The organism is Billgrantia sulfidoxydans, assembly GCF_017868775.1.
In the GTDB taxonomy this organism is placed as follows: domain Bacteria; phylum Pseudomonadota; class Gammaproteobacteria; order Pseudomonadales; family Halomonadaceae; genus Halomonas; species Halomonas sulfidoxydans.
The window spans coordinates 4,178,398-4,234,384 of sequence record NZ_CP053381.1; the positions used below are offsets into that span (position 1 = coordinate 4,178,398).

At 66.3% G+C, this 55,987-nt stretch carries 51 protein-coding genes, 6 tRNA genes and 3 rRNA genes (2 of these 60 running past the window's edge); 32 read left to right on the forward strand and 28 right to left on the reverse strand.

Features of this window, described 5'->3' with window-relative positions; all coding sequences use genetic code 11:
* The 3 genes in view from HNO51_RS19395 to HNO51_RS19405 are tightly spaced (at most 11 nt apart) and all read left to right on the forward strand, a layout consistent with a single transcriptional unit that may run on beyond the window.
* Positions 1-274, forward strand: the end of a protein-coding gene (locus tag HNO51_RS19395) for a uracil-xanthine permease family protein (protein ID WP_197448784.1). The gene continues 1,109 nt to the left of window position 1, outside the view; 274 of the gene's 1,383 nt are visible here — the last part of the coding sequence; its start codon lies beyond the left edge, outside the window; the stop codon is at positions 272-274.
* An 11-nt stretch (positions 275-285) separates the two neighbouring features.
* Positions 286-1,770 carry an amidohydrolase family protein gene (locus HNO51_RS19400; RefSeq protein WP_209538134.1) on the forward strand — a complete coding sequence of 495 codons (1,485 nt, stop codon included), beginning with the start codon at positions 286-288 and terminating at the stop codon, positions 1,768-1,770.
* A complete protein-coding gene (locus tag HNO51_RS19405) occupies positions 1,767-2,480 on the forward strand; it encodes a sulfite exporter TauE/SafE family protein (RefSeq protein ID WP_209538135.1) in 714 nt (237 codons plus the stop codon). The genes HNO51_RS19400 and HNO51_RS19405 overlap by 4 nt, the downstream gene beginning before the upstream one ends.
* Positions 2,481-2,487: 7 nt before the next feature.
* Here the strand turns inward: HNO51_RS19405 and polA are convergent, their stop codons facing one another.
* Positions 2,488-5,271: a DNA polymerase I gene (polA, locus tag HNO51_RS19410; RefSeq protein ID WP_209538136.1), complete on the reverse strand. Its 2,784-nt coding sequence runs from the start codon at positions 5,269-5,271 to the stop codon at positions 2,488-2,490.
* A 183-nt stretch (positions 5,272-5,454) separates the two neighbouring features.
* Here polA and HNO51_RS19415 point away from each other — a divergent pair, with 183 nt between their 5' ends.
* The 3 genes from HNO51_RS19415 to speA all read left to right on the forward strand — a co-directional run bounded on the left by HNO51_RS19415 (position 5,455) and on the right by speA (position 8,739).
* Positions 5,455-5,751, forward strand: coding sequence for a DUF2782 domain-containing protein (locus tag HNO51_RS19415; RefSeq protein WP_197448788.1), 297 nt, complete (start codon positions 5,455-5,457; stop codon positions 5,749-5,751).
* A 106-nt stretch (positions 5,752-5,857) separates the two neighbouring features.
* A complete protein-coding gene (locus tag HNO51_RS19420) occupies positions 5,858-6,820 on the forward strand; it encodes a homoserine kinase (RefSeq protein WP_197448789.1) in 963 nt (320 codons plus the stop codon).
* Entirely contained in the window at positions 6,817-8,739 is a 1,923-nt protein-coding gene (gene speA / locus HNO51_RS19425; protein ID WP_197448790.1) for a biosynthetic arginine decarboxylase, read from the forward strand. Before HNO51_RS19420 ends, speA begins: the two co-directional genes overlap by 4 nt.
* An 88-nt stretch (positions 8,740-8,827) precedes the next feature.
* On the opposite strand, the gene HNO51_RS19430 is transcribed toward speA, so the two are convergent.
* Both HNO51_RS19430 and thpD read right to left on the reverse strand, forming a co-directional pair.
* Positions 8,828-9,493 (reverse strand): fumarylacetoacetate hydrolase family protein, encoded by a 666-nt coding sequence (locus tag HNO51_RS19430; protein ID WP_197448791.1) that lies wholly within the window; start codon positions 9,491-9,493, stop codon positions 8,828-8,830.
* Between the two features lie 105 nt (positions 9,494-9,598).
* Complete coding sequence (gene thpD, locus HNO51_RS19435) at positions 9,599-10,591, reverse strand: ectoine hydroxylase (RefSeq protein WP_197448792.1); 993 nt, start codon at positions 10,589-10,591, stop codon at positions 9,599-9,601.
* A gap of 241 nt (positions 10,592-10,832) precedes the next feature.
* Between thpD and HNO51_RS19440 the strand changes: the two genes are divergently transcribed.
* Positions 10,833-11,378, forward strand: coding sequence for a YqhA family protein (locus HNO51_RS19440; RefSeq protein WP_197448793.1), 546 nt, complete (start codon positions 10,833-10,835; stop codon positions 11,376-11,378).
* 113 nt (positions 11,379-11,491) lie between these two features.
* Here HNO51_RS19440 and HNO51_RS19445 read toward each other — a convergent pair.
* The 7 genes from HNO51_RS19445 to HNO51_RS19475 all read right to left on the reverse strand — a co-directional run bounded on the left by HNO51_RS19445 (position 11,492) and on the right by HNO51_RS19475 (position 16,136).
* Positions 11,492-11,567, reverse strand: a tRNA-Thr gene (locus HNO51_RS19445).
* A 45-nt stretch (positions 11,568-11,612) separates the two neighbouring features.
* Positions 11,613-11,687, reverse strand: a tRNA-Gln gene (locus tag HNO51_RS19450).
* 6 nt (positions 11,688-11,693) lie between these two features.
* Positions 11,694-11,769: transfer RNA gene (locus HNO51_RS19455), tRNA-Phe, on the reverse strand.
* 92 nt (positions 11,770-11,861) lie between these two features.
* A complete protein-coding gene (locus HNO51_RS19460) occupies positions 11,862-12,134 on the reverse strand; it encodes an oxidative damage protection protein (protein WP_111414495.1) in 273 nt (90 codons plus the stop codon).
* Positions 12,135-12,168: 34 nt separating this feature from the next.
* Positions 12,169-13,260 carry an A/G-specific adenine glycosylase gene (mutY, locus tag HNO51_RS19465; RefSeq protein WP_197448794.1) on the reverse strand — a complete coding sequence of 364 codons (1,092 nt, stop codon included), beginning with the start codon at positions 13,258-13,260 and terminating at the stop codon, positions 12,169-12,171.
* A 75-nt stretch (positions 13,261-13,335) separates the two neighbouring features.
* Positions 13,336-15,684, reverse strand: a complete 2,349-nt coding sequence (locus tag HNO51_RS19470) for an AsmA family protein (protein ID WP_209538137.1) — start codon at positions 15,682-15,684, stop codon at positions 13,336-13,338.
* On the reverse strand, positions 15,681-16,136 hold the full coding sequence (locus tag HNO51_RS19475) for an acetyl-CoA sensor PanZ family protein (protein ID WP_197448796.1): 456 nt from the start codon (positions 16,134-16,136) through the stop codon (positions 15,681-15,683). Before HNO51_RS19475 ends, HNO51_RS19470 begins: the two co-directional genes overlap by 4 nt.
* Before the next feature lie 188 nt (positions 16,137-16,324).
* On the opposite strand from HNO51_RS19475, the gene hisB reads away from it, so the two are divergent.
* From hisB to HNO51_RS19500, 5 genes are all read left to right on the forward strand, one after another.
* The gene (gene hisB / locus HNO51_RS19480) at positions 16,325-16,918 is read left to right on the forward strand and encodes an imidazoleglycerol-phosphate dehydratase HisB (RefSeq protein WP_197448797.1); all 594 of its coding nucleotides are present in this window, start codon (positions 16,325-16,327) and stop codon (positions 16,916-16,918) included.
* A gap of 30 nt (positions 16,919-16,948) precedes the next feature.
* On the forward strand, positions 16,949-17,590 hold the full coding sequence (gene hisH / locus HNO51_RS19485; RefSeq protein WP_197448798.1) for an imidazole glycerol phosphate synthase subunit HisH: 642 nt from the start codon (positions 16,949-16,951) through the stop codon (positions 17,588-17,590).
* A 93-nt stretch (positions 17,591-17,683) separates the two neighbouring features.
* Complete coding sequence (gene hisA, locus HNO51_RS19490) at positions 17,684-18,442, forward strand: 1-(5-phosphoribosyl)-5-[(5-phosphoribosylamino)methylideneamino]imidazole-4-carboxamide isomerase (protein WP_197448799.1); 759 nt, start codon at positions 17,684-17,686, stop codon at positions 18,440-18,442.
* 3 nt (positions 18,443-18,445) lie between these two features.
* On the forward strand, positions 18,446-19,219 hold the full coding sequence (hisF, locus tag HNO51_RS19495) for an imidazole glycerol phosphate synthase subunit HisF (protein ID WP_197448800.1): 774 nt from the start codon (positions 18,446-18,448) through the stop codon (positions 19,217-19,219).
* A 23-nt stretch (positions 19,220-19,242) separates the two neighbouring features.
* Positions 19,243-19,767 (forward strand): hypothetical protein, encoded by a 525-nt coding sequence (locus HNO51_RS19500; RefSeq protein ID WP_242597161.1) that lies wholly within the window; start codon positions 19,243-19,245, stop codon positions 19,765-19,767.
* 18 nt (positions 19,768-19,785) lie between these two features.
* Here HNO51_RS19500 and HNO51_RS19505 read toward each other — a convergent pair whose 3' ends face one another.
* Positions 19,786-20,376, reverse strand: coding sequence for a YjaG family protein (locus HNO51_RS19505; RefSeq protein ID WP_197448801.1), 591 nt, complete (start codon positions 20,374-20,376; stop codon positions 19,786-19,788).
* 52 nt (positions 20,377-20,428) lie between these two features.
* On the reverse strand, positions 20,429-20,722 hold the full coding sequence (locus HNO51_RS19510; RefSeq protein ID WP_197448802.1) for an MGMT family protein: 294 nt from the start codon (positions 20,720-20,722) through the stop codon (positions 20,429-20,431).
* A 46-nt stretch (positions 20,723-20,768) separates the two neighbouring features.
* Here HNO51_RS19510 and HNO51_RS19515 point away from each other — a divergent pair, with 46 nt between their 5' ends.
* Complete coding sequence (locus HNO51_RS19515) at positions 20,769-21,464, forward strand: type 1 glutamine amidotransferase (protein WP_197448803.1); 696 nt, start codon at positions 20,769-20,771, stop codon at positions 21,462-21,464.
* On the opposite strand, the gene mnmH is transcribed toward HNO51_RS19515, so the two are convergent.
* The 5 genes from mnmH to HNO51_RS19540 form a co-directional block, all read right to left on the reverse strand.
* Entirely contained in the window at positions 21,444-22,592 is a 1,149-nt protein-coding gene (gene mnmH / locus HNO51_RS19520) for a tRNA 2-selenouridine(34) synthase MnmH (RefSeq protein ID WP_197448804.1), read from the reverse strand. The two genes, HNO51_RS19515 and mnmH, sit on opposite strands and share 21 nt — an antisense overlap.
* Positions 22,589-23,626, reverse strand: coding sequence for a selenide, water dikinase SelD (gene selD / locus HNO51_RS19525; RefSeq protein WP_197448805.1), 1,038 nt, complete (start codon positions 23,624-23,626; stop codon positions 22,589-22,591). Before selD ends, mnmH begins: the two co-directional genes overlap by 4 nt.
* Positions 23,627-23,679: 53 nt before the next feature.
* Positions 23,680-25,056 carry a DNA repair protein RadA gene (radA, locus tag HNO51_RS19530; protein WP_197448806.1) on the reverse strand — a complete coding sequence of 459 codons (1,377 nt, stop codon included), beginning with the start codon at positions 25,054-25,056 and terminating at the stop codon, positions 23,680-23,682.
* 99 nt (positions 25,057-25,155) lie between these two features.
* Positions 25,156-25,605, reverse strand: coding sequence for a copper resistance protein NlpE N-terminal domain-containing protein (locus HNO51_RS19535; RefSeq protein ID WP_197448807.1), 450 nt, complete (start codon positions 25,603-25,605; stop codon positions 25,156-25,158).
* Between the two features lie 116 nt (positions 25,606-25,721).
* On the reverse strand, positions 25,722-26,618 hold the full coding sequence (locus HNO51_RS19540) for an AEC family transporter (RefSeq protein WP_197448808.1): 897 nt from the start codon (positions 26,616-26,618) through the stop codon (positions 25,722-25,724).
* A 115-nt stretch (positions 26,619-26,733) separates the two neighbouring features.
* Here HNO51_RS19540 and hisC point away from each other — a divergent pair, with 115 nt between their 5' ends.
* Together hisC and gloA2 are read left to right on the forward strand one after the other, a co-directional pair.
* The gene (gene hisC, locus HNO51_RS19545) at positions 26,734-27,789 is read left to right on the forward strand and encodes a histidinol-phosphate transaminase (RefSeq protein WP_209538138.1); all 1,056 of its coding nucleotides are present in this window, start codon (positions 26,734-26,736) and stop codon (positions 27,787-27,789) included.
* Between the two features lie 46 nt (positions 27,790-27,835).
* Positions 27,836-28,240, forward strand: coding sequence for an SMU1112c/YaeR family gloxylase I-like metalloprotein (gene gloA2, locus HNO51_RS19550; protein ID WP_197448810.1), 405 nt, complete (start codon positions 27,836-27,838; stop codon positions 28,238-28,240).
* Between the two features lie 145 nt (positions 28,241-28,385).
* Here gloA2 and rrf read toward each other — a convergent pair.
* From rrf to tyrS, 7 genes are all read right to left on the reverse strand, one after another.
* Positions 28,386-28,501, reverse strand: a 5S ribosomal RNA gene (rrf, locus tag HNO51_RS19555).
* 101 nt (positions 28,502-28,602) lie between these two features.
* Positions 28,603-31,492 (reverse strand): 23S ribosomal RNA (locus HNO51_RS19560).
* Positions 31,493-31,706: 214 nt separating this feature from the next.
* Positions 31,707-31,782: transfer RNA gene (locus HNO51_RS19565), tRNA-Ala, on the reverse strand.
* Positions 31,783-31,891: 109 nt separating this feature from the next.
* A tRNA-OTHER gene (locus tag HNO51_RS19570) sits at positions 31,892-31,988 on the reverse strand.
* Positions 31,989-32,004: 16 nt separating this feature from the next.
* A tRNA-Ile gene (locus tag HNO51_RS19575) sits at positions 32,005-32,081 on the reverse strand.
* Positions 32,082-32,174: 93 nt separating this feature from the next.
* Positions 32,175-33,714, reverse strand: a 16S ribosomal RNA gene (locus HNO51_RS19580).
* Together the 16S, 23S and 5S rRNA genes with 3 tRNA genes alongside form the textbook arrangement of a ribosomal RNA operon.
* Positions 33,715-34,453: 739 nt before the next feature.
* A complete protein-coding gene (tyrS, locus tag HNO51_RS19585) occupies positions 34,454-35,653 on the reverse strand; it encodes a tyrosine--tRNA ligase (RefSeq protein WP_197448811.1) in 1,200 nt (399 codons plus the stop codon).
* A gap of 117 nt (positions 35,654-35,770) precedes the next feature.
* Here tyrS and HNO51_RS19590 point away from each other — a divergent pair, with 117 nt between their 5' ends.
* On the forward strand, positions 35,771-36,901 hold the full coding sequence (locus HNO51_RS19590) for an anhydro-N-acetylmuramic acid kinase (protein ID WP_209538139.1): 1,131 nt from the start codon (positions 35,771-35,773) through the stop codon (positions 36,899-36,901).
* Positions 36,902-36,916: 15 nt separating this feature from the next.
* Here the strand turns inward: HNO51_RS19590 and HNO51_RS19595 are convergent, their stop codons facing one another.
* A complete protein-coding gene (locus tag HNO51_RS19595; RefSeq protein WP_197448813.1) occupies positions 36,917-38,059 on the reverse strand; it encodes a PilT/PilU family type 4a pilus ATPase in 1,143 nt (380 codons plus the stop codon).
* 31 nt (positions 38,060-38,090) lie between these two features.
* Entirely contained in the window at positions 38,091-39,125 is a 1,035-nt protein-coding gene (locus tag HNO51_RS19600) for a type IV pilus twitching motility protein PilT (RefSeq protein ID WP_197448814.1), read from the reverse strand.
* A gap of 78 nt (positions 39,126-39,203) precedes the next feature.
* Here HNO51_RS19600 and HNO51_RS19605 point away from each other — a divergent pair, with 78 nt between their 5' ends.
* From HNO51_RS19605 to HNO51_RS19635, 7 genes are read left to right on the forward strand one after another with little or no spacing between them, the layout of a single operon-like run.
* Positions 39,204-39,914, forward strand: a complete 711-nt coding sequence (locus HNO51_RS19605; protein ID WP_209538140.1) for a YggS family pyridoxal phosphate-dependent enzyme — start codon at positions 39,204-39,206, stop codon at positions 39,912-39,914.
* 59 nt (positions 39,915-39,973) lie between these two features.
* A complete protein-coding gene (gene proC / locus HNO51_RS19610; RefSeq protein WP_197448816.1) occupies positions 39,974-40,798 on the forward strand; it encodes a pyrroline-5-carboxylate reductase in 825 nt (274 codons plus the stop codon).
* A 58-nt stretch (positions 40,799-40,856) separates the two neighbouring features.
* Complete coding sequence (locus HNO51_RS19615; protein ID WP_197448817.1) at positions 40,857-41,447, forward strand: YggT family protein; 591 nt, start codon at positions 40,857-40,859, stop codon at positions 41,445-41,447.
* Positions 41,448-41,493: 46 nt separating this feature from the next.
* Complete coding sequence (gene metX, locus HNO51_RS19620; RefSeq protein WP_209539272.1) at positions 41,494-42,651, forward strand: homoserine O-succinyltransferase MetX; 1,158 nt, start codon at positions 41,494-41,496, stop codon at positions 42,649-42,651.
* A complete protein-coding gene (metW, locus tag HNO51_RS19625) occupies positions 42,651-43,253 on the forward strand; it encodes a methionine biosynthesis protein MetW (RefSeq protein WP_197451125.1) in 603 nt (200 codons plus the stop codon). The genes metX and metW overlap by 1 nt, the downstream gene beginning before the upstream one ends.
* A 42-nt stretch (positions 43,254-43,295) precedes the next feature.
* Positions 43,296-43,757, forward strand: a complete 462-nt coding sequence (locus HNO51_RS19630; protein ID WP_197448818.1) for a DUF4426 domain-containing protein — start codon at positions 43,296-43,298, stop codon at positions 43,755-43,757.
* Between the two features lie 8 nt (positions 43,758-43,765).
* Positions 43,766-44,095 carry a Rieske (2Fe-2S) protein gene (locus HNO51_RS19635; protein WP_209538141.1) on the forward strand — a complete coding sequence of 110 codons (330 nt, stop codon included), beginning with the start codon at positions 43,766-43,768 and terminating at the stop codon, positions 44,093-44,095.
* Here the strand turns inward: HNO51_RS19635 and sfsA are convergent.
* A complete protein-coding gene (gene sfsA, locus HNO51_RS19640) occupies positions 44,054-44,812 on the reverse strand; it encodes a DNA/RNA nuclease SfsA (RefSeq protein WP_209538142.1) in 759 nt (252 codons plus the stop codon). The genes HNO51_RS19635 and sfsA overlap by 42 nt on opposite strands.
* Positions 44,813-44,820: 8 nt before the next feature.
* The gene (locus HNO51_RS19645) at positions 44,821-45,981 is read right to left on the reverse strand and encodes a pyridoxal phosphate-dependent aminotransferase (RefSeq protein WP_197448821.1); all 1,161 of its coding nucleotides are present in this window, start codon (positions 45,979-45,981) and stop codon (positions 44,821-44,823) included.
* 228 nt (positions 45,982-46,209) lie between these two features.
* Between HNO51_RS19645 and dksA the strand changes: the two genes are divergently transcribed.
* The 9 genes from dksA to panC form a co-directional block, all read left to right on the forward strand.
* Complete coding sequence (gene dksA, locus HNO51_RS19650) at positions 46,210-46,647, forward strand: RNA polymerase-binding protein DksA (RefSeq protein ID WP_111415238.1); 438 nt, start codon at positions 46,210-46,212, stop codon at positions 46,645-46,647.
* 87 nt (positions 46,648-46,734) lie between these two features.
* Positions 46,735-47,613, forward strand: coding sequence for a tRNA glutamyl-Q(34) synthetase GluQRS (gluQRS, locus tag HNO51_RS19655; RefSeq protein ID WP_209538143.1), 879 nt, complete (start codon positions 46,735-46,737; stop codon positions 47,611-47,613).
* Between the two features lie 9 nt (positions 47,614-47,622).
* Complete coding sequence (locus HNO51_RS19660; RefSeq protein ID WP_197448823.1) at positions 47,623-47,799, forward strand: hypothetical protein; 177 nt, start codon at positions 47,623-47,625, stop codon at positions 47,797-47,799.
* Positions 47,789-50,746, forward strand: a complete 2,958-nt coding sequence (locus HNO51_RS19665; protein WP_197448824.1) for an ATP-binding protein — start codon at positions 47,789-47,791, stop codon at positions 50,744-50,746. The genes HNO51_RS19660 and HNO51_RS19665 overlap by 11 nt, the downstream gene beginning before the upstream one ends.
* Positions 50,724-52,118 (forward strand): sigma-54-dependent transcriptional regulator, encoded by a 1,395-nt coding sequence (locus HNO51_RS19670; protein ID WP_197448825.1) that lies wholly within the window; start codon positions 50,724-50,726, stop codon positions 52,116-52,118. The genes HNO51_RS19665 and HNO51_RS19670 overlap by 23 nt, the downstream gene beginning before the upstream one ends.
* 858 nt (positions 52,119-52,976) lie before the next feature.
* The gene (gene pcnB, locus HNO51_RS19675) at positions 52,977-54,377 is read left to right on the forward strand and encodes a polynucleotide adenylyltransferase PcnB (protein ID WP_209538144.1); all 1,401 of its coding nucleotides are present in this window, start codon (positions 52,977-52,979) and stop codon (positions 54,375-54,377) included.
* Positions 54,374-54,877 (forward strand): 2-amino-4-hydroxy-6-hydroxymethyldihydropteridine diphosphokinase, encoded by a 504-nt coding sequence (gene folK / locus HNO51_RS19680; RefSeq protein ID WP_197448827.1) that lies wholly within the window; start codon positions 54,374-54,376, stop codon positions 54,875-54,877. Before pcnB ends, folK begins: the two co-directional genes overlap by 4 nt.
* A 109-nt stretch (positions 54,878-54,986) precedes the next feature.
* Positions 54,987-55,778: a 3-methyl-2-oxobutanoate hydroxymethyltransferase gene (panB, locus tag HNO51_RS19685; RefSeq protein WP_197448828.1), complete on the forward strand. Its 792-nt coding sequence runs from the start codon at positions 54,987-54,989 to the stop codon at positions 55,776-55,778.
* 30 nt (positions 55,779-55,808) lie between these two features.
* A protein-coding gene (gene panC / locus HNO51_RS19690; protein WP_197448829.1) for a pantoate--beta-alanine ligase crosses the window boundary here: on the forward strand, positions 55,809-55,987 show its 5' portion. 670 nt of this gene lie beyond the right edge of the window; the window shows 179 of its 849 coding nt (coding positions 1-179); the start codon lies at positions 55,809-55,811; the stop codon falls past the right edge of the window.

Sequence of the window (55,987 nt, forward strand, 5' to 3'; positions counted from 1 at the left end):
CATCAACATCCTGCGTAAGGTCGACTTCAACGAGCATGGCAACATGTTCACGCTGGCCGCGGCGCTGGCCATGGGTCTGCTTCCGATCGTCGTACCCGGCTTCTACAGCGCCTTTCCACAGCACCTGCAGATCATCCTCGGCAACGGCCTGGCCATGGGCACACTGACGGCGGTGCTGGTCAACATTCTGTTCCACCACCTCGGTCACGCCCGTCTCCCCGCACCCGCGACCAAGCAGGCCGACCTCGCCAGCGAACACATCAAGAGCAAGTAGAAAGGAACCCCATGGACACTCCGTCACAGGCCCGCAACGCCGCGGGCCGGGGGGCACTCTGCCCCGAGTCTTTCGCAGCCGACACTCTTCTGCTGCTGCCCGAGGAGGTACTGCTGGAGAGCGGCTGCGCCAGGAACAAGGCGGTCCTCGTCGCGAACGGCAAGTTCGCCGAGATCGACGAACGCGCGGCGCTGCTCGCTCGCCATCCCGAACTGACGCCGATTGCACTGCCCGGCAAGCTGCTGATGCCCGGCTTCATCGACGCCCATCATCACCTGACCCAGTCGCTCGGCAAGTCGCTGGTGTTCGGCGAACCCTCCGAGATCTTCAAGCGCATCTGGGTCCCGCTCGAGGCCAGCCTCGACGAGCGATTGCTCTACCTCTCGGCCAAGCTCGCCGCGCTGGAGGCGCTGCGCGGTGGCTTTACCACCGCGGTGGACGCCGGCACCCGCGCCTCGGCGGAGATCGGCAGCATCGCCCAGGCCGTCGAGGAGACCGGCCTGCGCTGCGTGTTGGGCTTCATCTGCAATGATCTGGGCGGTGGCAGGGAAGCGCACCAGGATGGCGCCGCGATACGTCGCGACGCCGAACGGCACCTGGCCCGTTGGGCCGGCCATGCGCTGGTCGTCCCCTCGCTGGCGGTGTCGATTCCCGAGGTGGCCAGCGATGGCATGCTGCGTGACGTGGCCGCACTCTGCGGCGAAGGCGGTGCCATCTTCCAGACCCACGTCAACGAGCATCTCCAGGCGGTGGAGCGTTCGCTGGTCGCACGCCGCCAGCGCCCCTTGGAGCACCTGCACGCGGTGGGCGCGCTGGGACCGCAGACGCTGATTGCCCACGCCACCCTGGTCACGCCAACGGAGCTCAACCTGCTGCGCGACACCGATACCGCGGTGGCCTTCAATCCCGTCGCCAGCGCGTGGAAAGGCAACGCCGTGGCGCCGGCCCTGCAGATGGCCGCGCTGGGTATTCGTTTCGGCCTGGGGACCGACGGCACGCGCAGCGATGCCTTTCGCCTGATGGATGCCGCCGAGACCAGTCAGCGTCTGTCCGCCGGCCTGGCAACCGGGGATTCATCGTGCGGCGGCGGCTGGCTGTGGCTCGAGCACGCCACCCGCGGCAGCGCCGAGGCGGCAGGGCTCGCGCGCCTGACCGGCGAGATCGCCCCGGGCCTGGCCGCCGATTTCCTGCTCCTCGACCTCGACGTGCCGGAAATGACGCCCTCCTGGGACCTCCCCTGGGAGCTGGTGCGCTATGCCAATCGCGATCAGATCGAGGCCGTGTTCACCAACGGCCGGCTGCGCCTGTGGCAAGGCTGGCCGGTAGACTGGGATGCTCGCGCGCTGCTTGCCGAGGTGCGCGAGGCGGCCGGCGCCGCCGTGGAACGCGCGCCGATCCAGCGGGTGCACGCGACGTCGTCGACGCACCGGGCAGCGGCCAAGAGGAGCGGGAATGACGACGCCGAGCCGACGGTGAAAGCGGCGCAACGCTCATGAACGAGATCGTCGTCTTTGCCGTCATCGCCACCGCCACCGGTATCGCTGCCTTCGTGCAAGGCGCGATCGGGATCGGCTTCGCGCTGATCGTCGCCCCGGTGCTGGGTTTCCTGCGCCCCGACCTGCTGCCGGTGGCCCTGCTGATCCTGATGCTGCCGCTCAATCTCTACGTCGGCCTGCGGGAACGTGAGGCGATCGACTGGAAGGGCGTGGGCTGGATCGGCCTGGGCCGCCTGCCGGGGACTTTCCTCGGCCTGTGGATCCTGGTCGTCCTGAGTGCCGACAGCCTCAACCAGGTGGTCGGCGCCTCGACGGTGATCGCCGTGCTCGCCGCCCTGTTCGCCCCGGTATTTCGCCCCAAGGCGGGCGCCTGCGCCTCGGTCGGGGTCATCACCGGCATCACCGAAACCGCCACCGGCGTCGGCGGCCCGCCGCTGGCGCTGCTCTACCAGCATCGACCTGGCCCGGAGCTGCGCTCGACCATCGCCTGCTGCTTCCTGATCGGAGAGATCGTCTCGCTGGTCATTCTGGCCGTGGCGGGCAAGTTCCACCTCGACCAGCTGCGGTGGGCCCTCTACCTGCTGCCGCCGCTGCTCATCGGCAGCGTCGCCAGCCGCGTGACGCACCATCGCATCGATGCCCGGCGCCTACGCCAGGGCGTGCTGCTGTTCGCGCTGGTGTCGGGCGTCGTCCTGATGGTGCCCTACTAGCGCCCCCTCAATGCGCCTCGTCCCAGTTGGCCCCACTCTCGGCCTCGACGATCAGCGGCACGCTGAGTTCGGCGGCGGCCTGCATGCGCGCCTTGACCTCGTCGATGAACTCGCCCACCTGGGCTTCGCCGACCTCGAACACCAGCTCGTCGTGCACCTGCATCACCATGCAGGCGTCGAAGGCGCTCTGCTGCAGCCAGGCGTCGACCTCGATCATGGCGCGCTTGATGATGTCCGCCGCGGTGCCCTGCATCGGCGCGTTGATCGCGGTGCGCTCGGCGGCCTGGCGCCGGGCGTGGTTCTGGGCGCGGATCTCGGGGAGGTAGAGGCGGCGGCCGTACACGGTCTCGACGTAGCCATCGTCGGCGGCCTGGGCGCGGATGCGCTCCATGTAGCGGGCCACGCCCGGGTAGCGGTCGAAGTAGCGGTCGATGTAGGTCTGCGCCTGGCCGCGCTCGATGCGCAGCTGCTTGGACAGCCCCCAGGCGCTCATGCCGTAGATCAGCCCGAAGTTGATCGCCTTGGCGCTGCGCCGCTGCTCGCCGGAGACCTGCTCCAGCGGCACGCCGAAGACCTCGGCGGCAGTGGCGGCGTGGATGTCGCGCCCCTCGGCAAAGGCCGAGAGCAGCCCTTCGTCCGCAGAAAGATGCGCCATGATGCGCAGCTCGATCTGCGAGTAGTCGGCGGCGACGATGCGATAGCCGGGCCGGGCGATGAAGGCCTGGCGAATCTTGCGCCCCTCCTCGGTACGAATGGGGATGTTCTGCAGGTTGGGGTCGCTCGAGGAGAGCCGGCCGGTGGCGGCGACCGCCTGATGGTAGCTGGTATGCAGCCGCCCGGTGCGCTTGTTGACCAGCCGCGGCAGCTTGTCGGTATAGGTCGACTTGAGCTTGGCCAGGCCGCGGTGCTCCATGATCACCTTGGGCAGCGGGTAATCCAGCGCCAGCTCCTCGAGCACCGCCTCGGCGGTGGAAGGAGCGCCCTTGGGCGTCTTCTTGAGCACCGGGATCTTCTGCTCCTCGAACAGGATCTCGCCGAGCTGCTTGGGCGAGCCGAGGTTGAACTCGCGCCCGGCGAGCTCGAAGGCTCGCGTCTCGAGCTCGCCGATGCGCGCCTCGAGCTCCTGGCTCTGGGCATGCAGGCGCGCGGCGTCGATCGCCACCCCGGTGCGTTCGATGCGCGACAGCACCGGGATCAGCGGCCGCTCGATGGTGTCGAGCACCTCGGCCAGGCGCCCCTCCGCCTCGATGCGCGGACGCAGCTCGCAGTGCAGGCGCAGGGTGACGTCGACGTCCTCGCAGGCGTAGGGCACGGCCTGCTCGAAGTCGATCTGGTTGAAGGTGAGCTGCTTGGCGCCCTTGCCGGCGATCTCCTCGAAGCTCACCGTCTTCTGGCCCAGGTACTTCAGCGCCAGCGAGTCCATGTCGTGACGGGTGGCGGTGGAGTTGAGCACGTAGGACTCGAGCATGGTATCGGTCAGCGGCCCGCGCACCTGGATGTCGTAATTGGCCAGCACCGAGATGTCGTACTTGAGGTTCTGGCCGATCTTGCCGCGGCAGGGGTCCTCCAGCAGCGGCTTGAGCGCGGCCAGCACGGCGGCGCGGTCGAGCTGGTCGGGCACGTCGAGGTAGTCGTGGGCGAGCGGCACGTAGGCGGCTTCACCGGGTTCGAGCGCCAGCCCCACGCCGACGATCTCGGCATCCATGTAATTGAGGCTGTTGGTCTCGAGGTCGAAGCAGAAGGCCTCGCAGGCGCCGAGCCGCGCCAGCCACTCGTCGAGTTCGGCCTGGGTCAGGATCAGATGGTTCTGGCAGGCGGCCACGCTGGCCGGCGGCGCCTCGGGGTCGAGGTTGCCCGCCGCGGCGGTACCGGCGACCCCGCTGCCGCGCTCGACGTCGTCGACCCCTTCATCCTTGCCCGAGAGCAGCTCGGAGAGCCAGGCCTTGAACTCGAGCTCGGTGTAGAGCCGCTTGAGCGCCTCGCGGTCGGGATGGGCGATGTCGAGGTCGCCGAGCCCCACCGGCAGCTCGCAGTCGGTCTTGATGGTGGCCAGCTGGTAGGAGAGATAGGCCATCTCGCGATGCTCCTCGAGCTTGCTCGGCAGCGACTTGGCACCGCGAAAATCGAGGGTGGCGACACGCTCGAGGTCGGCATAGATGGTATCGAGCCCGCCGCCCATGCCCTGCAGCAGGCCCAGCGCGGTCTTCTCGCCCACCCCCGGAACGCCGGGGATGTTGTCGACCTTGTCGCCCATCAGCGCCAGGAAGTCGATGATCAGCTCCGGCGGCAGGCCGAACTTGGCCTTGACCCCTTCCACGTCGAGGGTCTCGTCCTTCATGGTGTTGACCAGCGTGATGTGGCCGTTGACCAGCTGCGCCATGTCCTTGTCGCCGGTGGAGATCACCGCGTCGCGGCCGGCCTCGGTGGCGAGCCGGGCCAGGGTGCCGATGACGTCGTCGGCCTCGACGCCCTCGACGCACAGCAGCGGCAGCCCCAGGGCGCGGACGCAGGCGTAGAGCGGCTCCACCTGGCTGCGCAGGTCGTCAGGCATCGGCGGACGCTGGGCCTTGTACGCCTCGAACAGCTCGTCGCGGAAGGTCTTGCCCTTGGCATCGAAGACCACCGCCATGGGGCTGTCGGGGTAATCCTTGATCAGCCGCTTGAGCATGTTGAGCACACCCTTGATGGCGCCGGTGGGCTGGCCGGTGGAGGTGGTCAGCGGCGGCAGGGCGTGAAAGGCGCGGTAGAGATAGGACGAACCGTCGACGAGAACGATGGGGGTATCGGCCATGTATCGGCATCCGTTGGGTCTGTGCAAGAAAATGTGATCTTGATCAGCCATGATACGCATTGCGCGCCGCTTTTGCCGCCATCGTTGGGATCGCGAGGTCCAACGTCATACACTGAGGTTAATCGCACACCGGGGCAGTCGCTCGGTGCAGCGTTCGTCGCAAGCGGTCTCTGGAGGCCCACCATGAACGTTTCACGCCGCATCCTCGCTGTCACTCTGCTCTCCCTGGGGCTCGGCATGGTGTCGGCCGCCCCCGCCCTGGCCCAGTCATCCGCCGATGTCGAGCCCGACATCACCATTCGCCAGGAGGAGGATCGCACCATCCGCGAGTACCGCGTCAACGGCCAGCTCTATGCCATCGAGATCCGACCCCGCCAAGGGGCCAGCTACTACCTGGTCGACCACGACGGCGACGGCAACTTCGAACGCCAGGAGGGCGACCGGATCGCCGTGCCCCAGTGGGTACTGATGCGCTTCTAACCGGCGGTACCCTCGCCACAGCTGAGTGCCGGAACGTGTCCAGCAGGCGTGCATCGGAGTGCCAAGACGCTACAATAGTCGGCTTGGCAACCTGGGCGAGAGACACATGGCCGTATTCACCCCGTTGAGCGACGCACAGGTCGCGGAGTTTCTCAGGCGTTTCGATGTCGGCGAGCTGATCTCCCTGGAGGGAGTCGCCGGCGGTACCGAGAACACCACATTCTTCGTCACGACCGACCGCCGGGAGCTGGTGCTGACGTTGTTCGAGCAGGGCGAGCACGAGGAGCTGCCGTTCTTCGTCGAGCTGCTCGACTACCTCGACGAACACCGCCTGCCGGTGCCCGGGCCGGTACACGATCGCGAGGGCATTGCCCTGCACAGCCTGGCCGGCAAGCCCTCACTGCTGTTCCCTCGCCTGCCCGGTCGTCACCCGATGGCGCCCAACCTGGCGCAGTGCCGGGCCTTGGGCGACGCACTGGGACGCATGCATGCGGTGTCCCAGCATTTTCCCGGCCACCGCCCCAACCCGCGCGACCTCAACTGGCTGGTGGCCATGCACCACAAGGTGCTGGGCTATCTCTCGCCCGAGGATCAGGCACTGATGAAGGACGAGGTGGAGATCTACCAGGGCGTGTTCGGCTCAGCCCCCGAACTGCCCCACGGCGCGCTGCACGGGGACCTGTTCCGTGACAACACCCTGTTCGAGGGCGACCGCCTCGGCGGCCTCATCGATTTCTACAACGGCTGCACCGGCGACCTGCTGTTCGACCTGGCCATCGTGATCAACGACTGGGCATCGGGCCCCGAGGGGCTCCTGGACCACGAACGCCACGATGCCATCCTGCGCGCCTACCAGGCGCGCCGGCCGCTGACCCACGCCGAACGCGAGGTGTGGCCGACGATGCTGCGCATGACGGCGCTGCGCTACTGGCTGTCGCGGCTGCTGGTGGTCTACGTGGACCCGCCGGCCCACGACCTGACCCCGCACGACCCGACGCAGTTCCATACCATTCTCACGGCACGCCTGAAACATGGCGCTCTGCCCCTGCCCGAAGCGAGCCACACATGAGCCTATCCATGGGAGCTGCCTCCGGCCCCGCCCAACGCGCGCGCCGGACCTGGAACATCGACCAGTGGGGCAGCGGCTATTTCGACGTCGATGACAGCGGCCACGCCCTGGTGCGCCCGCTGGGCAGCGAAGCCGAAGGCCCCGCCCTGCCGCTCGCCCCGCTGGTGGATCAGCTGCGCGAGGCCGGCCTGCGCCTGCCAGTACTGGTGCGCTTCAGCGACATCCTGCACGATCGCGTCGAGCAGCTGTGCGAAGCCTTCGACCTGGCCATGACCGAGGAGGAGTACGCCGGCGGCTACACGGCCGTCTACCCGATCAAGGTCAACCAGCAGCGCCGCGTGGTCGAGGAGATCCTCGCCACCCGCGAGCGCGGCCATGGGCGGGTCGGCCTCGAGGCCGGCAGCAAGCCGGAGCTGCTGGCCGTGCTGGCGCTCTCCGCCGACGGCCCGTCGCTGATCGTTTGCAACGGCTACAAGGATCGCGAGTACATCCGCCTGGCGCTGATGGGCGAAAAGCTCGGCCATCGGGTCTACCTGGTGGTGGAGAAGTTCTCCGAGCTACCGCTGATTCTGGAGGAGGCTGAGCATCTCGGCGTCACGCCACGCATCGGCCTGCGCGCGCGCCTGGCCTCGGTGGGCATGGGCAAGTGGCAGGATACCGGTGGCGAAAAATCCAAGTTCGGCCTCACCGCCGGTCAGATGCTGGCGGTGGTGGAGCGCCTGCGCGAGGCCGACTCGCTGGCCAGCCTGCAGCTGGTGCACTTCCACCTCGGCTCGCAGATCGCCAACATCCGCGACATCCAGGTCGGCCTGCGCGAGTGTGCGCGCTTCTACCAGAGCCTGCTGGCGCTGGGTGCGCCGATCGATACCGTCGACGTCGGCGGCGGGCTCGGCATCGACTACGAGGGCACCCGCTCGCGCAGCTTCTGCTCGATCAACTACTCCATGCGGGAGTATGCCCGCAACGTGGTCAGCGCCTTCGCCCAGGCCTGCAACGAGGCGGAGATTCCCCACCCGCATCTGATCAGCGAGTCGGGCCGCGCGCTGACCGCGCACCACGCCGTGCTGATCGCCAACGTGATCGGCGAAGAGCGCGTCAACGACCGGGCGCCTGAGCGCCAGGCCGAGGACGACCCCCAGCTCGACGAGCTGTGGCGGGTGCACGATCTGCTGGGCAACTCCGTGGAGCCGCGCGAGCTGGTCGAGGCGTGGCACGACCTGCTGCAGGCGATGAGCGAGATGCACGACCGCTTCCTCATGGGGCTGGCCGACATCACCGTGCGCGCCGAAGCGGAGGGCGTTTATTTCGCCGCCTGCGCGCGGCTACGCGAGCGCCTCGACAGCCGCAACCGCGCCCACCGGGAGATCGTCGACGAGCTCGCCGAGAAACTCGCCGACAAGCTGTTCGTCAACTTCTCGCTGTTCCAGTCGGTACCCGACGTCTGGGGCATCGACCAGATCTTCCCCGTCCTGCCGCTCACCGGACTGAACCGCGAACCCACCCGCCGCGGCGTGATCCAGGACATCACCTGCGATAGCGACGGCCGCATCGACGGCTACGTCGATGGCCAGGGCGTGGAAACCACCCTGCCGCTGCCGGAGTGGCGCGACGACGAGGAGCGCCTGCTGGGCTTCTTCCTGGTCGGCGCCTATCAGGAGATTCTCGGCGACCTGCACAACCTGTTCGGCGACACCGACTCCGTCGATGCCGCCCTCGACGAAAACGGCGACTGGGTGCTCAGCCACGCCCAGCAGGGCGACCGGGTCTCCGACGTGTTGGCCTACGTCAACTTCGACGCCAAGGTGCTACGCGACCGGCTCGCTGGCCAGCTGCAGGAGAGCGGCCTCTCAGCCGCGGAGCAGGAGCACTTCCTCGACGACCTCTCCGCAGGGCTTCAGGGCTACACCTATCTGGAGTGAACGCCGCCGTGATCAATGCGGCCGAGAAGACGCCCCCTTGGATAGATGCCTTGGGGGCGTTTTCGTGACTGCCGGGCGCGGAACGGGGTTATTCCGCTACCTGGCCCTCGACCTCCAGCCCGCCGGTGAGCGTCAAGCGCAGGTTCGCACCACGCGGCAGCTCGCCGACGCCCGCCGGCGTGCCGGTGAGCACCACATCGCCGGGCTCGAGCGTGAAGTGGCGGCTCATCTCGGCCACCAGGGTAGGGACCGGAAACAGCATGTCGGCCCCTTCGCCGCGCTGGCGCAGCTCGCCGTTCAGCTCCAGCGTGAAACTCAGGGCGCTCCAGTTCGGCACGCGACTCAGCGGCAGGAAATCGCTCAGCGGACAGGCCCCGTCGAACGCCTTGGCCACCTCCCAGGGTTGCCCCTTCTCCTTGAGACGCGCCTGCACGTCGCGCAGCGTCAGGTCGAGGGCCAGGCCGATACCGACGACCGCCCGTTCGGCCTCCTCGGTCGTGGCGTGAGTCAGCCGCTCACCGATCAACAGCGCCAGCTCGGCCTCGAAGTGAACCTCGCCGCGAGCAAACGGGGCCTCGATGGGCCTATCGAAGCTGGCCGCGCTGGTGGCGGGCTTGATGAACAGCAGCGGCTCGCTGGGGATCGGGTTGTTAAGCTCCTTGGCATGATCGGCATAGTTGCGGCCGACGCAGACGATCTTGCCAAGCGGGTGGGAAAACGCCTGGCCATCGGTGAAACGGGGGACAAAGCGCATGGCGGGTCTTCTCCTTCTGGGTAGGCGTGCCGCATGTCGACGACAGGCCTACCAGTCTACCTCACCACACGCCCCGTTCCATCCACCCCCGACCGCACCGAGGGATCAGCCATGTGGCGTCCACGGCTCGTCCGGCGAATGCGCCAGGAAGCGCGGACGCCGACGGCGCGCGGCGAAGGGTTCGACACAGGCGTTGTCGCGCCGGTTGTAGACGAAGAAGACGTTGCTGCGCGGATCCGGCGACATGTTGGCGTTGGAACCGTGCAGCGTATTGCAGTCGAACAGCAACAGCCCGCCCGCCGTGCCCTTGGGCGCCTCGATGCCGTGGCGCGCGACCAGCTCGCGCAGCGCATCGCGGCCCGGCACGCCGAACTCCTGGCGCTTGAGCGACTGGCGATGATGATCGTCCGGCGTCTCGCCCAGGCACGGCACGAAGACACGATGCGAGCCCGGGATCAGCATCAGCGGGCCATTGAACTCGTGGTTGTCGGTCAGCACGATCGAAGCGCTGACCGCGTGCATGGCCGGCATGCCGTCCTCGGCGTGCCAGGTCTCGAAGTCGGAATGCCAGTTGAAGCCCTTGCCCTCGAAACCCGGCTTGTAGTTGATGCGCGACTGGTGCACGTAGGCATCGCCACCGAGAATCTGGCGTACCCGGCCCACCAGGCGCTCGTCGCGCGCCAGGCTGGCGAAGCGCTCGGACAGGTAGTGCACCGCGAACAGCGAGCGGATCTCCCGACTGCCGGGCTCGGTGATGCTGAAGTCGCGGCCGCGAAAATCATCGCGGTTGAGCAGCTCGCTCAGTTCACGACGCAGCTCGTCGAGCTCCTCGCCGCGGATGAAATTGGGCTCGAACAGGAAGCCCTTGCGCTCGAACTCGTCGAGTTGCGCCTGGTTCAGCGGCCCCTCTTCGTCGCGGCCACGCACCACGCCCTCCCGGCGCTCCAGCCAGAGGGTGTCGAGCGGCTCGGCCAGCCGGGTGGGATAGGCATCGCACATACGGTCGAGTACGCTTCCGACCTGCGAGGTCAGGGTTTCGCTACCGGCGTAATCGGTTGCCTGCTTGAGCTTACGGTTGGACGAAGTCTGTACTGTCATCCAATCACCTCCTGTGTATCCGTGATCAGTTTCAGTCCCAACTCGTGCAACGGCGTAGCGCCGCGGTGGGAGGCCCCACAGGGCCCTGCAGCGAAGATGTGGTGGCGTCGGGCTGCGCTTTCAAGAGCTTCGCGAAGGTCGGGCTTTTCCATGGCTTCGGCCCGGCTCGCCTTGCTACATTAGCGGCATCGAGGAGCGGCGAGCGCTCCTCGCTCCAGTTTCCACCGCCAGGAGAACCCGCATGCCGCCGACACCGGAACCGCCAACGCCTGGTCAAGGCCGCTGGGAGCGGCGCTTCGAACGCTGGCTGTGGAGCAGTCGCTTCCTCGTGCTGCTGGCCGTCATTCCCAGCCTGGCAGCCGCCCTGGCACTGTTCATCATCGGCACCATGGACATCCTCAAGCTGGTGCTTGCCACTGCCGGGTACTATCTCGTCGGGGGCGGGCCAGACATTCACGATACCGTGGTCCCCAGCGTGGTCATGGCCGTGGACATCTATCTGGTGGCGATCGTGCTGCTGATCTTCGGGCTCGGCGTCTATCGGCTGTTCGTTTCTCCCATCGAGCAGGCCGAAGAGCATGCGCCGGGTCATCCGTTCAACGTGCAGTCCTTCGATCAGCTCAAGGACAAGATCGCCCGCGTCGTCATCCTCGCGGTGATCATCGAATTCTTCCGGGCCGTCGTCGACATTCGCTTCCAGACCCCGCTGGAGGCCATCTACCTGGCACTGTCGGTGCTGGCGTTGGCCGGCGCGCTTTATCTGATGAGCCGCGCCCAGCCCCATTGAGCCGAGGACAGGCTACTTTCAGGAGTCGGCGTGGCGCTTACGCGATAACGAAAAAACCGCCCATCGAGGCGGTTTTAAATCTCTGCAAGTCGCTGATTTCCCGAAAGTCTTGATGGTGCCGGCACCAGGAGTCGAACCCGGGACCTACTGATTACAAGTCAGTTGCTCTACCAACTGAGCTATGCCGGCTCGGGACCGACGCTTGCGAACTGCAGAGTCGGAAAAGGGTTGGCGTGGCTGGGGTACCAGGATTCGAACCTGGGAATGCCGATACCAAAAACCGGTGCCTTACCACTTGGCGATACCCCAGCAGTGTGGTGGCCAGAGACGGAATCGAACCGCCGACACGGGGATTTTCAATCCCCTGCTCTACCGACTGAGCTATCTGGCCGCTGCCAACGGTGCGTATTAAACAAGATCAGCCTTGCAGCGTCAAGCCTTTCGTTTCATGCAGATGCCGCGACCCAGCGGGCGTCGTTCGGGCTAGCGCTCGGGCGGTACGTAGCCTTCCGCCTGGTCGGTTTCACGGTTGTCGAGGAAGCGCTCCATCTGCTCGTTGAGATAGGCCCGCGCCTCGGGGTCGAGCATGTTGAGGTGCTTCTCGTTGATCAGCCGGGTCTGCAACGCCTGCCACTCCTCCCAGGCACGCTTCGATACACTGGCCTGGATCTCCTGGCCCTTCTTTCCCGGCAATGGCGGGAACGGCAGCGCTTCGAGCTCCTGCTGGTACTTGCGACAGAAAACGGTCTGACTCATGGCGATCTCCTCGGCGATAGGGTGGAACGAGATTTCAAGAGGGCTCGGGGGCGGTCAGGGCGAACGGCGCTAGCGAGGCGAGCAGTGCCTTCACCGGAGCCGCCAGGCCAATGCGCCCGGGACTGCCTGGATCGTACCAGCAACGTGCCTCGCCAACCGAATCCAGCCCGTCGATCCGTGCCGGCTGCGGGGTGATGTCGAGGCGAAAGTGACTGAAGACGTGGCTGAAGGCCGGCCAGGCCGGATGGAGCAGCGCACCGGGGGCGTGCACATCGAGCCAGCACCGCAGCGCCGCCAGGTCATCGAACTGGGGCAGGCTCCACAGCCCGCCCCACAGTCCGCTGGCGGGGCGCTGTTCCAGCAGGACGCGGCCCCCTGCGTCCTGCAGCATCAGCATCAGGGTGGTGCGCGTCGGCAGCGCCTTCCTGGGCTTGGATTCCGGAAAGCGGCGCTGCTCGCCCCGCGCGTGGGCCACGCAGGCGTCGGCGAACGGGCAGCGGCCGCACTCCGGCGTGCCGCGGCGGCATAGCGTAGCACCGAGGTCCATTATCGCCTGGGTGTAGTCGGCCACGCGGTGTTCTGGCGTGTAGTGCTCGGCCAGCGCCCACAGCCTGCGCTCCACCACCGGACGCCCCGGCCAGCCCTCCACCGCATGCAGCCGCGACAGGCTGCGCTTGACGTTGCCGTCGAGGATCACCGCCCGACGTCCGGTGCTCTGGGCAATGATCGCCCCGGCAGTGGAGCGGCCGATGCCGGGCAGCCCGGCAAGCGCCTCCAGGCTATTCACCGGCAGCTCGCCGCCATGCTCCTCCATGACCCGCCGGGCCGCCTTGTGCAGGTTGCGCCCGCGGGCGTAGTAGCCGAGCCCGGTCCACAGGTGCAGCACCTCGTCCTGAGAGGCCGCGGCCAGCTCGGCGAGGGTGGGAAAGTGCGCCATGAAGCGCTCGAAGTAGGGGATGACGGTCGTCACCTGGGTCTGCTGCAGCATGATCTCGGAGACCCAGACGCGATAGGGCGTGCGCTCGCGCTGCCAGGGCAGATCGTGACGCCCGTCGCGATCGAACCAGTCCAGCAGGCGACGCTGGAACTCACCGGCGTCGAGCACCGGCGCAGGCATTTCACTCATGAACCACCTTGACACGGAAGTGACGAAAAAAAGCGCCGACTGGTGAGTCGGCGCAGAGACTGGCTTGTTGGGTCATCAGTTCAACAGACCACGCAGGGTGTCGCGAAGTTCCCGACCGGCTCCCTCGCCGAGACGCTCCTCGAGCCGCTCGAGCGGACGCTCCAGGCGCTCCTCCAGCTCCTCGCCGGCGCGGCGGGAGGCTTCGTCGCGCAGCAGCTCGGCCAGTGTCGCCTGAAACGCCTCACGATCGAAGCGACACCATTCGCCGCTGTCACCGGAGAGCTCACCGCTACAGCGCACCGGTAGCGGCACTCGCTCCAGGCGTCGATTGACCGGGCAGGCGGCATCCGCACCATCGACGAAGCGGGCGGCAGCACGCAGGTCGAAGCGTTCGCTGCCCAGGTCAAGCTCGCCGCTGCCGCCCAGCTCGATGCCGGGAATGAGAACCAGGATGTCTTCACTGCGAGCAACGCCATCGTTGATGCGCAGGCCCGCTTCGGCACGCTCGAAGCGCGTATCGGCGCTCCAGTCACGGCTGGTCTCGCGGCCTTCGAGCGTGGCCGCCAGGGTGCACAGCTCCTGCGATACGTTGACGTCGAGAACGGCCCCCTCGTCGATGTGCCCCTTCAGCCGCCCGTTGAGGTTGCGCTTGAGCGCCGGCCAACTGTTGGCACGCGTTTCAAGTTCACCGTCGAGGGTCAGGCGACCGCGCAGCGGCGCAGCGCTGCCGTCCTCGCTCAGCGCCTGCAGCAGCGGCTCCAGTCGCACCCGCGAAAGGCTGGGCTTCAGCTGCCAGTGAATCGGCTCGCGGGTCAAGTCGAGTGCACCGCTGGCGCTCAGCTCGCCGTCGTAGAAGACCGAGCCGAAGCGCTCGAGGCGCTGCTTTCCATCGCCGCCGGACAGGGCCAGCCCCACCTCGGTAAAGTCGAGCCCCGAAAGGTGCAGCTGCGCCAGGTCAAGCGTGCCGCTCAAGTTCAGCTGGCTCAGCCACTCGGCGGGCACCAGCGTGCCTGCATCCTGCGCATAGGCCTTGCCGAGGCCCGGGAGGTCACGCCGAGCGGCACTCTGGTCGGCGGGCTCGGGCGGCGGCAGGTAGCGATCCAGATCGAGGCGGTCTCCCTGCAACTCGAAGTCGAGCAGTTTTCCGTCGAAGCCGGCGCCCAGCCTGCCGGTAAAGGTGCTGCCGTCGAGCACCATGGTCAGGCCCGCCAGCTCGAGGCGCTCCAGATCGCCTTGCACCGGGCTGGTCAGCGCCACGTCGGTGAGCGCCTGCGGATCCGCCGTTTCGACCATCTTGCCGAGCCGCGAGAGCCAGGGCCGCAGCGAGAAGGGCGCCACGCTAAGCTGGCCGCTGTAGGCGGGCGCCCGGTCGAGGTCGGTGAGATTGAGATGTCCGCTCAGGCTCAGGTCATCGGGCCCGGTCAGCTGCAGGTCACGCAGCTGTGCCGAGTTCTCGGCCAGATCGGCATCCACCGCCATCACCAGCGCCAAGGGCACCGGTTCCTCGCCCAGGGCGGGATGCCGCAGCCCGGCCTCGAGCCGCCCCTCCTGCAACTGCAGGCGCTGCTGCGAGAGATCGAGAATGAGCTGCTGTCCGCTCAGATCGAGCTGTTGCCTGCCCTCGAGACCCGCCAGCAGGCTGGCGGTGCTGAGTTTCAGCCCCTCGAGCAGATAGCGGCGCTCGGCAAGGACGAGCCGCATCCGTCCCTCTAGCGAAATGTCGCTCGCCAGGGCCGGGCTTCGCTCCAGCTCCCGCCAATCGAGGGTTGCGTACGATTTCAACTTGAAAGAGGACTTGAACGGAAAGGCGCGCTGGGGATTGACGTTGGTACCGGAGAGATTGATCTCCTCGACGACCCACTCGGTTCGCTGTGTCAGGTCGCGGTATGTCGCCGCGCCGTTGCGCACCTGCACGCTGGCGATGTTGAGCGCCACGGCCAGGTTGCTGCTTTCCCGGCTAGGTCCGGCGCTGGCCGGCGCCAGCGCCGATTCGGCCCCCTCACGGCGTTCGTCGAGACGCTGCAGCAGGGTTTCCCAGTTGCCGCGTCCCTCCTCGTCGCGCGCCAGGCGTAGCTGCATGCCGTCGAGCGTCAGCCCTTCGATGGCGATCTCGCCGCGCAGTAACGGCGCGAACGCCAGGCTGACCTCGGCATGGGTGAAGGCCAAAAACGGCGCCTCCTCCTCGCTCTGCTCCGGGAGGCGGCCTTCGGCCTGCTCTACGCTGACCCCCAGGCGCGGATAGAAGGACCAGGAGAGCGGGCCGTCGAGGGTCAGCTCCAGCCCGCTCTGCTCGCGCACCACCTCGACCAGGCGCGGCTTGAAGTCCTCGGGGTCGAGAAAGGTCGTGACGTAGACCACGGCCGCCGCCACCACGACGCCGAGCACCCCGATGGCGGCCAGCAGCATCTGCAACAATCGCTTCATGGGTTACCGCCTCCTTGCAGCGGTGGAGCCAATACGAAATGGTCGCCGGTGATATCCAGGCGATATCCCAGGCGGGTCAGTAGCACCTGATCGGCGACCGGCAGCTGCCAAGAGTGCGTGCGCAGCTCCCGGCCCGCGGTGCGGGCGGCATCGCTGACCAGCGCCAGCAGCCGCGAGCCGACGCCGCGCCGGCGGGTGGCCTTGCGCACGCACAGTTCCGACAGCCACCAGGCCTGATCGTCGGCGCTCACCGCCACCGCGCCCAGCAGGCGTTCGTTGAAGCGTGCGCAAGCGAAAAAGTGGCCGGCCTCGAGGTGTTCGCGAAGGAAGGCGGCCACAGGCACGCCCAGGCGCTCGGCCGGAGCATCGGCATAGATCCGCTGCAGGTCGTGCTTGATCTGTGGATCGGTCGCCCAGACGGCCTGGTCTACGAGGTGAAGCGTTACCGGCATGACGGTCTCCCTGGGCCGCGGCACGGAGCCGCCGCTGTGAATGGGCGCATTGTAGCGGATGGGGGGGGCGATTCTCTATAATGGACGGCCCATGACGGCAAGCGCAGAGGCTTGCCCGCCCGGAAGCCGCCTGCGGTCAAGCCGGGCCCATACCATGCGACGCGCGCCAGCGCCAGAGAGAGTCCGACATGTCCGAGCGAATCGCCACGGTAACCCGTGATACCAAGGAGACCCAGGTCACGGTCAGCGTGAACCTCGATGGCGAGGGGCAGCTGAACTGCGAGACCGGCGTGCCCTTCCTCGATCACATGCTGGATCAGGTGGCTCGCCACGGCCTGATCGATCTTGACATCAAGGCGGTGGGCGACCTGCACATCGACGACCACCATACCGTCGAGGACCTCGGCATCACCCTCGGCCAGGCCTTCGCCCAGGCGATCGGCGACAAGCGCGGCATCCACCGCTACGGCCACGCCTACGTGCCGCTGGACGAGGCGCTATCGCGCGTCGTGGTCGACTTCTCGGGCCGCCCCGGACTCTACATGAACGTCGAGTTCACCCGCGCCACGATCGGCCGGCTCGATACCCAGCTGTTCTGGGAGTTCTTCCAGGGCTTCGTCAACCACGCCCGGGTCACGCTGCACATCGACAACCTGAAGGGTTTCAACGCCCATCACCAGGCGGAGACCATTTTCAAGGCCTTCGGCCGCGCCCTGCGCATGGCCGTGGAGCCCGACCCGCGCATGGCCGGCCAGATGCCGTCCACCAAGGGCTGCCTGTAACGCCTTCGACCGAACCTGAGAGGAGCCGCCATGACCATTGCCGTCATCGACTATGGAATGGGCAATCTGCATTCGGTTGCCAAGGCGCTGGAACACGTCACCCACGAGCACGTCGTGATCACGCGGGACCCACGCCGCATCCAGGGCGCCACCCGCCTGGTGCTGCCCGGCCAAGGGGCGATCCGCGACTGCATGGGCGAGCTCGAGAAGACCGAGCTGCGAGGCCTGGTGGAGGAACTGCTGGCCCGGCAGAGCAAGCCGCTGCTGGGCATCTGCGTCGGCCAGCAGATGCTGCTCGACCACAGCGAGGAGAGCGGCGGCATTCCCTGCCTGGGGTTTCTTGCCGGCGAAGTGAAGCGCTTTCCCACCGACATGGTCGACGACCGCGGGCAGCGTCTCAAGGTGCCCCACATGGGCTGGAACCTGGTGCACCAACACCATGACCACCCGCTGTGGCAGGGCATCGACCAGGACGAGCACTTCTACTTCGTGCACAGTTACTACGTGGCGGCCCAGGACGACGCCTGCGTGTTCGGCACCACCCGCTACGGGCGGATCGACGCGCATGTCGCCATCGCTCGCGACGCCACCTTCGCGGTGCAGTTCCACCCCGAGAAGAGCTCGCGGGCCGGACTCAAGCTGCTGGAAAATTTCGTTACCTGGGCGCCCTGAGGCTCCACCAGGCCATCCAGGCGCACCCGACCTGCGCAGCCGGCCAGGCCGCCCGACAACCCGGCGCCCCGAACGCGCCCGAGAGGACACGACATGCTGGTAATACCCGCCATCGATCTCAAGGACGGCAAGTGCGTCCGCCTCAAGCAGGGGCGGATGGACGATGCCACTACCTACGGCGACGATCCGGTGGCCATGGCGGCCCGCTGGGTCGAGGCCGGCGCGCGCCGCCTGCACCTGGTCGACCTCAACGGCGCCTTCGAGGGCAAGCCGATCAACGGTGAGGCGGTGACCGCCATTGCCCGCCGCTGGCCCGAGCTGCCCATCCAGATCGGTGGCGGCATCCGCAGCGCCGACACCATCGAACACTATCTCGCCGCTGGCGTCTCCTACGTCATCATCGGCACCAAGGCGGTCAAGGAGCCGGCCTTCGTCGGCGAGATGTGCCGCGCATTCCCCGGCCATGTGATCGTCGGCCTCGATGCCCGCGACGGCTACGTCGCCACCGACGGCTGGGCCGAGGTCTCCACGGTCAAGGCCACCGAACTGGCCCGGCGCTTCGCCGATGATGGCGTCTCCAGCATCGTCTACACCGACATTGCCCGCGACGGCATGATGAACGGCGTCAACGTCGAAGCCACGGCGCAGCTTGCCCGTGAGGGCGGCCTGCCGGTGATCGCCTCGGGCGGGGTGACCAATCTCGACGACCTGCGCGCCCTGGTGGCCGCGGGCGAGCCGGGTATTCTCGGCGCCATCACCGGCCGAGCCATCTACGAAGGCAGCCTCGACGTGGCCGAGGGCCAGGCGCTGTGTGACGAACTGACTGCAGGGCTCGATCGAGCCGGGAGCTGAATCATGGGACTGGCCAAACGCATCATTCCCTGCCTCGACGTCGACGCCGGCCGTGTGGTGAAGGGCGTCAACTTCATTGGCATCCGCGATGCCGGCGACCCGGTGGAGATCGCCCAGCGCTACAACCTGCAGGGCGCCGACGAGATCACCTTCCTCGACATCACGGCCAGCCACGAGGATCGCGACACCACGGTGGAGATGGTCGAGCGCATCGCCGGCGAGGTGTTCATACCGCTGACCGTGGGCGGCGGCATCCGCACCTGCGACGATATCCGCACCATGCTCAATGCCGGTGCCGACAAGGTATCGATCAATACCGCCGCGGTGACCAATCCCGACTTCGTGCGCGAGGCTGCCGAGCGCTTCGGCAGCCAGTGCATCGTGGTGGCCATCGACGCCAAGCGGGTCTCGGCCGAGGGCGAAGCGCCGCGCTGGGAGATCTTCACCCACGGCGGACGGCGACCCACCGGCCTGGACGCGGTCGAGTGGGCGAAGAAGATGGTCGAGTATGGGGCCGGCGAGCTGCTATTGACCAGCATGGACCGCGACGGTACCAAGGCCGGCTTCGACCTGGGCGTGACCCGCGCCATCAGTGATGCCGTGACGGTGCCGGTGATCGCCTCGGGCGGGGTCGGCAACCTCGATCATCTGGTCGACGGCGTGCTGGAGGGCGGCGCCGACGCGGTGCTCGCCGCCAGCATCTTTCACTTCGGCGAGTACACCATTCCCGAGGCCAAGCGCTACATGGCCGAACGCGGTATCGAGATGCGCCTTTGATCACGGCGCCGAGGAGCGTGATCGTGCCGGCTGCCTGGGGGGGTGTCCTGCGCCGGGGGCTCGCCGCTTTCGCCACGCTCGTGCTGCTATCGTCGGCAGCCGTGGCCGCCCCGATGCCGAGCTGGCCACCACGGCTCGCACTCGACCACGCGCTGCTGCAGACCAGCCTGTTCACGCGCCACTTCGATCCCGAGCCCGATCACAACGACCACCAGCAGTTGATCGGCCTCGAGCTGCATAACCCGCAGCGTTGGCTGCTCGGCGGGGCTCGCTTCCTCAACTCCTTCGACCAGGAAGCCTTCTATCTCTATGCCGGCCGTGAGTTCCCCTTATGGGCGCCACGCGACGACGTCACCCTGCGCGCCAAGCTGACCGCTGGCTTGCTGCATGGCTACCGTGGCGAGTATCGCGACAATATCCCCTTCAACCGCCACGGCACCGCGCCGGCCGCCCTGCCCAGCGTGGGCCTGCGCTGGGGGCGCTTCGAGACCGACCTGATCGTCTTCGGTACCGCCGGCGCCATGGTCATCGGCGGTATCCGGTTCTAGGCGTCGGTCCTTCCGCGCCTAGCCGGCCTCGAGCCCCAGATTGCTCACGCCGTCATTGCGCCCCAGACGCCGCAGCGCCCTGAGCGCCTCGCGATCGAGATTGCCCTCCACCGCCTCGAGCACGGCATCCTGGAAATCGTTTTCGTCCGCCATGAGTGGGTGCTCACGTACCAGTTTCGCCAGTCTGCCGGCATCCTCCTCGCCTTCGGTCAGCTCGATGTAGGCGCGCACCCCACCCTTGGAGATACGGCTGACCTCGAGCACCGCATCGGCGGATTCGCCGCGTAGCGTATCGAGCAGCGAGGTCAGGGCGACGACCATCTCCACGGCACGGCGGGCACCGAAGCTGTCGTCGTCGGCCGGCGGCTCGAGTTCGGCGAGCTTCTCGGCCTGGCGCTCGAAGTCGATGCGCGCCTCGCGCACGCTGAGCTGCTCCCACACCAGATCGAGGATCGCCTTCACTCCCGCCGGGTTCCCGGCCCCCGTCATCTGGGCATAGAGCGCATAGTTGGGCAGCAATCGCTCGCACAGCGCCGCCATGAAGACCTGCTGTCGGCGCGGCGAGAGGGCCTGGAGCCGCTCATGGAAGCCCCCCTTGGGCTGACTCATGGATTCTCCTCGTCAATTGGCGGTCTGATGATAGGAGTGAAAAAACGCCCGCTCATGGCCACAGCACCTCGGGCGCCACACGCCCTCGCGCATCGAACAGCACGCCCTCGGCGACCAGCCGCTGGCGCTGCTCGTGGGCGCCGGGATGATCGGCCAGCCGGCGCGAGGCGGTGATCACCCGAAACCACGGCAGGCCGTGATCGTCGGGCAGTTCGCGCAGTGCCCGTGCCACCAGGCGCGGCGTGCCGCCTTCGGTCATGGCGGCGATACGCCCGTAGGTGGTCACCCGCCCCGGCGGAATCGCGGCCAGGATGGTCAGGATCTGTTCGCGCAGTACCGGTTTCATGTACGCTGCCGCTCCCTGTCTGCATCACCTGAATGGCGAGGTCTCCATGCACCTGCATCTGCTTCAACACAGCCCGCATCACGGCCCGGGACGGATCGTCGACTGGCTGACCAGCATGGGCCACAGCCATACCGTCTTCCATCTGCATGACGGTGAAACGCCACCCAGCCTGGCCGATGGCGATGCGCTGATCCTGCTCGACGGGCCGATGGATATCCTCGACGATGCCCGCTATCCCTGGCTCAAGCGCGAGCGCAAGCTGATCGCCAAGGCGCTGGACGGCAACAAGCCGCTGCTCGGCATCGGCATGGGCGCCAAGATGATCGCCGCCGAACTCGGTGCCACGGTGGGCCGCGGTACTTACGCCGAAGTCGGCTGGCATGAGGTAACCCTGGCCCCCGAGAGCCCCTTCGACCTGCCGGAGCAGTTTACCGCCTTCATGTGGCATCGCGATGTCTTCGCTCTGCCCGACGACGCCCTGCCGCTCGGCGGCAGCCTGGGCAGCCCGGTGCAGGGTTTCGCCTGGGATGCCGGGCGGGCGCTGGGGCTGCTGTGCCATTTCGAAGTGACCCACGCCAGCGTCAGCGAACTGCTGGCGAACGGCGAGCAGCCGGAAGGCAGCGAGGCCAGCCCCCACGCGCAACCCGCCGCCAGCATCCTGGCCGATGGGCGGCGCTTCGATCGCCTGGCCCCGCTGCTTGACCGCCTGCTGAGCCAGTGGCTACGCAGTGCTCCGGCATGAGAGTTCGCTGGCCGGCGGCGTCTGCCCCGCGCCTTGCCGCATCGCCTCCGCCGACCACTCCCGTGCCGCCGCCAGGCAGCTGTCCCAGTCGCCCACATGCAGGAAGCGCGCGGGGTCGCGCTTTTCCAACTGGTAGCGGTACATGGGGTCATAATATTCGGTGAGTAGCGGTGCCAGCCAGGCCTCGTGGGCCTGGCGATTGCCCCGTTCGTGCTCGCGAAAGGCGAGCTGCTGAAGCCGCTGAAGGCGCGCCAGGCGGGCATGGCCAAGACGCTTCTTCAGCCTCGCCAGCGCCGTCGAGAGCTGCTTGCGCATCAGCGTCCAGCCCAGCCACTCGCCGCACTGCTGGCGATAGATCGCCCACAGGTCGTCGATGTAGTCCTTGCGGATCTGTTCCAGGCGCCAGTCGAGAGGCATCTCCACGCGCAGCCGCGGGGCTTGCTCCATCGCCCGCCAGAAGGCGAGCGGCACGTTGGCCGCACCGATATGGCGCGATTCGTCCTCCACCACCAGCGGGCCGTGGAGCTCGAGCAGGCGCCTCCCCATGGCGTGCTCGAAATCGATCTGGCTGGGCGCCGGCAGCGGATGCCGGCCGAAGGCCGAACCCTTGTGTCGGGCGCAGCCCTCAAGGTCGAGACCATTGGGCAGCGCCTGTACCAGGGCCGTCTTGGCACAGCCGGTCAATCCGCCGACCACCAGCAGCGGCTGCGCGGCCGCCGTGTCGATGCGCCGGCACAGCGCCTGGCGCATCGCCTTCCAGCCGCCGCGAATGCGTGGCCGTTCGATGCCGCTCTCGGCCAGCCACTGCTGGGCGATCTGTGAACGCAGCCCGCCGCGAAAGCAGTAGATCACGGCATCGGGATGCGCCTCGACGAGGCCCCGCCAGGCAGCGATTCGCGCTGCCCGGATACCGCCGCTGACCAGTCGCTGGCCCAGCGCGATGGCGGCCTGCTGGCCGTGCTGCTTGTACTCGATGCCGACCTGGTGACGCTCCTCGTCGTCCATCAGCGGCAGGTTGACCGCCCCCGGCAGGCTGCCCTGGGCGAACTCCACCGGCGCGCGCACGTCGATCAGTACCCGCCCCTGACGCAGCAAGGAGAGCTCGGGCTCAAGCAACGGCAGGGTCACCCGCGCACCTCGATCAGCGCCTGGCCCTCGGCCTTGACCATCTCGCCGAACGGCACCAGCTCGATGCCGTGCTCACGGCCGATGCGCTCGACGTCGTCTTCCCAGGAAGGATGCACCGAGAGCAGCAGCCCACCGGAGGTCTGCGGGTCGCACAGCCACTGCCAGTGCGGCTCGTCCATGTCCTTGAGCGCAGCCCCCAGGGCGTTGCGGTTGCGGCCGGTGCCGCCGGGTACCGCACCGCGGCGGCGATATGCCTCGGCCTCGGCCAGCCGTGGCAGGCGGCGGAAGTCGATGCGCGCGGCCACGCCGCTGGCCTGGCACACCTCGGTGAGGTGCCCCGCCAGGCCGAAGCCGGTGACGTCGGTCATGGCGTGTACGCCCTTGACCTTGGCCAGCGCCATGCCGATCTGGTTGGGCTTCAGCATGGTCTCGCGGGCCAGGGTCTGATGACCGGACTCCAGCAGCCCCTGCTTCTCGGCGGTGGTCAGAAAGCCGACACCCAGTGGCTTGGTCAGGAACAGCAGGTCACCCACCTGGGCGCCCTTGTTGAGCTTCAAGTGTTCGAGATCGACCAGGCCGTTGACCGCCAGGCCGAAGATCGGCTCCGGCGCGTCGATCGAGTGACCACCGGCCAGCGCCAGGCCCAACTCGCGGCACACGCCCTGGGCCCCCGCCACCACGTCGCCGGCGATCTCCGGGCCCAGCTTGTCCAGCGGCCAGCCGAGGATGCCAAGCGCCAGGACCGGCCTGCCGCCCATGGCGTAGACGTCGCTGATGGCGTTGGTCGCGGCGATGCGACCGAAGTCGAAGGGATCGTCGACGATGGGCATGAAGAAATCGGTGGTGGCAATCATGCCGCGGCCATCGCCCAGGTCATACACGGCCGCATCCTCACGGCCCTGGTTGCCCACGATCAGGCGCGAATGGGTGGCCCCCGGCCCGGCCTTGGCCAGGATGCCGTCGAGGACATCGGGGGCAATCTTGCAGCCGCAGCCGGCGCCATGGCTGTATTGGGTCAGGCGAATCGCGCTCATCTCGTTCTCCTTGGCGGTCGTATCGTCATTCTATCGCAGTGAGCGGTGCTTTCTCACAATGCCTCGAGCGCATCGGCCAGCTTGTCCACCGTCACCACCTCCATGCCCTCGGGGGCACGCTTCGGTGCATTGGCCCGCGGCACGATGGCACGGGTGAAGCCGTGCTTGGCCGCCTCGACGATGCGCTCCTGGCCGCTGGGCACGGGACGGATCTCGCCGGAAAGCCCCACTTCGCCGAAGGCCACCAGCTCGCGTGGCAAGGGACGGTTCTGCAGGCTCGACACCACCGCCAGCAGCACCGCCAGGTCGGCGCTGGTCTCGAGCACCTTGACCCCACCGACAACGTTGAGAAAGACGTCCTGGTCACCGGTGAACAGCCCGCCATGGCGATGCAGTACCGCCAGCAGCATGGCCAGGCGGTTCTGGTCGAGACCCACCGCCACCCGCCGCGGATTGCCCAGTGCCGACTCGTCGAGCAGCGCCTGCACTTCCACCAGCAGCGGTCGCGTGCCCTCCCACACCACCATCACCAGGCTGCCGGGCGAGCGCTCCTCGCTGCGGGAGAGAAAGATGGCGCTGGGGTTCTTCACCTCCTTGAGGCCGTTCTCGAGCATGGCGAACACGCCGAGCTCATTGACCGCCCCGAAGCGGTTCTTCTGCCCGCGCAGGGTGCGAAAGCGCGAATCGGCACCACCTTCGAGCAACAGCGAGGCGTCGATCATGTGTTCCAGCACCTTGGGCCCGGCCAGGGTGCCATCCTTGGTCACGTGCCCCACCAGCAGCAGCACGGTGTTGGACTGCTTGGCGAAGCGCGTCAGCACCGCGGCGGATTCGCGTACCTGGGCCACGCCGCCGGGAGCCGAGGCGATATCCTCGAGGTGCATGGTCTGGATCGAGTCGATGATCAGGATCTCGGGACGCTCCCGCTCGGCCACGGCGAGCACCGTCTCGACGCTGGTCTCGGCCAGCATCTTGAGCCCCTGGCTGGGCAGCTGCAGGCGATGCGCCCGCATCGCCACCTGAGAGAGCGACTCCTCGCCGGTGACGTAGAGCACCTTGCGCGCCTGGGCCAGCTTGCAGGCGGTTTGTAGCAGCAGGGTCGACTTGCCGGCACCGGGATGGCCGCCGAGCAGCACTGCCGACCCCGGCACCAGCCCGCCGCCCAATACGCGGTCGAACTCATCGAAGGTCGAGGAAAGTCGTGGCACCTCGGAGAGATCGACGCTGCCCAGGTCGACGACTTCCTTCGACAGTGCGCCAGCATAGCCGGAGCGCCCGGCACCACTCGAGGCCGCGGCCCCCGGACGCGGGGCGGCGAGCCTCACTTCGCTCAAGGTGTTCCACTCCAGGCAGCTCGAACATTGCCCCTGCCACTTGCGGTACTCCGCACCGCACTCGGTGCAGACGAAGGCACTCTTCGCTTTGGCCATGCAGGCCCCTCTCCGGCTTCATTTCGGCCCATTCTATCAGGCCAACCAAACGCGCGAAGGCGGCCCGCAGGCCGCCTTCGCCACTGCTCGAGCCCGACCTTACCGGCGCTGCAGCTGCAGGGCTTCGTTGTTCTGGAAGCGCCGACGCTGAGGGTCGATCAGCTCCAGGGTCTGCTCGTCGACGCGCAGGAAGTAGTAGACCTGCCCTTCGCCATCCGGTGTCAGCTCGTATACGGTGGCGTCGGGATCGACCGCGGTACCGCTAAGTACCTCCCAATTGCCGGCGTACTCTTCATCGGGCGGCTCCTGAGGGTGCTCCTGATAGCTGGCACGCAGTTCGAAGGTGCGCTCCTCGAGCGCCGCCTGCTCGTCGCCTCGCAGTGTCACGTTCAGGTCGATACCCGCACAGTTGCGGCAGGGCAGGGTACCTTGGTAAACGACTTCGGCATCGTCCATTGCCATGTCGGCACGGTCATCAGCCGGGCCGGCCGCACAACCGGCCAGGAAGGCCAGCATGGCCGAGCCAGCCAGCAGGGTCCTCACTTGCATTTGTACACTCCTAACCTATGGGTTTGTCGCCATGTACCGATGTCAGCGTATGTCACAGCATAACCCCTCAGGGCGCTGGCAGACAGTCTCGTCTGTTCCCGCCTGACAAGTCGCGTTTAGACGACCCCTGGGTGAACGTACATGAAGACCAGCGCCAGCACGAGGGGCATCACCACCAGGCTACCCAGGTTGCCGATCAGCACCAGGGAGGCGACCTTGTGGGGCTCCTGGCGATACTGCTCGGCCACCAGGTAGTTGAGCACGGCGGGGGGCAGCGCGGCAAACACCCATAGTGCCGCGGCCTGCAGCCCCGTCAGCTCCAGCCACAGGATCATCGGGGCAGCCAGCACGAGCCCCGACAGCGGGCAGAGTACCGCGCCGAGCAGTCCGGTTCTCCAGTCGCCGAAATCGATATCGAGCATGCGTACCCCGAGCGCGAACAGCATCAGCGGGATGCACACCCCACCCAGCATGTGCAGCGCCTCGAGCAGCCAGCCGGGCAGCGGTACGCCGCCCAGGTTGACGCCCAGCCCCGCCAGGCTGGCCAGCACGATCGGCATCCTCAGTAGGCGCCACAACGGCGTTCGCGGGCTGAGCATGTAAAGCCCCACCGAGAAGTGCAGCAGCATCTCGACGATGAACACCACCACCGCAGCGGGCAGCGCTGCCTCACCGAAGGCGAGCACCAGCAGAGGGATGCCCATGTTGCCGGAATTGTTGAACATCATCGGCGGCAGGAACGTCTTGGGCTCGAGCCTCAGCAGCCTGACCAGCGGCCACAGCACCAGGCCCGATCCCAGCACCACGACGACCGCCCCCAGCGCCAGGCCCGCATACTCCGCCAGCGGGGCTTGCCGGTCCGCCAGCACTGCGAACACCAGCATGGGCACGAAAATCTCCATGTTGAGGGTGTTCAGGCTGCGTATGTCCGGAGTACGAAAACGGCCGTAGAGGGTGCCGCAGCCGGCGATCAGGAACACCGGCAGCAGCGTAGCAATGATCTGGGCGGTCATGTATGGGTTCCAGCGTCCACGCGAAAGCGCCTAGGCTAGCACGCTAGCGGCTTGCGCGGTCAGGCCGCAGCGGTCAACATGGCCTAAAGTTCCGTCCGACGAGAAACGAGACACCATGAGCCAGTTCTGGAGCCCGGCGGTGCGCGAGCTGACGCCCTATGTCCCGGGTGAACAGCCACGCGAGAAGCTGATCAAGCTCAACACCAACGAGAACCCCTATCCCCCGGCCCCCGGCGTCGAGGCGAAGCTGCGCGAGTACCCGGTCGATCACCTGCGCCTCTACCCCGATCCGCAGTCCTTGGCCTTGCGCCAGGCACTCGCTCGAGAGCATGGCGTCGAGGTAGGGCAGGTCTTCGTAGGAAACGGCTCGGACGAGGTGTTGGCCCTGGCCTTCCAGGCCTTCTTCTGCCACGAGCGCCCGCTCGAGATGCCGGAGATCACCTACAGCTTCTACCCGGTCTACTGCAAGCTGTACGGTATCGAGCGTCGCGCTCTACCGCTCGACCATGAGTGGCGGGTCGATCTCGACGCCTTCACCGCCGGGAGCGGCGGCGCCATTTTCGCCAACCCCAACGCCCCCACGGCACACGGCCATCCGCGCGTGGCCATTGCCGCGCTGCTCGAGCGCCTGACCGAACAGGTCGTGCTGATCGATGAGGCCTATGTCGATTTCGGCGGAGAGAGCGCCGTGCCGCTGATCGAGCGCTTCCCCAACCTGCTGGTGACGGGAACCTTCTCGAAGTCGCGCAGCCTGGCTGGTCTGCGGCTGGGCTACGCCATCGGTTCGCGCGAGCTGATCGAGGGCCTCGAACGGGTCAAGGACTCCTTCAACTCCTATCCCATCGACAGTCTGGCCAGTGCGCTCGGCATCGCCTCACTGGAGGACCGCGAGCACTTCGACGCCTGTCGGGAGCGCGTCATCACCACCCGTGAACGTACCGTTCGCCGTCTTGCCGAGCTCGGCTTCGAGGTACTGCCCTCCCAGGCCAATTTCGTTCTTGCGCGCCACCCCGAGCACGATGCCGCCCAGCTCTTCGTCGGCCTGCGCGAGCGAGGCATCCTGGTGCGCCACTTCAACACCGAGGCCCTGCGCGACTTCCTGCGTATCTCGATCGGCACCGACGACGAGATGGACAGCCTGGTCGAAGCCTTCGAGCTGCTCTGTCGTTGATCCATACCAGGGCGCCGCCAGGCGCCCGACCCAGCCGAGGTGCCGTATGTCCACGTCTCCCCTCCCGCTGACGGGAGTCCATCATGTCGCCCTGATTACCGCCGACTATCCCCGCGCCAGGCGCTTTTATACCGACGTGCTGGGCGCCGAAGTGCTCAACGAGACCTACCGCGCCGAGCGAGACAGCCACAAGCTGGACCTGCGTCTCCCCGGCGGTATCCAGTTGGAACTCTTCTCCTTTCCCGAGCCGCCGGCCCGCCCCAGCTACCCCGAAGCCTGCGGCTGGCGTCACCTTGCCCTGGCCACCACCGATCTGGATGCCTGCGTGAAGCTGCTCGAGGCACGCGGTGCACGGCCCGAGCCCATTCGCACCGATGCCTCGACAGGGTCGCGTTTCACTTTCCTGAGCGACCCCGACGGCACCCCCATCGAGCTGTACGAAGTGAACTGACAGGCAAAGAAAAACCCCGAGCACTTTCGTACTCGGGGTTTTGGAATGGATGCCTGACGATGACTCGGGCGGCGCTCCGCTACTCTACGTGGGAGGCCCTTAAACGGCGAAACCCCGACCAGTTGGCCGGGGTTTCTGAAAAGATGCCTGACGATGACCTACTCTCGCATGGGGAGACCCCACACTACCATCGGCGCTGAGCGGTTTCACTGCTGAGTTCGGCATGGGATCAGGTGGTTCCCACTCGCTATGGTCGTCAGGCGAAAACGGTTGGAATCATGCTGCGTGATCGTCTCGCCCGCGCCTACCGGCGCGGTGCGTATCCGTCAATCGTGCGCGATGCGCAGACCCCTTGGGGTTATATGGTCAAGCCTCACGGGCCATTAGTATCGGTTAGCTCAACGCCTTGCAGCGCTTCCACACCCGACCTATCAACCAGCTGGTCTCGCTGGGCCCTTCAGGAGGCTCGAGGCCTCGGGGATGTCTCATCTTGAAGGGGGCTTCCCGCTTAGATGCCTTCAGCGGTTATCCCGTCCGCACGTAGCTACCCGGCAATGCCACTGGCGTGACAACCGGAACACCAGAGGTGCGTCCACTCCGGTCCTCTCGTACTAGGAGCAGCTCTTCTCAAACATCCAACGCCCACGGCAGATAGGGACCGAACTGTCTCACGACGTTCTAAACCCAGCTCGCGTACCACTTTAAATGGCGAACAGCCATACCCTTGGGACCGACTTCAGCCCCAGGATGTGATGAGCCGACATCGAGGTGCCAAACACCGCCGTCGATGTGAACTCTTGGGCGGTATCAGCCTGTTATCCCCGGAGTACCTTTTATCCGTTGAGCGATGGCCCTTCCATACAGAACCACCGGATCACTAGAACCTACTTTCGTACCTGCTCGACGTGTCTGTCTCGCAGTCAAGCACCCTTATGCTCTTGCACTCAATGCACGATTTCCGACCGTGCTGAGGGTACCTTCGTGCTCCTCCGTTACGCTTTGGGAGGAGACCGCCCCAGTCAAACTACCCACCACACACTGTCCTCGATCCGGATCACGGACCTGAGTTAGAACGCCAATGATGCCAGGCTGGTATTTCAAGGTTGGCTCCACCCGAACTGGCGTCCGGGGTTCTTAGCCTCCCAGCTATCCTACACAAGCAACATCAGCGTCCAGTGTGAAGCTATAGTAAAGGTTCACGGGGTCTTTCCGTCTAGCCGCGGGTACACAGCATCTTCACTGCGATTTCAATTTCACTGAGTCTCGGGTGGAGACAGCGTGGCCATCATTACGCCATTCGTGCAGGTCGGAACTTACCCGACAAGGAATTTCGCTACCTTAGGACCGTTATAGTTACGGCCGCCGTTTACCGGGGCTTCGATCAGGAGCTTCGCCCGAGGGCTAACACCATCACTTAACCTTCCGGCACCGGGCAGGCGTCACACCCTATACGTCCGCTTGCGCGTTTGCAGAGTGCTGTGTTTTTAATAAACAGTTGCAGCCACCTGGTATCTTCGACCGCCTCGTGCTCCAGCCGCGAGGGCCTTCACACTAGCGCGGCGTGCCTTCTCCCGAAGTTACGGCACCATTTTGCCTAGTTCCTTCACCCGAGTTCTCTCAAGCGCCTGGGTATTCTCTACCTGACCACCTGTGTCGGTTTGGGGTACGGTCCCACTGTATCTGAAGCTTAGAGGCTTTTCCTGGAAGCGTGGCATCGATGACTTCCACCCCGTGGGGTGTTCGTCTCGCCTCTCGGCCTTGGGATCCCGGATTTGCCTAAGATCCCAGCCTACTGGCTTTCACCAGGACAACCAACGCCTGGCCCACCTAGCCTTCTTCGTCCCCCCATCGCAATACAGTGAGGTACGGGAATATTGACCCGTTTCCCATCGACTACGCCTTTCGGCCTCGCCTTAGGGGCCGACTCACTCTGCTCCGATTAGCGTCGAACAGAAACCCTTGGTCTTCCGGCGGGGGAGTTTTTCACTCCCCTTGTCGTTACTCATGTCAGCATTCGCACTCGTGATACCTCCAGCAGACTTCTCAATCCACCTTCATCGGCTTACACGACGCTCCTCTACCGCTCGTCATTCGACGAACCCGTAGCTTCGGTACCTGGTTTAGCCCCGTTACATCTTCCGCGCAGGCCGACTCGACTAGTGAGCTATTACGCTTTCTTTAAAGGATGGCTGCTTCTAAGCCAACCTCCTAGCTGTCTGAGCCTTCCCACATCGTTTCCCACTTAACCAGGATTTCGGGACCTTAGCTGACGGTCTGGGTTGTTTCCCTTTTCACGACGGACGTTAGCACCCGCCGTGTGTCTCCCACGCTTGCACTCACCGGTATTCGGAGTTTGCCTCGGGTTGGTAAGCCGGGATGGCCCCCTAGCCGAAACAGTGCTCTACCCCCGGTGGTGATACGTGAGGCGCTACCTAAATAGCTTTCGAGGAGAACCAGCTATCTCCGAGCTTGATTAGCCTTTCACTCCGATCCACAAGTCATCCAAATCTTTTTCAACAGATCCTGGTTCGGTCCTCCAGTTGATGTTACTCAACCTTCAACCTGCTCATGGATAGATCGCCCGGTTTCGGGTCTATTCCCAGCGACTGGTCGCCCAGTTAAGACTCGGTTTCCCTACGCCTCCCCTATTCGGTTAAGCTCGCCACTGAAAATAAGTCGCTGACCCATTATACAAAAGGTACGCGGTCACCCCACGAAGGGGCTCCCACTGCTTGTACGCATACGGTTTCAGGATCTATTTCACTCCCCTCTCCGGGGTTCTTTTCGCCTTTCCCTCACGGTACTGGTTCACTATCGGTCAGCCAGGAGTATTTAGCCTTGGAGGATGGTCCCCCCGTCTTCAGTCAAGGTTTCACGTGCCCCGACCTACTCGATTTCACGACACTCAGGTTTCGGCTACGGGACTATCACCCCCTATGGTCGAGCTTCCCAGCTCGTTCGCCTACCAGTCGTGCCGCTTAAGGGCTACTCCCCGTTCGCTCGCCGCTACTGGGGGAATCTCGGTTGATTTCTTTTCCTCGGGGTACTTAGATGTTTCAGTTCCCCCGGTTCGCCTCCCAACACCTATGGATTCAGTGTGGGATACCCAGCTGGTGCTGGGTGGGTTTCCCCATTCGGAAATGCCCGGGTCACAGGTTGTTTGCCACCTCACCGAGCCTTATCGCAGGCTACCACGTCCTTCATCGCCTCTGGCTGCCAAGGCATCCACCGTATGCGCTTAATCGCTTGACCATATAACCCGAAGGGGTCTGGTCTGCGATCACGTACGACAATTGCCGGATACGCTTGAGACGTATCACTTTTGCTTTCCCCTTGCGGAGAAAACGTGTCAGCATGATTCACATTGTTAAAGAGCAGACTGTCAATCGACAGTCATAAACCCGACATCGCAAGGTGCGACGATGGCTTATGACTGCAGATCCGATCAGGGTAGACTGCGGGGAAGTGGTGGAGCCAAGCGGGATCGAACCGCTGACCTCCTGCGTGCAAGGCAGGCGCTCTCCCAGCTGAGCTATGGCCCCACTGATCACCGCATTGCAACTGGCGATGAATTTCGTCGGAGACAAGGCGCTTTGGGCCGACGCATAGCTCGCTATGCGAGGTTCAAAGCAACGCCGTATCCGGCGAAATTGGTGGGTCTGGGCAGATTTGAAATAAACCCGGCGACCTCACCCTTCTCTTTGCAGAACTTCCGGGGGTGCGCTCTCACCAACTGAGCGACAGACCCGGCCGAAGCTCGAGAATGGTGGGTCTGGGCAGATTTGAACTGCCGACCTCACCCTTATCAGGGGTGCGCTCTAACCAACTGAGCTACAGACCCATTGGCCGCGCTGGGTCTATACCCAAACAGTCTTTGCTCTGGCCGATCAGGTAATTCATTGTGAGCACTTGCCGCGAGGCGTGATACGTCGTTTAAGGAGGTGATCCAGCCGCAGGTTCCCCTACGGCTACCTTGTTACGACTTCACCCCAGTCATGAACCACACCGTGGTGATCGCCCTCCCGAAGGTTAGGCTAACCACTTCTGGTGCAGTCCACTCCCATGGTGTGACGGGCGGTGTGTACAAGGCCCGGGAACGTATTCACCGTGACATTCTGATTCACGATTACTAGCGATTCCGACTTCACGGAGTCGAGTTGCAGACTCCGATCCGGACTGAGATCAGCTTTCTGGGATTGGCTCACTCTCGCAAGTTCGCAACCCTTTGTACTGACCATTGTAGCACGTGTGTAGCCCTACCCGTAAGGGCCATGATGACTTGACGTCGTCCCCACCTTCCTCCGGTTTGTCACCGGCAGTCTCCCTAGAGTTCCCGACCGAATCGCTGGCAAATAGGGACAAGGGTTGCGCTCGTTACGGGACTTAACCCAACATTTCACAACACGAGCTGACGACAGCCATGCAGCACCTGTCTCTGCGTTCCCGAAGGCACCCCTTCGTCTCCGAAGGGTTCGCAGGATGTCAAGGGTAGGTAAGGTTCTTCGCGTTGCATCGAATTAAACCACATGCTCCACCGCTTGTGCGGGCCCCCGTCAATTCATTTGAGTTTTAACCTTGCGGCCGTACTCCCCAGGCGGTCGACTTATCGCGTTAACTGCGCCACAAAGTCCGCGAAGGACCCAACGGCTAGTCGACATCGTTTACGGCGTGGACTACCAGGGTATCTAATCCTGTTTGCTACCCACGCTTTCGCACCTCAGCGTCAGTGTCAGTCCAGAAGGCCGCCTTCGCCACTGGTATTCCTCCCGATCTCTACGCATTTCACCGCTACACCGGGAATTCTACCTTCCTCTCCTGCACTCTAGCCTGACAGTTCCGGATGCCGTTCCCAGGTTGAGCCCGGGGCTTTCACAACCGGCTTATCAAGCCGCCTACGCGCGCTTTACGCCCAGTAATTCCGATTAACGCTCGCACCCTCCGTATTACCGCGGCTGCTGGCACGGAGTTAGCCGGTGCTTCTTCTGTGGGTGATGTCTTTCCTTCCGGGTATTAGCCGGAAGGCGTTCTTCCCCACTGAAAGTGCTTTACAACCCGAGGGCCTTCTTCACACACGCGGCATGGCTGGATCAGGCTTGCGCCCATTGTCCAATATTCCCCACTGCTGCCTCCCGTAGGAGTTCGGGCCGTGTCTCAGTCCCGATGTGGCTGATCATCCTCTCAGACCAGCTACGGATCGTCGCCTTGGTGAGCCGTTACCTCACCAACCAGCTAATCCGACATAGGCTCATCCGATAGCGCAAGGCCCGAAGGTCCCCTGCTTTCTCCCGTAGGACGTATGCGGTATTAGCCTGGGTTTCCCCAGGTTATCCCCCACTACCGGGCAGATTCCTATGCATTACTCACCCGTCCGCCGCTCGCCACCAGGGAGCAAGCCCCCCGTGCTGCCGCTCGACTTGCATGTGTTAGGCCTGCCGCCAGCGTTCAATCTGAGCCATGATCAAACTCTTCAGTTTCAAATCATTGCGGTTCTTGCTCGCCCCTTCCCGAAGAAACGGACGAAAGCGAACCAAACTCGGCTCAAGGTCAAAGCTTCTCAAAAGACCCGAAGGTCTCGACGAGTCGCTTGCCTTGAAATGGTGTGACTTCTCACCACCTCATCGACAAGCGCCCACATGAATTACCTGATCGATTGTTAAAGAGCAGCTCGCTTGCTGTCGTGGCCGTCGATCCCGTGACCGAGGGGCCTCGCCAGCGCCCTGCGAGGAAGGCGTATTCTGCTGAAGCGTCGGAGTTTGTCAACTCTCTTCGAGGCCGTCACCGAGGTGATCCTGACCGCGAAGACCCGCCTGAGCCGGCGACCGCAAGCCCGCTTGCGGACTTGCTTTCGAGTGGGGCGCATTCTACCGAATCCACCGCGGGCGTCAAGCGCGAATCTTGCGAAGCGAGTCGAAAAATCCAAAGCATGACAACCACTTACCACTCCTCCCACCGCTGGCCACGTTGCCCGTCGCCGGCAGCGGATGCGTACTTTACGGTTTTCCCTGCGCCCCTGCAAGAGCCGTTTGTAAAAAAATTTCACGACGATGACGGAGCGATGGCGCCACCTGGGCGAGCGGACTATCCACAGCCGCTCGGCGTCGAAGGGTTGTGGATGGTTTTGCGTGAGCGGCGGAGACGACGACGCCCGCACGGGGCGGGCGTCGGTAGAGCCACTGACTTGGCATCAGTTGGCCGGAGGAGCGGTGAAATAGCTCAGCGTAGCGTCACCCGGGCGTAGCGCTTCTTGCCGGCCTGGATCACGTAGCTCTTGCCGGTGTCGAGCATGGCATCCTTGGCGACGACCTCCCCGTCGACCTTGACCCGGCCGTTACCCAGCATGTCCTTGGCCTGGGCACTGTTGCTGGCCAGCCCCGAGCGGTTGAGTACCGCGGCGATCGGCGCCTGGGCGCTGCCCTCGAAGTCGACCTCCACCTCGGGCAGGTCTTCGGGTAGCTCGCCTTCGGCCAGGCGGTTGCCGGCCGACCTGTGGGCATTGGCCGCGGCCTCTTCGTCGTGGTAGCGGCCGATCAGCTCGCGCGCGAGGATCATCTTGATGTCGCGCGGGTTGGCACCGGCCTCGACATCGCGCTTGAGCGTCTCGATCTCTTCGTTCGACTTCAGCGACAGCAGCTCGAAGTAGCGCCACATCAGGCTGTCGGGCATCGACACGAGCTTGTTGAACATCGAACCCGGTGCTTCGTCGACGCCGACGTAGTTGCCCAGCGACTTCGACATCTTCTGCACGCCGTCGAGCCCCTCGAGCAGCGGCATGGTGATGACCACCTGTGGCTCCATGCCGAAGTGCTTCTGGATCTCGCGCCCCATCAGCAGGTTGAACTTCTGGTCGGTGCCGCCCATCTCGACGTCGGCTTCGAGCGCCACGGAGTCGTAGCCCTGCACCAGCGGGTAGAGGAACTCGTGGATGGAGATCGGCTGACCCGACTTGTAGCGCTTGTCGAAGTCGTCGCGCTCGAGCATGCGCGCCACGGTGCTCTGGGCGGCCAGCTCGATCATCTTGGCCGCGGTGAGCTCGCTGAACCACTCGGAGTTGAAGCGCACCTCGGTTTTGTCGGGATCGAGGATCTTGAACACCTGCTCCTTGTAGGTCTGGGCGTTGATCCGAACCTCTTCCTCGGTAAGCGGCTTGCGGGTGACGTTCTTGCCGGTGGGGTCACCGATGCGCCCGGTGAAGTCGCCGATCAGGAAGATGATCTGGTGGCCCAGGTCCTGGAACTGGCGCATCTTGGTCAACAGCACGCTGTGGCCGAGATGCAGGTCGGGAGCCGTCGGATCGAAACCGGCCTTGATGCGCAGCTTGCGGCCGGACTCGAGCTTCTTGACCAGCTCTTCCTCCAGCAGTATCTCCTGGGTGCCTCGCTTCAGCAGCGCCAGCGCGCTTGCAACGTCGGTCATCGTCTCCCACTCCACGAATTGCGTTGATCCACCCTACGGCAGGGTCCACCGAATGGGGCACGATGGTAGCATGACTTGATGCCTCGCGGTCCCCCCAGCCTTCAGGGAGAAGTAGAGATGGCACTATTCGTGGGCTTGATGTCCGGCACCAGCCTGGACGGCATCGATGCTGCCCTGGTCGAGATCGACTCGGCGGGCCACCCCCGGCTCCTCGGCACTCACGCCGAACCGATGCCCGACACGCTTCGCGAGCGCCTGCTGCTGCTGTGCCAGGCCGACCGGGTCGCCTTCACCGATCTTGCGGCCGCCGAGGTTGCCTTCAGCCGGCTGCAGGCCGATGCCGTGCGGCAGTTGCTCGCCAGGCAGGCCGTCGACGCGCCCCGTATCACCGCCATCGGCAGCCACGGCCAAACCATCGAGCACGCCCCCTGGGGGCACGCCGAGGGGCCCGCCTATACCTTGCAGCTCGACAACCCGAGCCTGCTCGCCGAGCTGACCGGCTGCATGGTAGTGGCCGACTTCCGCCGTCGCGACCTGGCGGCCGGCGGCCAGGCCGCCCCCTTGGCGCCGGCATTCCACGAGGCATTGTTCCGGCATCCGCAGCAGTGGCAGCTGGTGCTCAACCTGGGCGGCTTCGCCAACCTGACGTTGCTGCCGCCGAACGGAAGCGGCGCCGACATTCTCGGCTTCGACACCGGCCCGGCCAACGCCCTGCTCGATGCCTGGCATGCGCGGCACCGTGGCGGCCGCTTCGATGCCGATGGCGCCTGGGCGGCATCGGGCCGAGTGGACGAAACGCTGCTGGAGCGCCTGCTCGCCGAACCTTTCTTTCATCGTCCGCCGCCGCGCAGCACCGGGCGCGAGGTGTTCCATCTCGACTGGCTGGGCCAGCACCTGACGGGACGGGAACGTGCCGAGGACGTCCAGGCCACGCTGGCGGAGTTGACTGCCACCAGCGTGGCCCTGGGCATCGAGATGGCACGTGAGCGGGTCGGTGCGCCGGTCGCCACGGCGCTGATCCCCTGCGGCGGGGGCGCTCACAACCGTGACCTGCTCTACCGCCTCGCCCAGCGCCTGCCCGAGACCGCCCTGGTGCCCAGCAGCGACTGGGGCTGGCCGGCCGACTGGCTGGAAGCCGGGGCCTTCGCCTGGCTCGCCTGGCGGCGCCTGGAGCACCTGCCCGGCAACCTGCCCAGCGTCACCGGCGCCGCTGGCCCTCGCGTCCTCGGCGGCGTCTACGCGCCTTGAAGCAGGAGGCCAAGGCTAGAAGTCATCATCGTCGCGCAGCGAAAACCGCTGCGCGCCGTCCTGCGCCTTGGCCAGCACGTCGCTCTTCTCGTCGCCGTACTTGATCATCATGCGCAGCTCGTTGGCCGAGTCGGCGTGCACCATGGCCACTTCCTCGCTGATCTTGCCGGCCTTGTAGAGCTCGAACAGCGCCTGGTCGAAGGTCTGCATGCCCTGGTCGCGCGAACGTGCCATGACGTTCTTGATCTCGCCCACGTCGCCCTTGCGAATCAGGTCGGCGATCAGCGGCGTGCGCAGCAGAATCTCGATGGCCGGGGCGCGCCCGCCATCGCGGGTGGGCAGCAGCTGCTGCGCGACGATGGCATGCAGGTTGAGCGACAGGTCGAGCCAGATCTGCTCGTGGCGTTCGTGGGGGAAGAAGTGAATGATGCGATCGAGCGCCTGGTTGGCGTTGTTGGCGTGCAGGGTGGCCAGGCACAGGTGGCCCGTCTCGGCGAAGGTCAGGGCGTGCTCCATGGTTTCGCGGGTGCGCACCTCGCCGATCAGCACCACGTCCGGTGCCTGGCGCAAGGTGTTCTTCAACGCCACCTCGAAGGACTCGGTATCGATGCCCACCTCGCGCTGGTTGATGATCGCCTTCTTGTGCGGGTGCACGTACTCGATGGGGTCCTCGACGCTGATGATGTGACCGCCGACGGTCTCGTTGCGCTGCTGGATCATCGACGCCAGGGTGGTCGACTTGCCGGTACCGGTGCCGCCCACCACGAACACCAGCCCACGCTTGAGATTGGCCAGCTCGCCCAGCTGCGGCGGCAGCGAGAGCTCTTCGAGATGGGGGATCTCGTAGGCGATGCGACGGATGACCATGGCCCACTGGTTGCGCTGCTGGAAGGCGCTGACACGAAAGCGCCCCCGCCCGCTGAGGCTGAGCGCGAAGTTGGCTTCGCGCTCCTGCGCAAAGCGCTCCCTGAGCCCTTCAGGCACCGCGGTGTTGACCAGCTCGCGCACCTGTTCCACCGAGAGCCGCTGGTCGCCCAGCGCGGTGAGCTTGCCGGCGGTCTTGATGGTGGGCGGCGCCTGCACCGAGATCAGCAGGTCCGAGGCCTCCTGGCGGGCCATGATGTCGAGCAGCTGCTCCAACCATTCCTGTGCTTTCATCTCCCTGCTCCCATGTCGGATAGCTTGGCGCTCAGCCGGTCAGCACGCTCTTGGCACGCGCCTGCGCCTCGTCGCGATTGATGACGTTTTCGGCCACCAGCTTGGCCAGGGCGGCGTCGAGGGTCTGCATCCCCAGGTTGCCGCCGGTCTGGATGGCCGAGTAGATCTGCGCCACCTTGTCCTCGCGGATCAGGTTGCGCACCGCCGCGTTGGCGACGAGGATTTCGTGGGCCGCCACCCGCCCCCCGCTGCGGCGCTTGAGCAGGGTCTGGGAGATCACCGCCTGCAGCGACTCCGACAGCATCGAGCGCACCATGGCCTTCTCCTCGCCGGGGAAGACGTCGATGATCCGGTCGATGGTCTTGGCCGCCGAGGTGGTATGCAGGGTACCGAACACCAGGTGGCCGGTCTCGGCGGCGGTGAGCGCCAGGCGGATGGTCTCGAGGTCGCGCAGCTCGCCGACCAGGATCACGTCGGGGTCTTCGCGCAGTGCGCTGCGCAGCGCCTGGGCGAAGCCGTGCGTGTCACGGTGCACCTCGCGCTGGTTGATCAGGCAGCGCTTGCTGCGGTGGACGAATTCCACCGGGTCCTCGATGGTGAGGATATGGTCGTAACGGTGATCGTTGATATAGTCGATCATCGCGGCCAGGGTCGTGCTCTTGCCCGACCCGGTGGGGCCGGTGACCAGCACCAGCCCGCGCGGCAGCAGCGCCAGGCGGCGGAAGACCTCGCCCAGACCCAGGTCCTCCATGCTCAGCACCTCGCTGGGAATGGTGCGAAACACCGCACCGGCACCGCGGGCCTGGTTGAAGGCGTTGACGCGGAAGCGAGCCACCCCGGGGACCTCGAAGGAGAAGTCGGTCTCGAAGAACTCTTCGTAGTCACGGCGCTGGCGGTCGCCCATGATGTCGTAGATCAGCTTGCGGACTTCGCGGTCTTCCATGGCCGGCACGTTGAGGCGACGAATGTCGCCATCGACCCGAATCATCGGCGGCAGACCGGCCGACAGATGCAGGTCGGAGGCGTTCTGCTTTGCCGAGAACGCCAGCAGTTCGGTAATATCCATGCGTTTCCCCAGCTCCCCGGTTAAGGTTCCTGCGAGTATGACAGACCTTGTGGACATGATGGACTTCATGTGGATGAGATGACGGATAGCATGCTTTGCGAGTCGCTGGCCAGTGCCCGCCGGCGTCTGACCGAGGCCCTGGTGTCGGCCGGACGCCCGACCGACGCAGCCAGGCTGCTGGCAGTCAGCAAGACCAAGCCGGCCGGCATGATCCGCGAGGCCTGGTCACTGGGCCAGCGGGAGTTCGGTGAGAACTACGTGCAGGAGGCGCTGGAGAAGCAGGCCGAGCTGGCCGACCTGGGCGATATCGTCTGGCATTTCATCGGCCCGCTGCAGGCCAACAAGACGCGTGCCGTGGCCGAGCACTTCGACTGGGTCCACAGCCTCGACCGCGAGAAGGTCGCTCGACGGCTGAACGACCAGCGCCCCGAGGAGTTGGGGCCGCTCCAGGTGTGCCTGCAGGTCAACGTCAGCGGCGAGGCCAGCAAGTCGGGGGTCGCTCCCGGCGAGCTGGAGGCACTGGCGGAAGCGGTGCTCTCGATGCCGCGCCTGCGCCTGCGCGGACTGATGGCCATTCCGGCCCCGGCCCGGGACATCGCGAGCCAGCGCGAGCCCCTGGCGCGTTTGCGTCAGGCCCTGGAAGCGCTGCGCCGACGCTTCCCCGAGGCACCGCTGGATACCCTGTCGATGGGCATGAGCGACGACCTGGAAGCCGCCGTGCTCGAGGGGGCCACCCTGGTACGGCTGGGCACGGCCATCTTCGGTACACGAGACACCTCGCGTCGCTAGGCGGCGTATCCGCATCGGCCGCGAGCCGATCGCGCAATGACACAGAAGGACAAGATGCAATGGCCAGCAGAGTCACTTTCATCGGCGCCGGCAACATGGCCGGCGCCATCATCGGCGGGATGATCGACAATGGCCATCCGGCCGCCGCCATCACCGCCACCTCGCCGAGCGATGAGATCCTGGCGCCGCTGCGCGAACGTTTCGGCATCCGTACCGAGACCGACAACGCCGCGGCGGTACGCGATGCCGACATCGTGGTGCTGGCGGTCAAGCCGCAGATCATGCGCGATGTCTGCGAGGGGCTACGCGAGACCTTGCAGCGCCAGCGCCCGCTGGTCATCTCGGTAGCCGCCGGTCTCACGGCCGAATCGCTGCAGGCCTGGATGGGCGGCGGCCTGCCGCTGGTGCGCTGCATGCCCAACACGCCCTCGCTGGTCGGTGCCGGCGCCGCTGGCCTGTTCGCCACGCCCGAGGTCGGCGCCGAGCAGCGCGACCAGGCGACCACCCTGCTCGAGGCCGTGGGCCTGGCCGAATGGGTGGAGAAGGAGGAGCAGCTGGACGCGGTGACCGCGGTATCGGGCAGCGCCCCGGCCTATTTCTTCCTGATGTTCGAGGCCATGGAAGAGGCCGGCGTCAAGCTCGGCCTGCCGGCCGAGACGGCGCGCCGCCTGGCGATACAGACCGCCCTGGGTGCCGCACGCATGGCGCAGGGCAGCGAGTTCACCCCGGACCGCCTCAAGCGCAACGTGATGTCACCCGGCGGCACCACGGAGCGGGCCATCGAGCACCTCGAGCAGGCCGGCCTGCGCCGGATCATGGCCGAGGCCATGGAGGCCTGCGCCGCCCGCGCCCGCGAGATGGCCGAGGAACTCGGCAAGCGCTAGCCTTTCTGGCCGTTCGCGGTTACGCGGGCGGCCGTCTCGACGATAGGGAGGAGCCCATATGGGCCAACTGGGAAATGCCGGCCTGCTGCTGGTCAACACCCTGATCAACATCTACCTGTTCCTGATGATGCTGCGTTTCCTGCTGCAGGCGTCCCAGGCCGACTACTACAACCCCATCAGCCAGTCGGTGGTCAAGATCACCCAGCCGGTGGTGCGGCCCTTCCAGGGCTTCCTCGGCCCGGTGTTGGGGCGCTTCGACATGGCGACCCTGGCCGCCGCCTTCGTGCTCAAGGCGGTCAGCATCGTGGCGATCCTGCAGATTGCCGGTTTCGGCATGCCGCCGCTCACCCAGGTCGCGATCGGCGCCGTGGCGGCGATCGCCAATGCCATCCTCAAGATTTACTTCTTCGCCCTGATCGTGATGATCATCCTGAGCTGGGTCGCCCCCAACGCCAGCCACCCCGGGGCGCTGCTGGTCATGCAGCTGGTGGAGCCGATCATGGCGCCGGTGCGCCGGGTCATCCCGCCGCTGGGCATGATCGACCTGTCGCCGATCGTGGTCTTCATCGCCATCAGCCTCATCGATGGTATCGTGGTCGGCGCACTGACCCGTGCCGCCGGCATCGCCGGCGCCCTGGTGGGCCTGTGACCCCATCGCCGTGAAGAGGGCCCAACGACAGGACATGGAACGACACATGCCCGAGTTTCCCGACGACTCGGTCGGCCTGGTGACGCCGCAGACGGCGCACTTCGACGACCCCCTGGCGCTGGCCTGCGGCAGGACGCTGCCGGCCTATGATCTGGTCTACGAGACCTACGGCACGCTCAATGCCGCACGTTCCAATGCGGTGCTGATCTGCCATGCCCTCTCGGGACATCACCATGCCGCCGGCTACCACGGCACCGACGAGCGCAAACCGGGGTGGTGGGATGCCCATATCGGACCGGGCAAGTCGATCGATACCAATCGTTTCTTCGTGGTCTCGCTGAACAACCTCGGCGGCTGCCACGGCAGCACCGGCCCGATCAGCCTGAATCCCGCCACGGGGCGCCAATGGGGCCCCGACTTCCCCATGGTCACGGTGAGCGACTGGGTGCACAGCCAGGCGCGCCTAGCCGACCGCCTGGGCATCGAGCGCTTCGCCGCGGTGATCGGCGGCAGCCTCGGCGGCATGCAGGCGCTGCAGTGGAGCCTGACCTACCCCGAGCGGGTGGCCAACGCCGTGATCATCGCCGCCACGCCCAAGCTCTCGGCCCAGAACATTGCCTTCAACGAGGTGGCGCGCCAGGCGATCCGCTCCGATCCGGATTTCCACGACGGCTGGTACGCCGAGCACGCCACGGCGCCGCGACGCGGCCTCAAACTGGCGCGCATGGTGGGGCACATCACCTACCTGTCCGAAGACGCCATGGGCAGCAAGTTCGGCCGCGACCTGCGCAGCGAGGACCTGAACTTCGGCTATGACGTCGAGTTCCAGGTCGAGTCCTACCTGCGCTACCAGGGCGACACCTTCTCCACCGCCTTCGACGCCAACACCTACCTGCTGATGACCAAGGCGCTGGACTACTTCGATCCGGCGGCCGAGCACGGCGGCGTGCTCGCCGACGCCGTCGCGCCCAGCCGGTGCCCCTTCCTGGTGGTGAGCTTCACCAGCGACTGGCGCTTCCCGCCATCGCGCTCGCGCGAGCTGGCCAATGCCCTGACCCGCGCCGGCAAGCCGGTGAGCTACGTCAACATCGACTCGCCCCACGGCCACGACGCCTTCCTGCTACCGGAGCCGCGCTACCAGGCGGTCTTCGCCGCCTTCATGTGCCGTGTTGCCGGCGAACTGGGCCTGGAGGAGACCGCATGATGCGCGCCGACCTGGAGCTGATCCATCGCTGGGTACCCGAGGGCGCCCACATTCTCGACCTGGCCTGCGGCGATGGCACCTTGCTCGAAGCCTTGGCGCGGGACAAGCGGGTGACGGGCTACGGCCTGGAGATCGACCCCGAGGGCATCACGGCGTGTATCGCCAAGGGCGTGAGCGTACTCGAACAGAACCTCGACGAGGGCCTGGTCAACTTCGAGGACGACACCTACGACCTGGTGGTCATGACCCAGGCGCTGCAGGCACTGCGCCGGCCCGACCGCATGCTCGACGAGATGCTGCGCGTCGCCCGCGAGTGCATCATCACCTTCCCCAACTTCGCCTACTGGCGGCACCGGGTGCACCTCGGCATACGCGGCTACATGCCGGTCTCCAAGTCGCTGCCGCATGCCTGGTACGATACCCCCAACATTCATCTGTCGACCTTCAACGACTTCGAGCACCTGTGTCGTGAGAAGGGGCTGCGCATCACCGACCGGGCCGTCGGCATCGGCGATCACGAGGGACACTGGGCCACGCGCCTGTGGCCCAACCTGTTCGGCGAGATCGCCATCTTCCGCGTCGAACGCCAGAACCGCCGATAACCGTCGGCGGCGTCGATCGACAGCGCATCCAAGGAGAGCGCCATGCTGAAACGCATCGTGTCGTCCCCCCGTTCGCTGGCCGCCGCCCTGCTGCTGGGGCTGTGGCCGCTCGCAGGCCAGGCCCAGCAGTTCGAGCAGGTCGGCGACTACCAGATTCATTACAGCGCCGTGAGCACCAGCTTTCTGCCGGCGTCGGTGGCCGAGGCCCACGGCATCCAGCGCAGCCCGGCCATGGCGCTGCTCAACGTCAGCGTGCTCGAGGAGGTCGATGGCGAGCTGCGCCCGGTCAATGCCTCGGCCAGCGGCAGCGTGGGCGAGGTGCAGGGCAGCGAGCGGTCGCCGCTCAGCTTTCGCACTCTGCGCAGCGGCGATACGCAGTCGCAGGTCGCGGTGTTCCGCATCCGCGACGACGAGCCGATGCTCTTTACCCTCGAGGTGCGCTACGACCGTAACCGGGAGCCTGCCGAAGTGAGCTTCATCCAGCGCTTCCACATCGAGCGCTGAGTCGCCGCATGGGGCGAGCCATCGCGCACCTGGGCCAGCTCGAGGCCGCGCCCTCGCGGGGCGTGGTACTGCCCGACGGCAGGAGCGCCTTCCTCGTGCGCGTGCACGGCCGTGTCAGCGCCTTCATCAACCGCTGCCCGCACCAGCGCGTGCCGCTGAATCGACCGGAGGGGAGTTTTCTCGAGGCGGGCGGCGAGCTGATCCAGTGCGGCATGCATGGCGCGCTGTTCCTGCCGGAGAGCGGCGAGTGCGTATTCGGCCCCTGCCAGGGCCGCTTCCTGGAGCCGGTGGCGATCTCAATCGATACCGAGGGCAACATTCACCTGGCGGGTGAGTGACACCGGAAGCGGGGCACCCAGGGTGATCGACACGGGCCGGCCATGGCGCCAGCCGATCTCGCAACCATGAGCCACGACCTCCACCCCACGCTCGACTGCCGCTTTCAGCGTGGCCGCATAGGCGGGGTCGAGGTGCACCGCCGGCGCCACGTCGCGGATGCCGGTATGCGCGACGCAGAACAGCAGCACCGCGCGCCGGCCCTGTTCGGCCAGGGCCGCCAGCGCCAGCAGGTGCTTGCGCCCGCGCTCGCTCACCGCATCCGGGAAGTAGCCGTGACCGTCGAGTTCCTTGAGTGTCACCTGCTTGACCTCGACGTAAGCCGTGCCGCGCCCGGCATCGTCGAGGCGAAAATCGAGCCGCGCCCCCTCGACCCCGGCCTCGCGCTTGAGGGTGGCGTAGCCGGCCAGCGGCACCACCCGCCCCGCCCGCAGCGCCTCCTCGACGATGCGGTTGGCGCGCCCGGTATGCACCGAGGCCAGCGCCACGCTGCCGTCGGGCTGGGTCAGCTCGATCAACTCCCAGGTCCAGGCCAGCTTGCGCGCCGGGTTGTCACTGGGCGCCAGCCATACGCGGCAGCCCGGCACGTTGACCGCCCGCATCGAACCGGTATTGGGGCAGTGCACCACCACCTCGCGGCCGTCCTCGAGGCGCACGTCGGCGAGGAAGCGCTTGTAGCGGCGCAGCAGCACGCCGGGGACCAGAACGGGGTAATCCACGACGCCCCCTATTGCCGCGCCAGGAAGCGCTCGAGTCGGCTCACCGCCTCCTCCAGGCGGGCGATGCCGGTGGTGAAGGCGATGCGCACGTGGTGCTCGCCGCCACTGACGGCGAAGTCGACCCCGGGGGTGATGGCGACGTTCTCCTCCTCCAGCAGGCGCTGGCAGAAGGCCTGGCTGTCACCCCCGTAGCGCGAGATATCGAGCCATAGGTAGAAGGCCCCCTGGGGCGGCAGCGAAGGCGCCAGGCCCAGCCGGGCGAGGCCTGCCAGCAGCGCGTCGCGGCGCCGGCCGAGTTCGCGACGGCGGCTCTCGAGGATGTCGCGGCACTCGGGGGTGAAGGCCGCCAGTGCCGCGTGCTGGGCCGGAGTGGGGGCGGCGAGGAAGACGTTCTGTGCCAGCCGGGTCAGCGGCTCCACGGCCTCCTGCGGTGCCAGCAGCCAGCCCAGGCGCCAGCCGGTCATGCCGAAATACTTGGAGAAGCTGTTGACCACGAAGACATCGGGGCTGAGCGACGCCACCGAGAGCGGCTCGAGGTCGTAGCTGAGGCCCTGGTAGATCTCGTCCACCAGCAGATGGCCACGGCGTGCCGCCACGGTCTCGGCTACCGCCTGCAGCTGTGCCGCATCGAGCATATGCCCGGTAGGGTTGGATGGCGTGGCGAGCATCGCCAGCCGGGTCGCATCTTGCCAGTGCCGTGCAATCAGCTCGGCATCGAGCTGCCAGCCGCTCTCCAGGCCCACGGGAACGGTGTCCACCTCGGCGCCGGCCAGGGCCATGAAGTGGCGGTTGCAGGGGTAGTTGGGATCGGCCATCAGCACCCGGTCGCCGGGCCCGACCAGCAGCTGGCTCGCCAGCAGCAGCGCCCCGGAGGCCCCGGGCGTGACCAGGATCCGTCGGGGATCGATGTCTGCATCGAAGTGCTCGCCGTAGTGCCCGGCGATCGCTTCGCGCAGCGCCGGCAGTCCCGTCGCCGGGCTGTAACGGGTGTGCCCTGCCGATAGCGCCGCCTGCCCGGCCGCCACCACCGGCGCGGGGGTGGCGAAATCGGGTTCGCCCACCTCCAGATGGATGACGTCATGGCCTGCGGCCTCGCGCGCCTGGGCGGCTTCCAGCAGGCTCATCACACGGAAGGGCGCGACGCGTTCAACGCGCGGATTCCACGACATCTAAGGCTCCTGAATAGTGATTGAACGACCGCCGGTGGGCACTTTTTCCGTTCCGACGGTCAAAAAACCATACCATCGATTCAGGTCGCTGGGAGGCCTCGGCCGATTTCGCCGGGTATTGCAAAACGCGGCGAATTCCGATAAACAAGCATGCCTTTGGCGTGAGATACCTTGCACCATGTTGCGGCGGGTATTGATCAGCAGTCACTCAAGTAATGAGGCAATCCCATGCCAGTAGCAGACAAGAAAGCGGAAGCGCCCAAAAAATTCACCCCGTACGAGGCGGCACCGGGTGAAGAGTACATGAACGAGCAGCAGCTTGAGCACTTCCGACAGATCCTGCTGGGCTGGAAACAGGAACTCATGGAAGAGGTCGATCGCACGGTGCGCCATCTGCAGGAGGAGGCGAACAACTACGCCGACCCGGCGGACCGCGCCACCCAGGAAGAGGGCTTCAGCCTGGAGCTGCGCACCCGCGATCGCGAACGCAAGTTGCTCAAGAAGATCAACGAGACGCTCGAAAAGATCGATGAGGACGACTACGGCTTCTGCGAGGCCTGCGGCGTCGAGATCGGCATTCGTCGCCTGGAGGCACGCCCCACCGCGACCCTGTGCGTCGACTGCAAGACCCTGGCCGAGCTCAAGGAAAAACAGCTCGGCGGCTGATGCCGGCGTGATGCGCCTCGCAATTCACCGCAACGGGCACCGCTGGGTGCCCGTTTGCGTGCCAGCCACCGCCCTCAGGAGCCCGCCATGACCGGCTACCGCGGGCGCTTCGCCCCCACCCCCTCCGGCGCCCTGCACTTCGGCTCGCTGATCGCCGCCCTGGCCAGCTTTCTCGATGCCCGCCGCGCCGGCGGCGAGTGGCTACTGCGCATCGAGGATATCGACCCGCCACGCTGCCCGGCGGGAGCGGCGGATACCATCCTGCGCCAGCTCGAGGCCTTCGGTCTGCACTGGGACGGCCCGGTGCTGTGGCAGCACGACCGCGATCCGGCCTACGCCGACGCCCTCGAGCGTCTGAAGGCCCGCGGGCTGGCCTATGCCTGCAGCTGCTCACGCAAGCAGTGGCGTGACCACCCCATCTATCCCGGCTGGTGCCGTGACGGGGTGCGCGAGCCGGGCAAGCCGGTGGCCTGGCGCCTGCGCAGCGACCTCGGCCTGCGCCCGGTGACCTGGCAGGACCGGCTGTTCGGCGAGCAGCGCTTCGACCCGGCCGCGCTCGGCGATGTGGTGCTCCAGCGCAAGGACGGCCTCTGGGCCTATCAGCTCGCCGTGGTGGTGGACGACGCCGACCAGGGCATCAGCGACGTGGTGCGTGGCTACGACCTGCTCGACAACACGCCCTGGCAGCGCCAGCTGCAGCACGCCCTGGGGTTGCCCGAGCCGCGCTATCTGCACTTGCCCTTGATCGTCAACCGCGAAGGCCAGAAGCTGTCCAAGCAGAACCTGGCGCCCGCGCTGCCGCTCGAGGACAGCGAAGTGCGCCCGCTGCTGCACCGCGCCCTCACGGCGCTCGACCAGGCCCCACCTGCCGAGCTGAACACGGCGGCGGCGCACGAACAGTTGGACTGGGCGATCACTCGCTGGGAGCCGAACCGCATCCACCCCGAGGCCCAGCGCAGGGAGTAAGGAGCGCTCATGTACGTCTACCGCATCATGCTGTTCCTGGTCTTCGGCGGCTACCTGCTGTCGCCGCTGCTGATGAGCGGCTGGTCGAGCCCCGGCGTCGCCTGGTACCGCCCCTTCGCCATCTGGGGCGTGCTGATCGCCTTGACGCTGTGGCTGGAGCAGAAGAGGAAGCTCGATGAGCGCTAGCCTGGCCAGCGTCTTGTTCCTGGGCATCGGCTACCTGCTGCTGATGTTCCTCTGTGCCCTGGCGGTGGAGCGCGGCTGGCTCAGCCGCAGGGTGACCCGTCATCCCGCCGTCTATACCCTGGCGCTCGGCGTCTACGCCAGTGCCTGGGCGGTCTATGGCAGCCTGGAGCTGGCGGCCAGCTCGGGTTATGGCTATCTGGCCTACTACCTGGGCGCGGCGGGCGCCTTCCTGCTGGCGCCGGTGCTGCTGGTGCCGATCCAGCGCATGGCGCGGACCCACCAGCTCGCCTCGCTGGCCGACCTGTTCGCCTTCCGCTTCCGCTCGCGCTGGGTCGGCACCCTGATCACGGTGGTCAGCCTGCTGGCGGTACTCCCGCTGCTGGCGCTGCAGGTCCAGACCCTGGGCGACGCCATCCAGCGGATGACCGGCGCCGCCTCGCCGGCCCTGCTTGCCCTGGCCCTGTGCGCACTGATCGCGCTGTTCGCGATGATCTTCGGCACACGACACGGCAACGGAGCGGCCCGCCACGACACCCTGCTCGCCGTGATCGCGCTCACCTCGGTGGTCAAGCTCGTCGCCATGCTGGCCCTGGGCGCCTTTGCCCTGCTGGTGGTCTTCGACGGCCCCGCCGGCCTGCAGACCTGGCTGGATGGGCCCGGACAGGCCTTCCAGGCCAGCGTGGTGCAGCCGGACGCCGCCCACTGGCGCACGCTGCTGCTGCTGTTCTTCGCCACGGCGCTGCTGATGCCCCATATCTTCCACATCACCTTCGCCGAGACCCTGTCACGTCATACCCTGCTGCAGGCAAGCTGGTCGCTGCCGCTGTTCCTGCTGCTGATGGCGATCCCAGTGCCGCTGGTGCTGTGGGCCGGGCAGCGGCTGGGCAGCCATGAAGCGATGAGCGCCGCCTACCTGGCGTTCGGCCTGTCCGACGCGCTCTGGGTCCAGGCGCTGGCCTTCCTCGCCGGCCTCGCCGCCACCAGCGGCACCCTGGTGATCATCGCCATGGCGCTGTCGGGCATGATCCTCAACCACGTGCTGCTGGTCGCCCACCCGCCCGAGGCCCAGCCCAACCTCTACCGCTGGCTGCGCTGGCTGCGTCGAGGGCTGATGGCCGGGGTCATTCTCAGCGGCTGGCTGTTCTATCGCATGGTAGGGGTCCACCACGACCTGACCACCCTGGGGCTTGCGGCCTTCGTCGGCATGGCCCAGTGCCTGCCCGGGCTGCTGGCGCTGCTCTACTGGCCAGGCGCCAACCGCAAGGGCATGGTCTCGGGCCTGATCGTCGGCGTGCTGGTCTGGCTCGCCGGGCTGTGGCTGCCGCTGCTCACGGGCCTGCCCACCCTGCTGCTGATTCCGCCGGGCCTGGAGCTGCTCATCGGCGAGCCCGAGTGGTACGTGGTCACCCTGGTCTCGCTGGCGCTCAACATCCTCGTCTTCATCGTCGTCTCGCTGGCCACGCCCACCTCCGAGGGTGAACGCGCCGCCGCCGAGGCGTGTTCGGTGGATGCCGTGATCCGCCCCAAGCGGCTGCCGCTGATCGCCACCACCGGCGAGGAGTTCAAGCAGCCGCTGGCCCAGGCGCTGGGCGAGGACGTCGCCCAGCGCGAAGTGGAGCGCGCCCTCACCGACCTCGGCATGTCGCCGCTCGACGGCCGCCCCTATGCCCTGCGCCGGCTGCGCGACCGTATTCAGGCCAACCTCTCGGGGTTGATGGGCCCCTCGGTGGCGCAGGACATCGTCGACCGCTACCTGCCCTACCGACGCAGCAGCCAGGAGCCTACCGACGACATCCACTTCGTCGAGAGCCGGCTCGAGGCCTACCGCTCCCGGCTCACCGGCCTGGCACGCGAGCTCGACGGTCTGCGCCGCTACCACCGCCGCATCCTCGCCCGGCTGCCGGTGGGGCTGTGCGCCTTCGGTGTCGATGACGAGTTGCTGATGTGGAACGATGCCTTGGCGGAGCTGTCCGGCATCGACGGCGCAAGCGTGGTGGGGGCGCGACGCGACGGCCTGCCGCCCCCCTGGGGAGAGCTGCTCGGCCGCGCCCTGGGCGAACCCCACGATCATCTCTACAAGCAGCCGGTCGAACTCAAGGACGGAACGCGCTACCTGACGCTGCATCGCGCCGAGCTGCAGGCCGACGACGACGTGCGCGGCGGCACCGTGATCCTGATCGAGGACCATAGCGAGATGAAGTGGCTCGAGGACGAACTGGTGCATGCCGCACGACTGGCCTCGATCGGCCAGCTGGCGGCCGGCGTGGCCCACGAGATCGGCAACCCGGTGACCGGCATCTCGTCCCTGGCGCAGAACCTGCGCTACGACACCGACGACCCCGAGGTGCTGGAAACCGCACGCCAGATCCAGCAGCTCACCGATCGCATCTCGCGCATCGTCGGTTCGCTGGTCGGCTTCGCCCACGGCGGGCGCCACGTCAAGGGCACCAGCCTGGCCCCGGTCTCCATCGCCGCGATCACCGACGAGGCCCTGCACTTGATCCAGCTGGCACGCTCGGGAGAGGATGTTCGTTACCGCAATCTCTGTCCTGCCGAACTCAGGGTGCTCGGCGACGCCCAGCGGCTGCAGCAGGTCATGATCAACCTGCTGAGCAACGCGCGTGACGCCAGCGAGCCGGAAGGCGAGGTGGTGGTCGATGCCGAGCCGGAAGGCGGCATGCTGAAGGTCACCGTCACCGACGAGGGGCATGGGCTCGACGACCGGGTGCGCGAGCACCTCTTCGAGCCCTTCACCACCACCAAGCCGCCGGGCGAAGGCACGGGGCTCGGCCTGCCGCTGGTCTACAGCATCGTGGCCGAGCATCATGGCAGGATCGAGATCGAGTCACCGCCCCCAGGGCAGGAGCGTGGCACCCGCATCTGCCTGTGGCTGCCCACCGAACGAGAGGATGGTGAAGATACCGATGAGCCGGATTCTGATCGTTGAAGACGAAGCCATCATCCGCACCGCACTGCGCCGGCTGCTGGAGCGCCACGGCTATGAAGTCAGCGAGGCCGGCTGCGTGGACGAGGCGCTGGCCCTGGAGCCGCGCGGCTTCGACCTGGTGATCAGCGACCTGCGCCTGCCCGGCGAGCCCGGCACCGACCTGATCGAGCAGGCCGCGCCGGTGCCGGTGCTGATCATGACCAGCTACGCCAGCATGCGCTCGGCGGTGGAGTCGCTCAAGCAGGGGGCGGTGGACTACGTGGCCAAGCCCTTCGACCATGACGAACTGCTGGAGACCGTGGCCCGCGTGCTGCACCAGCAGTCGGCGCACCGCGCCCCGCCACCCGATGTCACCGATGCCGGCGGCTCGCGTCAGCAGATGATCGGCGAATGCCCGGCGATGCAGGCGGTCTATACGCGCATCCGCAAGACGGCGCCGGCCGACGTCACCGTGCTGATCCAGGGTGAATCGGGCACCGGCAAGGAGCTGGTGGCACGCGCCATCCACCAGCAGAGCCAGCGCATCCATGCGCCGCTCATCTGCGTCAACTGCGCCGCCATCCCCGAGACTTTGATCGAGTCGGAGCTGTTCGGCCACGAGAAGGGCGCCTTCACCGGTGCCAGCGCCGCCCGCACCGGCCTGGTGGAAGCCGCCGACGGCGGCACCCTGTTCCTCGACGAGATCGGCGAACTGCCGCTGGACGCCCAGGCGCGCCTGCTACGCGTGCTGCAGGAGGGCGAGATTCGCCGCATCGGCTCGGTCGAGACCCGCCATGTCGACGTGCGCCTGATCGCCGCCACCCACCGCGACCTTCGCGCTCTGTCCAAGACCGGCGAATTTCGTCTCGACCTCTACTACCGGCTCAACGTGATGCAGATCGACCTGCCGCCGCTGCGCGAGCGCGAGGACGACATCCTGCTGATCGCCGAGGTGCTGCTGGAGAAGGCGTGTCGGCGCCACCGGCGTGACGGGTTGCGCCTGTCCCGCGCGGCGCGCCGCGAAATTCGCGACTACCCCTGGCCCGGCAACGTGCGGGAATTGGAGAACGCACTCGAGCGGGGCGTCATCCTCGCCGAAGGCCACCTGATCCATCCCGACGACCTGGGGCTGAACCCGAGCCCGGTCACGCAGCTGCGCAGCGTCATCGAGCCCAGGCCGATGCCCGCCGACCAGGCGAGGGACGAGGAGGGTGACGACGAGGAGGATCTCTCGCTCGAGGACTACTTCCAGCACTTCGTGCTGGAGCATCAGGACCACATGAGCGAAACGGAGCTCGCCCAGAAACTGGGAATCAGCCGCAAGTGCCTGTGGGAACGCCGACAGCGTCTGGGCATCCCGCGCAAGAAACAGGCCCGACGCAGCAACGCCTGACGCCCCCCTCCGCTCTCTTCGACTAATGTCCAAGCGCCTCGGCCGGCACGCCGCAGGCGCTTTTTCATGTCCGATCGGACTCGCCTGCACCAGGTGTTACCTTCCCACCCAGAGTGTGCCCCGACATGGCGCAACAGCGGTAACACATCTACCGCGCCGGACGGAGACTCGCCAAGGGTCGATTCATAATCGCTTGTTTTGTGTGGACTAAAAACCACCTTGGCATGTGCCGTGCAACATTCAGGGCAAGAAAAACAACATCCGGCTGCCACCCGAGCCAACAACAATAACAGGGCATCTGGGAAGGCAGGGCCTGCGCCAACAACAACAATGGCAGGCTGTGAAGAGGATGCGGCCAGGGGCAACAACAACAAGATGCCCCGGAGAGAGCCGCCCTTCGCTCTATTCGTTCAACAACAACAAGACCCGAGCGAAGCACCGGATCCATCAGGACGCGACGCGCCAACCCCGGCCCACAACAAGAACAATGGCCGCAAAAGCGCACCTTCGGCAATAACGCCAACAAGCCGAAGGCAGGCATACCTCCTGTGCCGTCGTGGTTGGATTATTGTTTTGAATACGAGGCGGTCGCAACCAGGAACGTCAACAATCACAACAACACTGTTTGCCTGTGACTCTTGGTGACTGTGGTGCGTATTCAAGGCGATGCGCCATCACGAAGAAGAAACAGCCGCAAGGACGCAGCACCGTTTAGCTTGTCAGAGGAGGCCCAACGGCCTCCTCTTTTGCTTTGCGCTCTCCTGCGAGCCCTTGCGGTGAATGCCTCCGCCGCTTTGCAAGGTGTCGGCGGTCGGCTACACTCTACAACTTTCGCACACTGCGAGTCGAAATCGCCGCATGTTCAAAGGATTTACCCGCTTTCTGCAGAGCCCTGGCACACACTTCAGGACCCTCTTCGGCCCCCAGGACGCTTCCGGGGGGCAGGCAGGCCCTCGAATCGTTCCCCGCGACCAGCATCCCATCTCGCGCCAGCACTTCAGCGAGGCGGCGTTGAAGGTGCTCTACCGCCTGCACAACGCCGGATTCGAGGCCTATCTGGTCGGCGGCTGCATCCGCGACTCGCTGCTCGGCAAGATGCCCAAGGACTTCGACGTCGCCACCGATGCCACGCCGGAACAGGTGCGCGAGCTGTTTCGCAACTCGCGCATCATCGGCCGGCGTTTCCGCATCGTGCACGTGCGCTTTGGCCGCGAGGTGATCGAGGTCACCACCTTCCGCGGCACCCACGGCGACGACCATGGCGACCACATCGCCCAGCAGTCGGAGCATGGTCTGCTGCTGCGCGACAACGTCTGGGGCAACATTCAGGAAGATGCCATACGCCGCGACTTCACCGTCAACGCGATCTACTACAGCATCGCGGACTTCTCCATCCACGATTTTGCCGACGGCATGCGCGACATCGAGTCGCGCACCCTGCGACTGATCGGCGACCCGGCAGTGCGCTATCGCGAGGATCCGGTGCGGATGCTGCGCGCGGTGCGCTTCGCGGCCAAGCTCGATTTTCATCTCGCGCCGGATTCTGAAGCCCCTATCGCCGAGCTCGCGCCGCTGCTGCTGCAGATCCCGCCCGCCCGACTGTTCGACGAAGTGCTCAAGCTGTTCATGGCCGGCCACGGCGTGGAAACCTTCCAGCTGCTGCGCCACTACGGCCTGTTCGCCATGCTCTTCCCCGAGACCGACGAGGCCATGGCCGAGCTGCCGTGGGCGGAGCCGCTGATCGAGCAGGCCCTGGCCAGCACCGACAGGCGAATCCACGAGGAGAAACCGGTGACCCCGGCGTTTCTCTTCGCGGCCCTGCTGTGGGGCCCCGTACAGCGTCGCCAGAACGCGCTGGAAGCCGAGGGCATGCCGCCCATTCCCGCGCTGCAGCTCGCCTCCCAGCAGGTCCTGTCGCGCCAGTTGAGGCACATCTCGGTACCCAAGCGCTTCAGCCTGCCGATGCGCGACATCTGGGACCTCCAGCAGCGCCTGCCCCAGCGACGCGGCAAGCGCGCCCTGCAGACCCGCGAGCATCCGCGCTTCCGTGCCGCCTACGACTTCCTGCTGCTGCGAGAAGCGGCCGGCGAGATCGAGCCCGGTCTCGGCGATTGGTGGACGGCCTACCAGGAGGGCGACGAGCACGAGCAGCGCCGCCTGCTGGAAAAAGCCGGTGCCAACGCCGGCCCCGGTAGCGACGGCCCCCGCCGCCGGCGCCCACGCAAACGTCGCCGGCGCAGCTCACCCGGCAGCTCATGACGCCCCACACCGAGGTGTACGTCGGGCTGGGCAGCAACCTCGACGACCCCATCGATCAGGTCCGCCGCGCGCTCGACGAACTCGACTCCCTGCCGCTGACTCGGCGTGTGGCGGCATCACGGCTTTACGCCAGCCGCCCGGTCGGCCCTCAGGACCAGCCGGATTTCGTCAACGCCGTCGCTCACCTGCACACGCGACTCTCGCCTCTCGCCCTGCTCGACCAGCTGCAGGCGCTGGAGCAGCGCCACCGCCGCATCCGCGAGCGCCGCTGGGGGCCCCGCACCCTCGACCTCGACCTGCTACTGTACGGAGACGAGACCCTGGCGCTGCCGCGGTTGCAAGTGCCGCATCGTGAAATGACCTCCCGTGCCTTCGTCCTGCTGCCGCTCCTGGAGCTGGCGCCGCACCTGCAGCTTCCGGACGGGCATCGCATTGCGGCGCTGGCGGAAACGCTTGCCACGGCTGGCGAAGTCGAAGTGTTACCTGACAACGCGAACTGAGGCGTCAGGTGTTACCGGTCGACACGACCGCCGCATTCTGGTAACAATCAGGCGCAGCCTTGGCACACCGCTCCCAGCCAGGCGCCCCGAAACATAACGAGAGCACGCCATGAAAACCGTCACGCTAAGCACGCTGCAGGCCTACAAGCGCGCAGGTGAAACCTTCAGCTGCCTGACCGCCTACGACGCGACCTTCGCGCGCACCGCCGCCGAAGCGGGCATCGAGGTGCTGCTGGTCGGCGATTCGCTGGGCATGGTGCTGCAGGGCCACGCCAGCACCCTGCCGGTGACCCTCGATGACATCTGTTATCACACGCGCTGCGCCGCGCGTGCCAAGGGGGCGAGCCTGCTGATGGCGGACCTGCCGTTCATGAGCAATGCCAGCACCGAACGCCTGCTGAGCGATGCCGGGGCACTGATGCGCGCCGGCGCCGAGATCGTCAAGGTCGAGGGCGAGGCCTGGATGGCCGACGGGGTTCGCGAGATGACCCGCCGCGGCGTGCCGGTGTGTGCCCACCTGGGTCTGACGCCACAGACGGTCTACCAGCTCGGCGGCTACAAGGTCCAGGGGCGCGATGCCGAGCGTGCTGCCCAGATTCTCGAGGATGCCCGTACCCTGGTCGAGGCCGGCGCCTCGGTCATCCTGCTCGAGTGCGTGCCGGCCAGCCTCGGTCGCGCCATCACCGAGGCCCTCGAGGTGCCGGTGATCGGCATCGGCGCCGGCCCCGGCACCGACGGCCAGATTCTTGTCATGCACGACGTGCTCGGCGTCACCCACGGCCGCACGCCACGCTTCGTCAAGAACTTCCTGGCCGAAGCCGACGACATCCCCGGTGCCTTCCGTCGCTATCATGAGGACGTCAAGGCGCGCCGCTTCCCCGCCGAGGAACACAGCTTCTAGCTCCGATCGTTGCATCCAGGAGGCCCGCTGATGCGTACCCTTCAAGACATTCCTGCGCTGCGCGAGGTGCTCGGTGAATGCCGTCGCCGCGGCCAGCGCATCGGCCTGGTGCCGACCATGGGCAACCTGCACGAGGGACACCTGGCGCTGGTGGCCGCGGCCCGGCGCCGTGCCGATGTGGTCGTGGCCACCGTTTTCGTCAATCCGCT

Bases quoted from the DNA above. Each gene is read 5' to 3' on its own strand.
- selD (WP_197448805.1), bottom strand. From the start codon at position 23,626: ATGAGCGCGATTCGCCTGACCCAATACAGCCATGGCGCCGGCTGCGGC.
- HNO51_RS19460 (WP_111414495.1), bottom strand. From the start codon at position 12,134: ATGAGTCAGACCGTTTTCTGTCGCAAGTACCAGCAGGAGCTCGAAGCG.
- mutY (WP_197448794.1), bottom strand. From the start codon at position 13,260: ATGAGTGAAATGCCTGCGCCGGTGCTCGACGCCGGTGAGTTCCAGCGT.
- panB (WP_197448828.1), top strand. From the start codon at position 54,987: ATGAAAACCGTCACGCTAAGCACGCTGCAGGCCTACAAGCGCGCAGGT.
- HNO51_RS19475 (WP_197448796.1), bottom strand. From the start codon at position 16,136: ATGCCGGTAACGCTTCACCTCGTAGACCAGGCCGTCTGGGCGACCGAT.
- tyrS (WP_197448811.1), bottom strand. From the start codon at position 35,653: ATGACCGACGTTGCAAGCGCGCTGGCGCTGCTGAAGCGAGGCACCCAG.
- speA (WP_197448790.1), top strand. From the start codon at position 6,817: ATGAGCCTATCCATGGGAGCTGCCTCCGGCCCCGCCCAACGCGCGCGC.
- HNO51_RS19505 (WP_197448801.1), bottom strand. From the start codon at position 20,376: ATGAGTCAGCCCAAGGGGGGCTTCCATGAGCGGCTCCAGGCCCTCTCG.
- gloA2 (WP_197448810.1), top strand. From the start codon at position 27,836: ATGTCCACGTCTCCCCTCCCGCTGACGGGAGTCCATCATGTCGCCCTG.
- HNO51_RS19535 (WP_197448807.1), bottom strand. From the start codon at position 25,605: ATGCAAGTGAGGACCCTGCTGGCTGGCTCGGCCATGCTGGCCTTCCTG.
- folK (WP_197448827.1), top strand. From the start codon at position 54,374: ATGACGCCCCACACCGAGGTGTACGTCGGGCTGGGCAGCAACCTCGAC.
- HNO51_RS19615 (WP_197448817.1), top strand. From the start codon at position 40,857: ATGGGCCAACTGGGAAATGCCGGCCTGCTGCTGGTCAACACCCTGATC.
- thpD (WP_197448792.1), bottom strand. From the start codon at position 10,591: ATGACAGTACAGACTTCGTCCAACCGTAAGCTCAAGCAGGCAACCGAT.
- HNO51_RS19595 (WP_197448813.1), bottom strand. From the start codon at position 38,059: ATGAAAGCACAGGAATGGTTGGAGCAGCTGCTCGACATCATGGCCCGC.
- HNO51_RS19510 (WP_197448802.1), bottom strand. From the start codon at position 20,722: ATGAAACCGGTACTGCGCGAACAGATCCTGACCATCCTGGCCGCGATT.
- hisB (WP_197448797.1), top strand. From the start codon at position 16,325: ATGTCCGAGCGAATCGCCACGGTAACCCGTGATACCAAGGAGACCCAG.
- hisC (WP_209538138.1), top strand. From the start codon at position 26,734: ATGAGCCAGTTCTGGAGCCCGGCGGTGCGCGAGCTGACGCCCTATGTC.
- HNO51_RS19665 (WP_197448824.1), top strand. From the start codon at position 47,789: ATGAGCGCTAGCCTGGCCAGCGTCTTGTTCCTGGGCATCGGCTACCTG.
- HNO51_RS19590 (WP_209538139.1), top strand. From the start codon at position 35,771: ATGGCACTATTCGTGGGCTTGATGTCCGGCACCAGCCTGGACGGCATC.
- metX (WP_209539272.1), top strand. From the start codon at position 41,494: ATGCCCGAGTTTCCCGACGACTCGGTCGGCCTGGTGACGCCGCAGACG.
- hisH (WP_197448798.1), top strand. From the start codon at position 16,949: ATGACCATTGCCGTCATCGACTATGGAATGGGCAATCTGCATTCGGTT.
- polA (WP_209538136.1), bottom strand. From the start codon at position 5,271: ATGGCCGATACCCCCATCGTTCTCGTCGACGGTTCGTCCTATCTCTAC.
- radA (WP_197448806.1), bottom strand. From the start codon at position 25,056: ATGGCCAAAGCGAAGAGTGCCTTCGTCTGCACCGAGTGCGGTGCGGAG.
- HNO51_RS19605 (WP_209538140.1), top strand. From the start codon at position 39,204: ATGACGGATAGCATGCTTTGCGAGTCGCTGGCCAGTGCCCGCCGGCGT.
- gluQRS (WP_209538143.1), top strand. From the start codon at position 46,735: ATGACCGGCTACCGCGGGCGCTTCGCCCCCACCCCCTCCGGCGCCCTG.
- proC (WP_197448816.1), top strand. From the start codon at position 39,974: ATGGCCAGCAGAGTCACTTTCATCGGCGCCGGCAACATGGCCGGCGCC.
- HNO51_RS19600 (WP_197448814.1), bottom strand. From the start codon at position 39,125: ATGGATATTACCGAACTGCTGGCGTTCTCGGCAAAGCAGAACGCCTCC.
- HNO51_RS19400 (WP_209538134.1), top strand. From the start codon at position 286: ATGGACACTCCGTCACAGGCCCGCAACGCCGCGGGCCGGGGGGCACTC.
- HNO51_RS19645 (WP_197448821.1), bottom strand. From the start codon at position 45,981: ATGTCGTGGAATCCGCGCGTTGAACGCGTCGCGCCCTTCCGTGTGATG.
- HNO51_RS19470 (WP_209538137.1), bottom strand. From the start codon at position 15,684: ATGAAGCGATTGTTGCAGATGCTGCTGGCCGCCATCGGGGTGCTCGGC.
- HNO51_RS19660 (WP_197448823.1), top strand. From the start codon at position 47,623: ATGTACGTCTACCGCATCATGCTGTTCCTGGTCTTCGGCGGCTACCTG.
- dksA (WP_111415238.1), top strand. From the start codon at position 46,210: ATGCCAGTAGCAGACAAGAAAGCGGAAGCGCCCAAAAAATTCACCCCG.
- hisA (WP_197448799.1), top strand. From the start codon at position 17,684: ATGCTGGTAATACCCGCCATCGATCTCAAGGACGGCAAGTGCGTCCGC.
- HNO51_RS19515 (WP_197448803.1), top strand. From the start codon at position 20,769: ATGCACCTGCATCTGCTTCAACACAGCCCGCATCACGGCCCGGGACGG.
- HNO51_RS19635 (WP_209538141.1), top strand. From the start codon at position 43,766: ATGGGGCGAGCCATCGCGCACCTGGGCCAGCTCGAGGCCGCGCCCTCG.
- metW (WP_197451125.1), top strand. From the start codon at position 42,651: ATGCGCGCCGACCTGGAGCTGATCCATCGCTGGGTACCCGAGGGCGCC.
- HNO51_RS19430 (WP_197448791.1), bottom strand. From the start codon at position 9,493: ATGCGCTTTGTCCCCCGTTTCACCGATGGCCAGGCGTTTTCCCACCCG.
- HNO51_RS19540 (WP_197448808.1), bottom strand. From the start codon at position 26,618: ATGACCGCCCAGATCATTGCTACGCTGCTGCCGGTGTTCCTGATCGCC.
- HNO51_RS19670 (WP_197448825.1), top strand. From the start codon at position 50,724: ATGAGCCGGATTCTGATCGTTGAAGACGAAGCCATCATCCGCACCGCA.
- pcnB (WP_209538144.1), top strand. From the start codon at position 52,977: ATGTTCAAAGGATTTACCCGCTTTCTGCAGAGCCCTGGCACACACTTC.
- hisF (WP_197448800.1), top strand. From the start codon at position 18,446: ATGGGACTGGCCAAACGCATCATTCCCTGCCTCGACGTCGACGCCGGC.
- HNO51_RS19420 (WP_197448789.1), top strand. From the start codon at position 5,858: ATGGCCGTATTCACCCCGTTGAGCGACGCACAGGTCGCGGAGTTTCTC.
- HNO51_RS19415 (WP_197448788.1), top strand. From the start codon at position 5,455: ATGAACGTTTCACGCCGCATCCTCGCTGTCACTCTGCTCTCCCTGGGG.
- HNO51_RS19405 (WP_209538135.1), top strand. From the start codon at position 1,767: ATGAACGAGATCGTCGTCTTTGCCGTCATCGCCACCGCCACCGGTATC.
- HNO51_RS19440 (WP_197448793.1), top strand. From the start codon at position 10,833: ATGCCGCCGACACCGGAACCGCCAACGCCTGGTCAAGGCCGCTGGGAG.
- HNO51_RS19630 (WP_197448818.1), top strand. From the start codon at position 43,296: ATGCTGAAACGCATCGTGTCGTCCCCCCGTTCGCTGGCCGCCGCCCTG.